General features: G+C 61.0%; 37 protein-coding genes and 2 riboswitches (2 of these 39 cut by a window edge). Of the genes, 26 read left to right on the forward strand and 11 right to left on the reverse strand.

Annotation, left to right across the window (positions count from 1 at the left end; translation table 11 throughout):
• Positions 1 to 130: the beginning of a hydrogenase maturation protein gene (locus NTD85_RS24180; RefSeq protein ID WP_262143394.1), read on the reverse strand. It extends 1,589 nt beyond the left edge of the window; 130 of the gene's 1,719 nt are visible here — the first part of the coding sequence; the start codon lies at positions 128 to 130; the stop codon falls past the left edge of the window.
• A 296-nt stretch (positions 131 to 426) separates the two neighbouring features.
• On the opposite strand from NTD85_RS24180, the gene NTD85_RS24185 reads away from it, so the two are divergent.
• The 13 genes from NTD85_RS24185 (at position 427) to NTD85_RS24245 (ending at position 16,893) form a co-directional block, all read left to right on the forward strand.
• On the forward strand, positions 427 to 936 hold the full coding sequence (locus NTD85_RS24185; protein ID WP_003225554.1) for a sigma-70 family RNA polymerase sigma factor: 510 nt from the start codon (positions 427 to 429) through the stop codon (positions 934 to 936).
• A complete protein-coding gene (locus NTD85_RS24190) occupies positions 933 to 1,880 on the forward strand; it encodes a FecR domain-containing protein (protein WP_262143395.1) in 948 nt (315 codons plus the stop codon). Before NTD85_RS24185 ends, NTD85_RS24190 begins: the two co-directional genes overlap by 4 nt.
• Before the next feature lie 90 nt (positions 1,881 to 1,970).
• A complete protein-coding gene (locus NTD85_RS24195) occupies positions 1,971 to 4,892 on the forward strand; it encodes a TonB-dependent receptor (RefSeq protein WP_226499181.1) in 2,922 nt (973 codons plus the stop codon).
• A gap of 269 nt (positions 4,893 to 5,161) precedes the next feature.
• Positions 5,162 to 5,638, forward strand: a complete 477-nt coding sequence (locus NTD85_RS24200; RefSeq protein WP_262143396.1) for an MbcA/ParS/Xre antitoxin family protein — start codon at positions 5,162 to 5,164, stop codon at positions 5,636 to 5,638.
• Positions 5,635 to 6,138 (forward strand): RES family NAD+ phosphorylase, encoded by a 504-nt coding sequence (locus NTD85_RS24205; protein ID WP_003225547.1) that lies wholly within the window; start codon positions 5,635 to 5,637, stop codon positions 6,136 to 6,138. Before NTD85_RS24200 ends, NTD85_RS24205 begins: the two co-directional genes overlap by 4 nt.
• A gap of 116 nt (positions 6,139 to 6,254) precedes the next feature.
• Entirely contained in the window at positions 6,255 to 8,897 is a 2,643-nt protein-coding gene (locus NTD85_RS24210; protein WP_262143397.1) for a TonB-dependent receptor, read from the forward strand.
• A 228-nt stretch (positions 8,898 to 9,125) separates the two neighbouring features.
• Entirely contained in the window at positions 9,126 to 10,976 is a 1,851-nt protein-coding gene (locus tag NTD85_RS24215; protein ID WP_262143398.1) for an extracellular solute-binding protein, read from the forward strand.
• Entirely contained in the window at positions 10,963 to 12,027 is a 1,065-nt protein-coding gene (locus NTD85_RS24220) for a microcin C ABC transporter permease YejB (protein WP_103484770.1), read from the forward strand. Before NTD85_RS24215 ends, NTD85_RS24220 begins: the two co-directional genes overlap by 14 nt.
• The gene (locus NTD85_RS24225) at positions 12,027 to 13,049 is read left to right on the forward strand and encodes an ABC transporter permease (RefSeq protein ID WP_103484769.1); all 1,023 of its coding nucleotides are present in this window, start codon (positions 12,027 to 12,029) and stop codon (positions 13,047 to 13,049) included. Before NTD85_RS24220 ends, NTD85_RS24225 begins: the two co-directional genes overlap by 1 nt.
• A gap of 1 nt (position 13,050) precedes the next feature.
• Entirely contained in the window at positions 13,051 to 14,670 is a 1,620-nt protein-coding gene (locus tag NTD85_RS24230; protein WP_262143399.1) for an ABC transporter ATP-binding protein, read from the forward strand.
• Positions 14,671 to 14,713: 43 nt separating this feature from the next.
• A complete protein-coding gene (locus NTD85_RS24235; RefSeq protein WP_003225535.1) occupies positions 14,714 to 15,241 on the forward strand; it encodes a PAAR domain-containing protein in 528 nt (175 codons plus the stop codon).
• 12 nt (positions 15,242 to 15,253) lie between these two features.
• Positions 15,254 to 16,306, forward strand: a complete 1,053-nt coding sequence (locus tag NTD85_RS24240) for a hypothetical protein (protein WP_003225534.1) — start codon at positions 15,254 to 15,256, stop codon at positions 16,304 to 16,306.
• Complete coding sequence (locus NTD85_RS24245; protein ID WP_262143400.1) at positions 16,303 to 16,893, forward strand: hypothetical protein; 591 nt, start codon at positions 16,303 to 16,305, stop codon at positions 16,891 to 16,893. Before NTD85_RS24240 ends, NTD85_RS24245 begins: the two co-directional genes overlap by 4 nt.
• 57 nt (positions 16,894 to 16,950) lie before the next feature.
• Here NTD85_RS24245 and NTD85_RS24250 read toward each other — a convergent pair whose 3' ends face one another.
• Positions 16,951 to 17,265, reverse strand: coding sequence for an SCP2 sterol-binding domain-containing protein (locus tag NTD85_RS24250; protein WP_008015934.1), 315 nt, complete (start codon positions 17,263 to 17,265; stop codon positions 16,951 to 16,953).
• A gap of 64 nt (positions 17,266 to 17,329) precedes the next feature.
• Positions 17,330 to 18,040, reverse strand: a complete 711-nt coding sequence (locus NTD85_RS24255; protein WP_262143401.1) for a histidine phosphatase family protein — start codon at positions 18,038 to 18,040, stop codon at positions 17,330 to 17,332.
• A 205-nt stretch (positions 18,041 to 18,245) separates the two neighbouring features.
• Here NTD85_RS24255 and sohB point away from each other — a divergent pair, with 205 nt between their 5' ends.
• Together sohB and NTD85_RS24265 are read left to right on the forward strand one after the other, a co-directional pair.
• Entirely contained in the window at positions 18,246 to 19,277 is a 1,032-nt protein-coding gene (gene sohB / locus NTD85_RS24260; RefSeq protein WP_003225526.1) for a protease SohB, read from the forward strand.
• A 187-nt stretch (positions 19,278 to 19,464) separates the two neighbouring features.
• On the forward strand, positions 19,465 to 24,294 hold the full coding sequence (locus NTD85_RS24265) for a dermonecrotic toxin domain-containing protein (protein WP_315975173.1): 4,830 nt from the start codon (positions 19,465 to 19,467) through the stop codon (positions 24,292 to 24,294).
• Between the two features lie 57 nt (positions 24,295 to 24,351).
• On the opposite strand, the gene NTD85_RS24270 is transcribed toward NTD85_RS24265, so the two are convergent.
• Positions 24,352 to 24,846, reverse strand: a complete 495-nt coding sequence (locus NTD85_RS24270) for a DUF934 domain-containing protein (RefSeq protein ID WP_047598609.1) — start codon at positions 24,844 to 24,846, stop codon at positions 24,352 to 24,354.
• Positions 24,830 to 26,488 (reverse strand): nitrite/sulfite reductase, encoded by a 1,659-nt coding sequence (locus tag NTD85_RS24275; RefSeq protein WP_201137453.1) that lies wholly within the window; start codon positions 26,486 to 26,488, stop codon positions 24,830 to 24,832. Before NTD85_RS24275 ends, NTD85_RS24270 begins: the two co-directional genes overlap by 17 nt.
• Positions 26,489 to 27,012: 524 nt before the next feature.
• Here NTD85_RS24275 and NTD85_RS24280 point away from each other — a divergent pair.
• On the forward strand, positions 27,013 to 28,086 hold the full coding sequence (locus NTD85_RS24280; RefSeq protein ID WP_262143403.1) for an ABC transporter substrate-binding protein: 1,074 nt from the start codon (positions 27,013 to 27,015) through the stop codon (positions 28,084 to 28,086).
• A gap of 6 nt (positions 28,087 to 28,092) precedes the next feature.
• Here the strand turns inward: NTD85_RS24280 and NTD85_RS24285 are convergent, their stop codons facing one another.
• Complete coding sequence (locus NTD85_RS24285) at positions 28,093 to 28,311, reverse strand: DUF2970 domain-containing protein (protein WP_003225504.1); 219 nt, start codon at positions 28,309 to 28,311, stop codon at positions 28,093 to 28,095.
• A 165-nt stretch (positions 28,312 to 28,476) separates the two neighbouring features.
• On the opposite strand from NTD85_RS24285, the gene NTD85_RS24290 reads away from it, so the two are divergent.
• Positions 28,477 to 35,532, forward strand: coding sequence for an NEL-type E3 ubiquitin ligase domain-containing protein (locus tag NTD85_RS24290; RefSeq protein ID WP_262143404.1), 7,056 nt, complete (start codon positions 28,477 to 28,479; stop codon positions 35,530 to 35,532).
• 48 nt (positions 35,533 to 35,580) lie between these two features.
• On the opposite strand, the gene metH is transcribed toward NTD85_RS24290, so the two are convergent.
• The gene (gene metH / locus NTD85_RS24295; protein WP_262143405.1) at positions 35,581 to 39,291 is read right to left on the reverse strand and encodes a methionine synthase; all 3,711 of its coding nucleotides are present in this window, start codon (positions 39,289 to 39,291) and stop codon (positions 35,581 to 35,583) included.
• Positions 39,292 to 39,446: 155 nt separating this feature from the next.
• Here metH and NTD85_RS24300 point away from each other — a divergent pair, with 155 nt between their 5' ends.
• The 3 genes from NTD85_RS24300 to nfuA all read left to right on the forward strand — a co-directional run bounded on the left by NTD85_RS24300 (position 39,447) and on the right by nfuA (position 43,579).
• A complete protein-coding gene (locus tag NTD85_RS24300) occupies positions 39,447 to 41,729 on the forward strand; it encodes a fatty acid cis/trans isomerase (protein WP_262143406.1) in 2,283 nt (760 codons plus the stop codon).
• A gap of 182 nt (positions 41,730 to 41,911) precedes the next feature.
• Positions 41,912 to 42,937, forward strand: coding sequence for an acyltransferase family protein (locus NTD85_RS24305; protein ID WP_262143407.1), 1,026 nt, complete (start codon positions 41,912 to 41,914; stop codon positions 42,935 to 42,937).
• Between the two features lie 57 nt (positions 42,938 to 42,994).
• Entirely contained in the window at positions 42,995 to 43,579 is a 585-nt protein-coding gene (gene nfuA / locus NTD85_RS24310) for a Fe-S biogenesis protein NfuA (RefSeq protein WP_003225494.1), read from the forward strand.
• A 201-nt stretch (positions 43,580 to 43,780) separates the two neighbouring features.
• Here the strand turns inward: nfuA and cobM are convergent, their stop codons facing one another.
• The 4 genes from cobM to NTD85_RS24330 form a co-directional block, all read right to left on the reverse strand.
• On the reverse strand, positions 43,781 to 44,527 hold the full coding sequence (cobM, locus tag NTD85_RS24315) for a precorrin-4 C(11)-methyltransferase (RefSeq protein WP_262143408.1): 747 nt from the start codon (positions 44,525 to 44,527) through the stop codon (positions 43,781 to 43,783).
• A gap of 81 nt (positions 44,528 to 44,608) precedes the next feature.
• Complete coding sequence (locus NTD85_RS24320) at positions 44,609 to 45,022, reverse strand: cobalamin biosynthesis protein (protein WP_003225490.1); 414 nt, start codon at positions 45,020 to 45,022, stop codon at positions 44,609 to 44,611.
• Positions 45,019 to 45,717 carry a CbtA family protein gene (locus tag NTD85_RS24325; protein WP_003225489.1) on the reverse strand — a complete coding sequence of 233 codons (699 nt, stop codon included), beginning with the start codon at positions 45,715 to 45,717 and terminating at the stop codon, positions 45,019 to 45,021. The genes NTD85_RS24320 and NTD85_RS24325 overlap by 4 nt, the downstream gene beginning before the upstream one ends.
• Before the next feature lie 11 nt (positions 45,718 to 45,728).
• Positions 45,729 to 45,926 carry a CbtB domain-containing protein gene (locus NTD85_RS24330; protein WP_003225486.1) on the reverse strand — a complete coding sequence of 66 codons (198 nt, stop codon included), beginning with the start codon at positions 45,924 to 45,926 and terminating at the stop codon, positions 45,729 to 45,731.
• Positions 45,927 to 46,047: 121 nt separating this feature from the next.
• Positions 46,048 to 46,269: riboswitch (cobalamin riboswitch) on the reverse strand.
• A gap of 907 nt (positions 46,270 to 47,176) precedes the next feature.
• Positions 47,177 to 47,390: riboswitch (cobalamin riboswitch) on the forward strand.
• Positions 47,391 to 47,487: 97 nt separating this feature from the next.
• Here NTD85_RS24330 and cobW point away from each other — a divergent pair.
• The 6 genes from cobW to NTD85_RS24360 form a co-directional block, all read left to right on the forward strand.
• A complete protein-coding gene (gene cobW / locus NTD85_RS24335) occupies positions 47,488 to 48,558 on the forward strand; it encodes a cobalamin biosynthesis protein CobW (RefSeq protein WP_315975176.1) in 1,071 nt (356 codons plus the stop codon).
• 3 nt (positions 48,559 to 48,561) lie between these two features.
• Positions 48,562 to 52,410 carry a cobaltochelatase subunit CobN gene (gene cobN, locus NTD85_RS24340; protein ID WP_262143409.1) on the forward strand — a complete coding sequence of 1,283 codons (3,849 nt, stop codon included), beginning with the start codon at positions 48,562 to 48,564 and terminating at the stop codon, positions 52,408 to 52,410.
• A 163-nt stretch (positions 52,411 to 52,573) separates the two neighbouring features.
• Positions 52,574 to 53,572, forward strand: a complete 999-nt coding sequence (locus tag NTD85_RS24345) for an ATP-binding protein (RefSeq protein WP_003225480.1) — start codon at positions 52,574 to 52,576, stop codon at positions 53,570 to 53,572.
• A gap of 104 nt (positions 53,573 to 53,676) precedes the next feature.
• A complete protein-coding gene (locus NTD85_RS24350; protein ID WP_410017549.1) occupies positions 53,677 to 54,231 on the forward strand; it encodes a vWA domain-containing protein in 555 nt (184 codons plus the stop codon).
• A gap of 172 nt (positions 54,232 to 54,403) precedes the next feature.
• Positions 54,404 to 56,050 carry a phospholipase D-like domain-containing protein gene (locus NTD85_RS24355; RefSeq protein WP_262143410.1) on the forward strand — a complete coding sequence of 549 codons (1,647 nt, stop codon included), beginning with the start codon at positions 54,404 to 54,406 and terminating at the stop codon, positions 56,048 to 56,050.
• Between the two features lie 415 nt (positions 56,051 to 56,465).
• Positions 56,466 to 57,671 carry the 5' portion of a TerC family protein gene (locus NTD85_RS24360; protein WP_262143411.1) on the forward strand. The gene runs 354 nt beyond the window's last position, so 1,206 of the gene's 1,560 nt are visible here — the first part of the coding sequence; it begins with the start codon at positions 56,466 to 56,468; its stop codon lies beyond the right edge, outside the window.

Genomic DNA, 57,671 nt, shown 5'->3' on the forward strand with positions numbered 1-57,671 from the left:
CGCACACCGAGGCTTCATCGGTGAACACCACAACGCTGGGCGAGTGCCCGGCCTGGCGCAGCTCCAGCCAGGCGCGTTGGGTCAGGCCGTTGAATGCCGAGGACAGCAGAATAATCTTCAGTGATCGCATGGTTTTCTTCCTTGAAGGGATAGCCGCGGGCTCCCGGTGAGCCGTCCTTGGCGTTCGATGGAGCGCGCAGATTAGAGAGTGCTTCAGGGCGGGCAACTGACCGGGATCAACGTTGTGTCAGTCAATATTTCTGCGGCGACGGCGCGTCTTATTCTCAATAGTTTGCTTATCCTGATTTTTAATTACTTCAAATGTAAGCGGCGCTATTGCACAGTCGCCCCCTGATCTGGAGCCGGACGATCCCGGCAGAACGATGGTTTTTCGCAGCGGGTGGGACCCGTTTCAGGGAGCAAGACATGGGTGATGTTCAAAACCCGCATTACCGGATGATTGGGCAAATGTTCCAAAAGGACTATCGCTGGCTGTGCGCTGCCGTTGGCCGCACGCTGGGTTGCCCGCACAGTGCACAAGACATCGCATCGGAAACCTTTCTACGGGTGTTGGCCCTGCCGGACCCGACCGCCATTCGCGAGCCGCGGGCGCTGCTGACCACCATCGCCCGGCGGCTGGTCTATGAAGGCTGGCGCCGCCAGGACCTGGAACGCGCCTATCTGGAAAGCCTGGCGCTGGCGCCGGAACCGGTGCATCCATCGCCGGAGGAGCGGGCGCTGGTGATCGAGGCGCTGCTGGCGGTCGATCGCCTGCTCAACGGTTTGTCGGCCAAGGCCAAAGCCGCGTTTCTCTACCATCAGCTCGACGGTTTGACCTACAGCGAAATCGGCGAACGGCTGGGGGTTTCCACCAGCCGGGTGCAGCAGTACATGGTCGAGGCCTTCAAGCGTTGCTATCAGGCGATGCAGGCATGAGGCCGGACGAAGCGGTGATCGATGAGGCGGCGCAATGGATGGCACTGTTGCAGTCCGGCGAAGCCAGCGCCGGCGAGCGTGCCGCGTTCGAAGCGTGGCGCGCGGCCGACCCGAGGCACCAGCGGATCATCGAGCAAATGGGCGGCGGCCTTAACCTGCTGCGTAATCCGACCTTGCGCGGGCTGCCGCGTAACAGCCTGCTGCACAGCCTGAACGCACCGTCGAGTCGACGGCGCTTTCTCAGCGGCAGCTTGAGTGTGCTCGGCATCGCGGTGCTGGCCGGGTTGCTCGGGCGTCGCTACGGCTGGCTGCCGGAAGCCGGAGAACTGGCGACCGGCACCGGCGAACGACGCGACTTCACCCTAGAGGATGGCAGTGCGCTGAGCCTGAATGCGCGGACGCGGGTGGTGGCGCAGTTCGATGCGGTTCAGCGCTTGTTGGCATTGCGTACGGGCGAGTTGTTGGTGGATGTCGCCAAGGATCCTGCGCGGCCATTCGTGGTCGAGACCGAGCACGGTCGGATGCGTGCGTTGGGGACGAAATTCCTCGTGCAACAAAACGATGATTTCACCCGCCTGGTGATGCTGCACTCGCAGGTCGAAGTGGTTACCGCCGGCGGTGCGCGGCAGGTGGTGGAGGCGGGGGAGAGTCTGCGGTTCAACGCACAGGACATTCTGGCTCTGGAGCGCAGCAACGGCCAGGAAAGCGCCTGGGTACAAGGTCGCCTGGAAGTGCGCGACCGACCGTTGAGCGAAGTGATCGACGGCCTGCGCCCATACCGACGCGGCATCCTGCACCTGAGCCCCGAAGTGGCCGGTCTGCGCCTGAGCGGTCTCTATCCGCTGGACGATAGCGACCGCACCCTGCAACTGCTGGAGCGCTCGCTGCCGATCCGCGTCACCTGGCACAACCCGTACTGGGTCAGCATCGGTGCACGGTTATAGCGTCATAACTTCTTGGCCTAATCGCCGCCCTATAAAAAGCGCCGGCCCGCTGCTCATTCCCTGCAGACGCCTTCAACAGGGAAGCCCTTGATGATTTCATTCAAACAACAATTACCGCGCCTGACCCTCGCCGCCGCACTGGCGATGGGGCTCGGACCGACAGTGGTTCATGCGCAGGATTCTGCCGCCCAGGTGTACACCTTCGACATCGCCAGCGGCCCGCTCGATGAGGTCCTGCTGGACATCTCGCGTCAGACCGGCGTCCCGATCTCGTTCAGCCAGAATCTGGTGCAAGGCAAACGCAGCAGTGCGGTGCGCGGTGCGTTGGGCGGACGTCAGGCAGTCGAGAAGGCGTTGCTTGGCAGCGGCCTGCAAGTCGAGCAGAGCGCCCAGGGCCTGAGTGTGCGCGAAGGCGAGGCGAACACGCCGGTGGCGGCCAAAGTCAGCGCCGTGGCCCCAGCGACCAGCGCCGATTACCGCATGGAAAAAGTCACTGTCACCGGCTCGCGGATCGCTCGCGCGCAAAGCGATGGTGCGACCCCGGTCAACGTCATCACTCACGAAGAGATGGAAGCGCGCGGCTACAAGAACGTCTACGACGCCCTGGCGACCCAGACGCAAAACACCGGCATGACCCAGGGCGAAGACTATGGCAACACCTGGCAGCCGGCGGCCAGTGCGATCAACCTGCGCGGACTCGGCCCCAATCACACACTGGTGCTGATCAACGGCCGACGCGTCGCCGATTACCCGACCCCGTACGACGGCAAGGTCAACTTCACCAACCTGGCGAACATTCCCTCGGCGGTCATCGAACGCATCGAAATTCTCAGCAGCGGCGCCTCGGCGATCTACGGTTCGGACGCGATTGCCGGGGTGGTCAACATCATTCTCAAGAAGCAGATCAATGGCATCGACGTCAACCTCAAGGGCGGCACCAGCGAGCGTGGCGGTGGCGACAATCAGCGCCTGCAAATCAGCGGCGGCGGCAGTTGGGGCGACTTCGACGGCTTGTTCGGCCTGGAGCTGACCAACCGCGATCCGATCTGGGCCGACGACCGTGGCTTCATGCAGAGTGGCCCGCTGGCGGACGTCGGCTACCGTCGCGACCTGAGCAACAACCGCTACCTTGGCCCCGGTTGCGGTGCCTATCAAGGCACTTTCGATAACAAGCTGTTGAACAACGGTGGGCGCTGCCGCACCGATCAGATGTACAACGATTACTGGACCATTCAGACGCAAAAGGAAAACTACGACGGCTACACCCGCGGCACTTGGCACTTCAGCGATAGCGGCCAGGTGTTTGCCGACTTGATGTATGGCCTCGATCACATCCAGAACAACACCCGGGGCCCGACCTTCACCTCACCGGATTTCATCAACCAGAACAGCGGCAATCTTGAGCGCTGGTATCGCCGTTACGGAGAAGAGGAAATCGGTGGCCGTACCAGCAACAACAGCAAGTGGACCGACACGTCGTGGACCGGCACCCTCGGCCTCTCGGACAAGATCGCCGACACCGGCTGGAACTACGATCTGGCCGCCAACCGCTCGGAATACCGCAGCGTCAGAACCACGCGCTACACCCCGCTGTCATCGATTCAGGATTTCTACCTCGGTCCGCAATTGGGCACACGTAACGGTTACCCGGTGTTCTCTCCCGATGCCTCGCGTCTCGATCGCCCACTGACGCCACAGGAATGGGATCAGTTTCGCAGCAATCTGACCCAGAACAGCAAGTCGGTTTCCACCAGCTACAACGCCTCGGTCAACGGCGATCTGTTTGACTTGCCGGCCGGCCCGGTCGGATTTGCCGGTGTGCTGGAGGCGGGCAAGCAGGAATATCGCGTCGACCCGGACGACGGTCTGAATGACGGCACTTTCTATGGCGTGAGCCCGGCACAAAGCTCCGGCGGTTCGCGCAAGCGCTATGCGGCCGGTGGCGAGTTCAGCATTCCGCTGACCGACACCGTGCTGGCCACCGCCGCCGGGCGTTGGGACCAGTACAAATTCAGTGGCCGCAGCGAGCAGCAGAAGACCTATAACCTTGGGCTTGAATGGCGTCCGGTCACCAGCCTGTTGCTGCGCGGCAGCTATGGCACCAGTTTCCGCGCACCGGACCTGAACTACATCTATCAGTCCGACAGCAACGGTTACTACCCGGCGCAGATCGACTACTACGGTTGCAGCCAGGGTGTGCAGGGGGCGTGTGATCGCGGGCGGGTCGACTACACCCAGAGCGGTACCCCGGACCTTGAGTCCGAACGCGGTAAATCCTGGACCTATGGTTTTGTCTGGTCACCGTCGCGCAATTTCGATTTCTCCACCGATTTCTGGCGTGTAGAGATCGACGACCTGCTGACCACCGTCGACGAAAACCGCCTGCTGCAACAAGAGAACGAATGCCGCAACGGCACCCAGGACATCAACTCGGCCAACTGCCAGTCGACCCTGGCGCGCATCGACCGCAACCCGGGCAATGCCGCTATCGATCCCAACCAGTTGCAACGGGTGCGAGTCAATGCGATCAATGCCGCCAGCGAGCGGGTCAGCGGTCTGGACTTCAAGAGCAACATTCGTTGGGGGGCCGGCCAGTACGGCGCATTCAGCTCGGCGCTGGGCTACACCCTGGTGCTGTCGCATTTCTACAAGGAGTCCGACGAGGCGCCGACGCAGGACTGGCGCACTTCGCGGACCAATTACGACTGGCGCAGCAAGGTCAACGCCAGTCTGACCTGGGATTACCAGAAAGCCACGGCGACGCTGATGGGCATTCGCTATGGCTCGGTGACCAACGGCGCGGGCGACGGGCGTCTGTCGCCATGGACGGTGTTCAATGCCAGTGCGCGCTACAAGCTCAATGACCGCGCCAGTGTCGGCCTGACCGTGAACAACGTGCTCAACCAGATCAAGCACGATGACTCGGCCGGCTGGCCGTATTACCCGACCGGTAACTATGACCCGTACGGGCGGCAGTGGTGGCTGGATGTGAGTTATCACTTCGGCAGTTGAGTGCGCGTTATTCGTGAGTCACGTCCTACGGAAACAGGTGGGGTTTTCGCATAAGTGGGGATATTTCCGACGACATTCTCAGGTTGGTCGTCGGAAGCGCGATCTATAGCATCGGACATGACATTGAAGTCGTACATGGCCTGGACGTTCAGGCCTCTGATAACGGATGGATCATGCGAACTCACCACCTCGAATACGAAACGCCTGCTTATTCCCATCGCCTTCAATGGCGTGACGATCGTGCCAGATGCCCTGTGGAGGAAGTCGCGATGCCCAGCGTCAAGATACCCCGGCTGACGGGTGTGAAGAGGGCCGAGGGCAAACCTGTCGACTTGCTCGTACGTGGTCAGAACATAGGTGACGACGCCTTTCTGATCGTTCAACTTACCGACGAAGGTTTTGAACTGAACGATGTGGTCAACATGCTTTCAACCTCTGAACTGTATCTGCAAGGCGATATGGTCAAACGTATCACCGGCAAGTCGGTCAGAACCGTACGGCGATTACTGAAGGAAGGTAAACCGGTACGGCTTGATCCCCAGCAGAGCGTCGTCGCCTACCAATATGCCTTGGTGCTGGAAAAGGCCATTCACGCCTTCGGGAGGCAGTCACGGGCCGAAGAGTGGCTGCGCAAACCCAGCACCTACCTGAGCGGTCGCGTACCCATCGAGTTTATCCGTCACTCACTGGGGTTTCAGATGGTGGAGCAGTATCTGGGGCAGCTGATATACGGGGTTTACCCATGAATCCCTTGCCCTGGGACGAGCATTGGTATGCCTGGCGGCTGGACCCCGAGATTTACGGAGGGACGTGGGACAGCGGGATGGGTTCGAATCTCAATGGTGGCCGATGGAACATACCCGGGCGGCGAGTCGTTTATGCATCAGTCGATCCGTCCTCGGCGATTCTGGAGGTGGCAGCCAATCGCAGTTTTGATGCGCTCGACAGCGAACGTTATGTACTCACGTGCTTTGAGGTCATCAGCGAAGCAAAGGTGAAAATCGTCCAGCCGGAGGAGGTGCCGAATCCTTACTGGTTGAGCCCCGCAAAGCCTTCACCCAATCAACAACTGTTTGCCGATGCGTTACTCGCTGAGCATCCGTTTGTGCTGATCCCCTCAGCGGCGACCCGGCACTCCTGGAATCTGCTGGTGAGCTGCGAATTGGCAGAGGGGCAGTTCAAGATGGTTTCCCAAGAGCGGTTTGGGCTGGATACCCGGTTGCTGAAGGAGAGGGAACTGGCTTGATCCACGCCTGCCATTTTTTGCATAACCTCATCACCCAACGGTCTAAATCGGGCTCTATAAAACGCTGCTGTCCATTGCACATCCCTGCATAAACCAAAACGCAGGGATGGCTGTTCATGATCCATTTTTTACCCGTTCGATCTCGTTTGAGCCTGGCCTTGCTGCTGGCAATCAACACCTTGCCGGCGGTCGCCGCTGACGAGCCGACAACCCAGCTGCAACGAGTCGAGGTCACCGGCACGGCGATTCGCCGGGTCGATGCTGAAACGGCGGTGCCGGTCACCATTCTGCGAGTTGAAGAACTGCGCGAGCAGGGCGTGACCACCACCGAAGAACTGGTGAGCCGGATTTCCGCAAACCAGTCCTCAGTCGGCTCGGGGCGTTCGGTGGGTTCGAGCAGCGGCGGTGCGTCGTATGCGGATTTGCGCGGCATCGGCCCGAACAAGACCCTGGTGCTGCTCAATGGGCGGCGGCTGAGCAACAACGCGACCAATGCGATCAATGGTTCCGGGGTTGACCTGAATACCATCCCGTTCGCCGCCATCGATCGTGTCGAGGTGCTGCGTGATGGCGCCTCGGCGCTGTACGGCACCGATGCGATCGGTGGGGTGATCAACTTCATCACCAAGACCAGCCTGACCGAAGGGCAGCTCAGCACCAACTACGACACGCCGACCCATGCCGGCGGTGGTGAAAGTCGTAATTTCAGCGGCAGTTGGGGTTTTGGCGATTTGCAGGATGACCGTTTCAACGTGTTCGGCGTGGTCAGTTATGACAAGCAGCAACGCCTGGCTGCCGAGGATCGTGGCTACACCTACAACTATCAGCCTGGACGCGGCCTCGACTACACCTCCGGCACTGCATCACCGGCGAACTGGAGCCAGGGCAGCAACGCCACCAACCCGCTGGCCAGTTCCGACTGCAACGCCCCGGGCCTGCTGGCGCGCAATGGCATCTGCCGCCAGAGTCTGTGGAACTACCTCGACCTGGTGCCGGAAACCGAGAAGACCTCGGCCTTCGCCAAAGCAACCGGCAAGCTTTCGGACGACCACAACGTCAGCCTCGAATACTTCTGGGCGCGCAACGAAAACCGCACGCAGATCGGTCCCGGCACGTTGATGGGTAACCAGGTCAATCCCGGTACGGCGTTTTATCCCGGCAACGGCATTACCCCAGGCCCGAACAGCTTCGCTCTCGACCCGACGCAACCGGTCGATGTGAATTGGCGCGAAAGTGCTGTCGGCGCCCGTCAGCATGAAGACGACAACACCGGGCAGCGTTTGCTGCTGAGCTTTGACGGCAGCGTGGTCGGTTGGGACTACAACGTCGGTGCGTCGTACAACCAGAACAAAGTGGTCAATAGCATCGAGGCCGGCTATGTCAACGACCGCGCCGTCAGCGCCGGCATTGCCAATGGCATCATCAACCCGTTCGGTGCGCAGACGGCTGCCGGGCAGGCGCTGCTGGCAGCCAATTCCGTAGACGGCGATTACGGCACGGCGGTCGGCCGCGTGAAGGCGATTGACGGGCGTGTCAGCCGCGAGATCGGTGACTGGTTCGGTGCCGGCCCTTCAGCGCTGGCGCTGGGTGGCGAATACCGCAAGGAAGATTTCCATCAGGACTTCGCCCAGTTCGCCGCCGACGTGCAGAGTCTGGGTGTCGACCCCAATGCCAGTGTCGCCGGGGATCGCAGCGTCTCGGCGCAGTACGCCGAGGTCAACGTGCCGGTGCTCGACAGCCTCGAATTGTCCGCCGCCGTGCGCCACGACAAGTACAGCGATTTTGGCAGCACCACCAACCCGAAATACTCGTTCCGCTTCCAGCCGTTCAAGGAACTGGTGGTGCGTGGCGCCTACAGTGAAGGTTTCCGCGCGCCGTCACTGTACGAGTTGTACAACCCCAACTTCACCACATTCACGGTCGCCAACTACAACGACCCTCGGCTGTGCGCAGGCGGCAACCCGAGCAACGGCGGGATCGCCAACCGTGACTGCGCCCAGCAGTTCTACAGCAGAACCGGTGGCAACACTGACCTGAGTCCGGAAACCGCACGCAACGTTACCCTCGGCTTCGTCTATCAGCCGTTCGAACGCCTGACCACCGGGCTGGATTTCTGGTGGATCAACATCGCCAACCAGATCGCGGAGTTCCCGGAATCGGCGGTGTTCGAGAACCCGGAGCTGTACCCGGACCGCCTGATTCGCAAGCCTGACGGTTCCATCGATCACATCGTCACGGGCCTGGCCAACCTCGGCAAGATCAAGACCAATGGCGTCGACGTCAGCTTCGACTACCGTTTGCCGAGCACTCCGTACGGCAACTTCGGGATCGGCCTGCAGGGCACTTATGTCAGTCGGTACGAGTACCAGCAGCAGCTCAAGGGCGACTACATCGACAAGCTCGGCGATTTCCGCGGCGGCGACTTCTCCTCGGCGGGTGCCGTGGCCCGCTGGCGCCACAGCCTGACCGGCAGCTGGAACTACGGCCCCTACGGCGTGGCCCTGACCAACCGCTACACCAGTGGCTACCACGACTCCGACCGCGAGACCCACGATTACGTTGGCTCGTACAACGTCTGGGATCTGGCTGGCACCTACACCTGGCGCAAAACCCTGAGCGTAACGCTCGGCGCGAAGAACCTGTTCGATCGTGAGCCACCGTTCAGCAACCAGACCTACACCTTCCAGAGCGGCTACGACCCGAAATACGGCGACCCGTTCGGCCGGACGCTGTACACGCGGGTCAATTACAAGTTCTGAAAATGCCCAGAGGGGGCGGGTTTTAGTCACTTATTGATCTAAAGCCTGCCCTATAAAAATCGCCGGCCTGTTGCACACCACAGGTAGGCAGGATGTTTGGTGACTGTACTGGCGCCTTCGCGAGCAAGCCCGCTCCCACAGGGGAACAGCGGTGAGCACAACTTCCTTGTGGGAGCGGGCTTGCTCGCGAAGAGGCCAGTAGCAACACCGTGCAAAAAGGATCTGCCAATGCTATCCAGGCTCATTCTGTTCAGCGCTTTTGCGCTGCTAAGCCCATTCAGTTGGGCCGCCCCGCAACCCGCCCTCACGGTCTACGGCGAAGCCCCCAAATACGCCCCGGACTTTCAACACCTGGCCTACGCCAACCCCAACGCACCCAAGGGCGGAACGTTGCGTCGCTCTTCACTGGAAAGCGGCCCGTTCGATCACCTGATTCCCTACATCGACAAAGGCACCGGCGTCGCCGACATCGACGGCTGGCTCTACGCGCCGCTGGCCTATCGCAGCAAGGACGAACCCTACAGCGTCTACGGCCTGGTGGCGCAGCAGATGGAACTGGCTGCAGATCGCCGCTGGCTGCGCTTCTACCTCAACCCCAACGCGCGCTTCGACGACGGCACGCCGATCACCGCGCAAGACGTGCGTTACACCTTCGAGCTGTTCACCACTCAGGGCAGCCTCAAATATCGCCAGCAGTTTCGTGATGTCGCCGACGTCGTGGTGGAATCGCCGACACAAGTGCGCTTCAACTTCAAGAACAACGACAGCCGCACCTTGCCGCTGGATCTGGCGACGCTGCCGGTGTTGCCCGAGCACTGGTGGCGTACGCGCAATTTCGCCGAGGGCGCCGGTTTCGAGATCCCTCCGGGCAGTGGCCCGTACCGGATCAGCGCCGTGGATGCCGGGCGCAGTGTGAAATTCCAGCGTGTTGCCGACTGGTGGGCCAAGGATCTGCCGATCACTCGCGGCCTCTATAACTTCGATCACTTGAGCGTGGAGTTCTTCGCCGATACCGATGTTGCAAGGCAGGTGCTCAAGGCTGGCGGCTTCGACTATAACCGCGAATTTTCCGCGACCAGTTACACCATCGGCTATGCCGGGGCGGCGCTGGAGCAGGGCAGATTGCTTCGCGAACATCTGGCGCCGGGTGCCGCGCAGGGCTCGCAAGGGTTCGCGTTCAATCTGCAGAAACCGCTGTTTCAGGATCGCCGGGTACGTCAGGCGATTGCCATGCTCTGGGATTTCGAATGGAGCAATCGGCAAATGATGCGCAGCATGTACCTGCGCCAGCGCAGTTACTTCTCGCACAGTGCGTTGTCGGCCACCGAGTTACCGGATGCCGAGGAGCTGAAAATCCTCGAACCGTGGCGCGGCAAGATCCCCGACGAGGTGTTTACCCAAGTCTTCGAAGCGCCGAAAACCGACGGCAGGGGCAACATCCGCGCCGAGCAGTTGCAGGCCTTGAAGCTGCTGGAAGCCGCCGGCTGGAAACCCCGTGGTGATCAGTTGGTGAATGCCAATGGCGAGCCGCTGCAGTTCACTTTTCTCAACGGTCAGAAGGGCTTTGAACGGCTGCTGCTGCCGTTCAAGCGCAACCTGGCGCAGATCGGCATCGGCTTCGATATCCGCCAGGTCGACACCGCGCAGTACACCAACCGCGTGCGCAATCGCGACTACGACATGATCGTCGTCGGCTACCCGGTGAGTCAGGCGCCGGGGCGCGAGATGTTCAATTACTTTGGCTCCGACGGCGCCGATGATCCTGGCTCGAACAATTACATGGTGCTGCGCGATCCGGCCGTCGATGCCCTGCTCGAAGGTCTGGTGCAGGCCGACAATCGCGAAAGCCTGCTGCGCCATGCCCATGCCTTGGATCGGGTGTTGCAGTGGGGCTATTACTGGATCCCCAATTACTACCCACCGGGGATTTCCACGGTGTGGTGGAACCGTTTCGGCCGCCCGGCGACGGCGCCGTTGTACGACGCCGGACTCGACACCTGGTGGGAAATCAGCCCGACCGCGCTGACGGCCGCGCAGATGCAGCAACAGCAAAAGGAGTACGCCCATGTGGGGTTATAGCTTGCGGCGTCTGCTGCTGATCGTGCCGACTTTGCTCGCCATTCTGCTGGTCAATTTTGTCATCGTGCAGGCCGCGCCGGGTGGCCCGGTGGAACAGGCGATTGCCCGGTTGCAGGGCATTGGTGTCGGCGCGGCGGTGGGCGGTGGCCATGTCGAAACCATTGGTGGCGAATCCCGCGCCACCCGGGGTCTCGACCCGAAACTGGTGGCCGACATCGAGCGTCAGTACGGCTTCGACAAACCGGCTGGTGAGCGCCTGTGGCTGATGCTCAAAAGCTACGCGCAGCTGGATTTCGGTCAGAGCTTTTTCCGTGGTGCCAGCGTCACCGAACTGATCTGGCAGAAGCTGCCAGTGACCTTGTCGCTGGGCTTGTGGGCCACGTTGATCACTTATCTGGTGTCGATTCCGCTGGGTATCCGCAAGGCCGTGCACAACGGTTCGGCGTTCGATGTCTGGAGCAGCGTGGCGATCATCATCGGCTACGCGATGCCGGGTTTTCTGTTCGCACTGCTGCTGATCATCGTGTTCGCCGGCGGCACCGCGCTGGACTGGTTTCCGGTGCGCGGGCTGGTCTCGGACAACTTCGCGGAGCTGTCACCGTGGGGCAAAGTGGCCGATTACTTCTGGCATCTGGTGCTGCCGGTCACGGCGCTGGTCATCGGCGGATTCGCCACGCTGACGATCCTCACCAAGAACAGTTTTCTCAACGAGATCTCGCGCTTGTACGTGGTGACGGCGCGGGCCAAGGGCCTCAGTCAGCGTCAGGTTTTATACGGTCATGTGTTTCGCAACGCGATGCTGCTGGTGGTCGCGGGGCTGCCGCAAGCACTGGTGACGGTGTTTTTCGGCGGTTCGTTGCTGATCGAAGTGATCTTCTCGCTCGATGGCCTCGGCCGTCTCAGCTACGAGGCGGCCGTGTCGCGCGACTACCCGGTGGTGTTCGGTTCGCTGTTCATCTTCACCCTGTTCGGCCTGCTGATAAAACTGCTCGGTGACCTGTGCTATACGCTGGTCGACCCGCGCATCGACTTCACCGCGAGGACTGCCTGATGTTGACTCTATCTCCCATCGGACAGCGCCGTTGGACGCGGTTCAAGGCGCATCGACGTGGCTGGTGGTCACTGTGGCTGTTTTTGCTGCTGTTCGGCCTGAGCCTGGGCGGCGAGCTGATCGCCAATGACAAACCGTTAATGGTCGAGTATCAGGGCCAGTGGTACTTCCCGGCGTTCAAGCGCTACACCGAGCAGGATTTCGGCGGCGAATTGCCGTTCCAGCCGGACTACCGCAGTGCGCAGGTGCGGCAACTGATCGAGGGGCAGGGTGGGCGGATGTGGTTTGCGCCGATCCCGTTCGGTTTCGATACGGTGAATTACGACCTGACTGAACCGGCACCGAGTCCACCGAGCGGCGAGAACTGGCTGGGCACCGACGATCAGGCGCGGGATGTGCTGGCGCGGGTGATCTTCGGTACGCGGGTGTCGCTGCTGTTTGCCCTGGCGCTGACCGCCGCCAGTGCGCTGATCGGCATTGCTGCCGGGGCCTTGCAAGGCTATTACGGCGGTTGGGTCGATCTGCTCGGGCAGCGGTTGCTGGAGGTGTGGTCGGGGCTGCCGGTGTTGTATCTGCTGATCATCCTGTCCGGGTTCGTCGAGCCGAATTTCTGGTGGCTGTTGGGGATCATGGCGCTGTTTTCCTGGCTGAGTCTGGTCGATGTGGTGCGCGCCGAGTTCCTGCGCAGCCGCGGTCTGGAATACGTGAAAGCCGCGCGGGCGCTGGGGGTTGGCGATGCGCAGGTGATCAGCCGTCACATCTTGCCCAACGCCATGAGTGCGACCCTGACCTATTTGCCGTTCATTCTTACCGGAGCGATCGCGACCTTGTCGGCGCTGGATTTTCTCGGTTTCGGCATGCCCGCCGGCAGCGCTTCATTGGGCGAACTGATCGGTCAGGGCAAGAGCAATCTGCAAGCGCCGTGGTTGGGGCTGACGGCTTTTTTTGCGTTGGCGCTGATTCTTTCTCTGTTGGTGTTCATCGGCGAGGCGTGCCGAGATGCGTTTGATCCAAGGACTTGAGATGAGCGATAACTTGATTGAAATCCGCGACCTGCGTGTGGCATTCAACGGCCAGCCAGTGGTGCATGGCATCGACCTCGATATTCGTCCGGGCGAATGCCTGGCGCTGGTCGGGGAGTCTGGCTCCGGCAAATCGGTGACCGCCCACAGCATCCTGCAATTGCTTGACCCGAACATCACGCGGATCGATGGCAGCATTCGTTATGCCGGTGAAGAGCTGCTCGGTGTGCATGAGCGCTATCTGCGCCAGTTAAGGGGCAACCGGATCGCGATGATTTTTCAGGAGCCGATGAGTTCGCTGAATCCGCTGCACACGATCGAGCGGCAACTCGGTGAGAGCCTGGCGCTGCACAAAGGGCTGGCGGGCGCGCAAGCCCGTGAGCGCATTCTTGAGTTGCTGGAGCTGGTGGGGATTCAGAAGCCCCGCGAACGGCTCAAGGCCTATCCGCATCAACTCTCCGGCGGTCAACGCCAGCGGGTGATGATTGCCATGGCGCTGGCCTGCGAGCCGCAACTGCTGATCGCCGACGAGCCGACCACGGCGCTGGATGTGACGGTGCAGCGCAGGATTCTGTTGCTGCTCAAAGACTTGCAGCAGCGGCTCGGCATGGCGCTGCTGATCATCAGCCATGACCTGAATCTGGTGCGCACCATCGCACAGCGAGTGGCGGTGATGCGCAGTGGGCGGATCGTCGAGCAGGCGCCGTGCGAGCAACTGTTCCGTGCGCCGCAGCATCCCTACAGCATCGAATTGCTTAATGCCGAGCCGGGGGGTGAAGCGCTGTGCCGGGATGTGGCGCAGGATTTGTTGCAGGTGCGCGATCTGCATGTGCGCTTTCGCCTGGGTGGTGGTTGGCTGCGGCCGAAGACCTGGCTGGAGGCGGTCAAGGGCATCGATTTGAATCTGCAGCGCGGCAAAACCTTGGGGATTGTTGGTGAGTCGGGGTCGGGCAAGTCGACCTTGGGCCAGGCGATTTTGCGGCTGATCGACGCCGAGGGCAGCATTCGCTTTGCAGGGGAGGCGCTGGAGCAGCTGAGTGGCAAGCAACTGCGACCGCTACGCAAACGCCTGCAAGTGGTGTTTCAGGATCCGTTCGGCAGCCTAAGTCCGCGCCTGTGCGTGGCGCAGATCATCGCCGAAGGCTTGCAGGTGCACAGTGATTTGAATGCTGCCGAGCGTGAGCAGGCGGTGATCGATGTGCTGCGTGAAGTCGGGCTTGATCCGGCCACCCGTCATCGCTATCCCCACGAGTTTTCCGGTGGCCAGCGCCAACGGATTGCCATCGCCCGGGCGCTGGTGCTCAAGCCGGATTTGATCTTGCTCGATGAGCCGACCTCGGCGCTGGATCGCACGGTGCAAAAACAGATCGTTGCTTTATTGCGGCGACTGCAGGAAGAGCATGGGCTGACTTATCTGTTCATCAGCCATGACCTGGCGGTGGTGCGGGCGTTGGCTCATGACCTGATTGTGATGAAGGAGGGTGAGGTGGTGGAACAGGGTCAGACCGATGAGCTGTTTAGGGCGGCGCGGCATCCTTATACGCAGGAGCTATTGGCGGCATCGTTTGTCACGACGATTTTGCCTGCGACGCATACGGACAAACTTTTATCCGCGGTGTAGATCCGGTACATTCCGCGCCCTGGCCAATACAAGGAAGTAGATGATGGCAAAACCTGCCGCTCGACTCAGCGATCTCAATGCCTGCCCGGTGACCGGTCACGGTACCAACCCAAGCACCAGCGGTTCGCCCAACGTGAACATCAACGGCATGCCGGTGCTGCGTGTCGGCGATTCCACGGCTTGCGGAGACTCCGTCACCGAAGGGATAGGCAACATACTGATCAATGGCAAACCTATTGCCTTTCTCGGCAGCTCCACCGCTCATGGCGGCATGATCATCACTGGCTCCGGTGACGTTTTCGTCGGCACCGCAGTCGGCGCCGTGCCGTTCACTCCGATCGTTACCGTGCCCAAGCATAGCGAACGCTTCCAACTGGTCGACGAAACCACCGGCGAAGCCATTCCCGATATGCTCTATTGCATCGAAACCGGCGACGGCCAGCGCCTCGTCGGCCACACCGACAACCACGGCAACGCCGCTCGGGTGTTCACCGCCGATCCTACCTCCGTTGTCGTGCAATGGGGCAAGGAAGCCGCCGCTCATCTGGATGCGTTGGGCATTGCTTACTAAGGAAGGTCAGACGTGGCGCCACCGAAGAAAAAACAGGCCCAGACAAGCGATCAGCACGGCACGACGCAGGTCAAGGGGACACTCAAATACGATTATGTAACTGTGGTGGGCTCTTACCACATTAGTCGCTGGACGGAATTTCGCGAGAATTACGGCAACAAGATGAGTTTCATCAACCAAGGTGTTGGCCAGTTGAGAGACTACTCGAACCTTAAAAAGGGTGCCGCGGACAAAACCTTTTTTCTGCTGTTTGTCGCGGAGTACGATCCCAAAATGCGCGCCAGGCTCAAAGAGCTTGTCGTCAACACATACAGAGCCGAATACCTTGAGATTGATTCCGCCGCCGAACTGGTTGCTTTCATAAACAAGCGGGTAGAGGAAAAGCGCGAGATCAAACAGCTCGACATCTTTGCCCACGGCGTGGTGTTCAATATCGAGTTCGGTTACGAAATCGAAGGTAAGGATGCCAGCTATCGCTTTGGACCTGCCCAAGCGAGCCAATTGCAGCCTGATGCCTTTGCCTTCGGCGCTAATATCTTTTCGTACGCATGCCGAACCGGGTTGGGGGTTGATGAGACGGCACTTGTCAGTGAGGGGCAGGAACATTACGAGCTCAGCCTTGCACAGAAACTTGCCGATGCAACCGGGGCGACCATTCATGCTTACCCGCGGCGCAGCCTTTACGACCAAACATATGGCAGTGATGCAGAGCGCGATGGTCTGGAGGGGGCGAAGGCGCGTGTAGCGTCGGATAATCGAGCCAAATCCGCTTTCATGATCAAGAAAGCTGGCTACGAACGGCGTCTTGCTGAATACAGATTGTCAAAAAAGGACGACACCGTGGAGCTGCCGGGCGAAACAGCCCCGGTTCAGCCGCCGGAGCTGGCTACCGAAAATGACAAAAAGCTTTTGATGCATGCTCAGAGCCGCGCGAAAAACGAAAAGAACATGAGTTATCCGCTGGACGATTATGGGGCTGTCGGAAAGGTGCGCTCAGGCAATACGCCGTTGGGGCCACCGAAGCAGCAAATGAAGTTTAAAAAAGGGCTTCCGGCACAACCATGACTGTTAATTTTCACAAGCGCTTGGGTCTCGTAGCGGCCTTTTTGCTGGTTTTTAGTGCGATGGGGCTCTATCTGCACACAAGGGAAGATGCGATGAGCGAGAAAGTGATGATGTACTACGGCGACTGGAGTCCGGAAGAAAACCGTTTTGATGCAACAAAATGGTTTCGTACCGATATGTACCGCACTGATGTTGTCGATGGAAAAAAAAGCGCTGTAACCATGCTGCGTAACAGACCATTACCTTTCAAGCCAAGCGACAACGATGAGTTGGTAGCTGGCGCCATTGTGGCCCTCGAGGCGGCGTTTCCGCCGGTCAATTGTGACTTGCTTGGCAAGGAGTGGCCGATGCTGATTCCACGCATCCGCTACCGCTACAGCGCTTTCGAAGCGCCGGATCAGCCACAGGATTATTACAACATTTACCTGAAGTACCAGGGTGAGCGGTATGTCATCACCTTCGCCCGGGATGCGCAAACCGGTGAAATCATCCCAGGGGGTAGCGTCCAGTTGATGTACCCCGAGAGTGAGAGCCAGATCGCCGATCGGCAGGTCTTCAAGGAGCTGGACGCCGCCGGCATCCAATGACCCGGAAATGACAAATCCCGCCATCAAGGCGGGATTTGTTTGTACTGCGACGTAGTCTTACGACGGGAACAGCTCGGACAGTTTCATCGCCAGCATCATGTCGCCTTCAGCGCGCAGTTTGCCGCCCATGAACGCTTGCATGCCGTCGGTCGAACCATCGACGATGCCTTCCAGGGTTTCGCCGTCCATCACCAGAGTGACCTGAGCGTCCGGGTTCTCGCCTTCTTGCAGCTCGCAGGTGCTGTCCTTGACGATCAGCGAGAAGTTTTTGGTGTCGTCGATGCGAAAACCGAAGACCAGATCCAGACCGGCAGCGGCGGCTGGGTTGAACTTGGCTTTCATTGCTTGTACGGCATCAGCTACGGAGGTCATGGTTCGATCCTTTCTTGGGTAATAGGCGCTGGTTGATTACAGCAAGGGTCACAATTATCCGGACTCAGCGGAAAGTGATGAGTTCCGGAGCCTTCAGCAGTTGCAGATGTGCGTGACTGTTGAAGGAAGCCAAAGCCACCTCGCGACCGCGGAACTTCAGCTGGTTGAGCGAGGTGTTGACGATTTGCCAATTCAGTTCTAAGGCCTGCCGGGCAGGCATTTGGGTAATCAGGTGGAGCAGGGCGGTAATGGTGCCGCCGGAGGTGAACACGGCGATTTTCTGGTTGCCGTCGGCCTGTTCGAGGATCCGGTGCAGTCCGCCCTGTACCCGCTCGACGAAACCCAGCCAGCTTTCCAGCCCGGGGGTGTCGTAGGTGCCCGCCAGCCAGCGCTCGATGACCAGGGCGAAGATGCGCTGGAATTCGGCGCGGTTTTGCGCCGCGTTGCGCAGGATGTCGATGGCTTCCGGCTCGTCCGCCAGCATGGCGGGGATCAGGGCGCGGATGATCGCGTCGGCATCGAACTCGTTGAACGCGGAGTCGGTCTCCAGCGTCGGTACCGACAGGCCCTTGGCGGTGAGCTGCTCCAGCGCGCTGGTGGCCGTGTGTTGCTGACGACGCAGGTCGCCCGCCAGGCAGCGATCGAAACGGATTCCCAGCTCGGCGAGGTGCTGGCCAAGGACTTCTGCCTGGCGCACACCGATCGGCGACAGGACGTCATAGTCGTCTGCACCAAAGGAGGCCTGGCCATGTCGAATCAAATAGATGCTGCCCACGTCCGCGTCATCCCGGTACGTTGAAGGTTGTGGCGAGGTTATGAGGATGACGAAGTGCTGTCAATGAAAAAACATACGCTTGTTTGAAATGCCCGTTACAGGCCTGTTGCCAGAGGTTTCACGGCTGGTCGACGGGCCGGCGCATGGGTATGCTGGAGCCATCCCGCGCGTGTTTCGTGTCCGCGCATTGTTTTAAGGAGTCTCTGTGGAGTTTTTGTCCGAATACGCCAGCTTCCTGGCCAAAACCGTGACCCTGGTCGTTGCCATTCTGGTGGTGCTGGCCAGTTTCGCTGCATTGCGCAGCAAGGGCCGGCGCAAGTCGGCGGGTCAGCTGCAGGTCAGCAAGCTCAACGATTTCTATAAAGGTCTGCGTGAGCGCCTGGAGCAGACCCTGCTCGACAAGGATCAGCTCAAGGCCTTGCGCAAGGGCCAGGCCAAGGCTGAGAAAGGCGAGAAGAAGCAGAAGAGCAAAACCGAGAGCAAATCCCGGGTGTTCGTGCTCGATTTCGACGGTGACATCAAGGCGTCGGCCACCGAGAGCCTGCGTCACGAAATCACCGCACTGCTGACTCTCGCCACGCCAAAGGACGAAGTGGTACTGCGTCTGGAAAGCGGCGGCGGCATGGTTCACAGCTACGGCCTGGCATCGTCGCAACTGGCGCGTATCCGCGAGGCCGGCGTGCCGCTGACCGTGTGCATCGACAAGGTCGCGGCCAGCGGCGGTTACATGATGGCCTGCATTGGCGAGAAGATCATCAGCGCACCGTTCGCGATCCTCGGTTCGATCGGCGTCGTCGCGCAGTTGCCCAACGTCAATCGCCTGCTGAAAAAGCACGACATCGACTTTGAAGTGCTGACTGCCGGTGAATACAAGCGCACCCTGACCGTGTTTGGCGAAAATACCGAAAAGGGCCGCGAGAAATTCCAGGAAGACCTGGACATTACTCATCAACTGTTCAAGAACTTCGTCGCCCGCTACCGCCCGCAACTGGCCATCGACGAGGTCGCCACCGGTGAGGTCTGGCTCGGTGTCGCGGCGCTGGACAAACAGCTGGTGGACGAACTCAAGACCAGCGACGAGTACCTCGCCGACCGGGCAAAAAAGGCTGAGGTCTACCACCTGCACTACGCCGAACGCAAAAGCCTGCAGGAACGCATCGGCATGGCGGCCAGCGGTTCGGTGGATCGCGTGTTGCTGAACTGGTGGAGTCGCCTGACCCAGCAACGTTTCTGGTAATGCACTAAAACAATAGCCCCGTTCTCTGTCCTGCCGAGAACGGGGCTATTTTATTTTTGGCGGTATATATGTACTTCTCGAGTTCGAATTGTTGATTCGAACCTCGCTGTTTTTATCAACTATTCACGCTTTTATATAAGGCAGCGCTCGGTAAGCTGGTGATACTTTCAGCTGTCGAGTGTTCAATATGTCCTCTTTGTCGGTTCGTGATGCCATTCCTGTTTTGACGCCTGAACAGAAAGGCCTGTTTTTCGAGTTAATTAAAAACAATACACCGGACTGGTTGTTGGCGGCTCCCGGTGAGTTGCGTCATAAGCTCTATCAAAGCTTGATTGCCAGTCATCGCTCTCAGAGTGAAACCGGCAAGTCGCTGAGTAGCCTGAAGTCACCGCAAAGCTTCTGTGCGCCGCTGCTTGCCAAGGCGATGGCTGACAAGTTGGGTGAACCGCTGGATATCAATGGGGTGATCTTTCAGCACGTACGCTCGACCTCCAGCCTGCTGGGGCTGCGCAGGAAACTGGTATTGCCGATCGACCGTGATCTGTTGAGCGCCGCCTGTGAAAACTTTGAAGCAAGTGAAACTCAGGCGACAAATTACAACGCAACTTCGCTGATTTACATTCCCGAAAAGATAACCGGGCGCGGACCTCGGATATTGCCGCTACAACCACACGAGTTTGCAACACTGTGTCGGACTCTGGATCTGGGCAAGCAGTATCAGACGCATCTTCGGGCAGTATTCGATGTTGATGCTGAAGTTAATCCATTGCGCAACAAGTGCATTGCCAATTGGCGGAATCGATTTGAAGTGGAAAGACATTTGGCACTGATGAAAAAATACATCAGTGCGGATGTACATCAGATGTTGCAGGCAGTAACAACTAACCAGAGTCCAATCAAACTTGGCCATAACACCCTGGGTTATCAGGGGCTGCAGATGTTCGGGGTGACGCTGGGCGGCGCGCTGTTCATCGGGCCGGTCAGTGAGCACGCCGACGACGACTACCGTTGCGTGGTCTACCTGCCGGGCGATCCATTACACCCGCTGAAGGAGTACGCCTCCTTCAGCGATTTCGAGAGGGAGTTGAGCGAGCGCCTGAAAAAGACGGCGTTCCGCAAGTTCTTCACCCGCTATATCAAGGTCCGTGAGCGCTTGCTCTGGGAGACGGAACTCGATGCCCGCCTGTATCCGCGCAGCAATTCGATGCTGCCACATGCCTCCGGCTATATCACGTTGTCCGGCATCGATTTCGTCGGTGATCCGTTCAGCATGACGTACCGCCAACATGCCGAGCAGACCCTGGCGGATGCCCGGTTGATGGTGGTTCCCACCGACGATGAAGACGAAAAAACCCGGCTGGCCCGACTGGATACCTACAAGACGATCGGCGTCGATCTGCTGCTGATGGCCGCATCGTTTATTCCCGTGCTGGGCGAAGTGTTGCTGGCGGCTACCGCGGTGCAGTTGCTCTGGACCGTCTATGAGGGCATTTCCAGCTGGACCCGGGGCGAGAAGGAGCAGGCAACGGATCACTTTTTCGATGTGGTCGAGAACCTGATCCTGCTGGCGGCGTTCGCGGCGGGAACACGGGCCGCGGGCGCCACGTTCAGAGTCGTTCGGTCATCGGCGTTCATCAAACGGCTGCGCATGATCAGCCTGCCCGCAGGCCAGGCCCGCTTGTGGAAGCCTGACCTCAGCGCCTATCGCCAGCAGCGCCTGCTGCCACAAGGCTTGCCACCCGATGAGCGCGGTTTGCGCTGGGTCGAAGGCCAGGCGTTCCTCACCCTGGACGCGCACCATTATGCCGTGCGCCCCAGGCCGCAGACCGAGTTGTGGGAAGTCCTGGCGCCGTCCGAGGTCGCCAACCGTTATTCGCCGGTGCTCGAAACCAATGGCAGCGGCGCCTGGCGCCATGACACCGAACTGGTGCAGGAGTGGGATCGCCTGACGCTGTTTCGCCGCTTCGGTTTTACCCGGGAACGAATCCCGGACGACGCCGCGTTGCGAGCCCTTGCCGTAAGCGGTGTCGAGGACAGCGTCCTGCGCCAGATTCACATTGATAACGGCCATCCTCCGGCGCTGCTCATCGATACGGTCCGGCGGTTTCGCGCCGACGCGACGGTGACTGAGTTTTTCGATCATTTGCAGACTCCGGCATCCGCGCCATTGGCAGACCCTGATCTGCAACTGCATGTGCTCACGACATTGGCGGGCTGGCCGGCCGACAGCGCTATACAAGTCGTCGACTCGGCAGGAATCCGGGGCAATGTCTACGGCGCACCAACGGCCACGACTTCCTTGCGAATCACCCAACAGGCACTGGACAAGGGCCAACTGTATTCATGGCTGTTGTCGACCCTCGAAACCCGGCAGCGTGAGACTCTGCTTGGTCTGACGACCACGGATGCGGGAGAGCAAAGCCGCAAGCTCCTGCAAATTGTCAGTGAGCAAGCTGAAAGCCTGCGGGTGCAACTGTTCCAGCGGGTCTACCGACGCAGCGAAGCAGCGAGCAATGGCCGAGCGCAATTGCTGCTCGACAGGTTTGCCGATCTGCCGGCCAGCGTGGCCGAAGAACTGGTGGGCGATGCATTGATTGGCGAGGCGCAGGAGCTGGATGCCGGCCGCATACCATTGCGTCTGGCACAGGAGGTGCGGCGTTATCTGCAGGCCATCGCGGTGTGTCGCGCCTATGAAGGCCTGTATCTGGACAGTGGCGGTGGTTACGACACCAACCGCCTGGTGCTCGACACCCTTGAGCACCTGCCAGGCTGGTCGGGCACCCCGTTGATTGAAATTCTCGAATGGTCGGGCAGCTACGGTAACGTCGCCTCGATCGGCCCGGTCGACGCCCGCGAACGAATGCTGGTCAATGTGCTGGCAGACCGGGTCAGCGTCTTCGATGGCACCGAGCATCCCCTGACTGAATTTGCCGGACGCACCCGCGCGCATTATTTTCAGGCGCTCTGGCACGGACTGTCGGCGCCGCGCAAAACCGCACTGGGCTTGCTGGCGGATGCCGGGGCCGAGGTGCTGCGCGAGAATATTACCCGGCTTGCTCTCCAGCGACGCATGACCTTTGCCGTGGCCATGGGCGATCGGCCCGGCGATTTTTCGCCGATGGGCCTGGCAGACCGTTCGCCGGCAGGGCCGGGTGCTCGCTCAAGTGCCAACATTTCAATCGCGGCGCGGCGTGCGCAGGAACTCTATCCGGCGTACGCTCCCGAGCAGATCCAGGCACTGCTCGCCACCCTGGGCAGCGACGAGATCGCGATTCTGATGAAGCTGGAAAAGCTGCGCCTGGAGTTTATAGGGATCCGCGAAACCCTGAGTCGCTGGGTGAGCGGGCAAACCTGGAGTGCCGGTACCGATCGCGTATGGCAACTCGTGCCACAGTCAGCCAAGCTGCGCGCCATGCGCACCATCATCCGCAGTTGGCGCAAGGAGCCCGGACGGCCCGGTGACGGATTGCCCGACAGCTTGTGCCTGGCGCCAGAGCCTCTGGGCGAGTTGCCGCTGATCGTCGGCGATTTCAGCCACGTCACCCATCTGGTGATGGACGGCGTGGCGCCTACGCTGGGGTTCAACGCTTTTTTGCAGAATTTCAGTCATCTGCGCAGCCTCTCGCTGCGGGAAAATCACCTGACGCAGCTGCCTCCGGCCCTGAACAACATGGCTTGGCTGACGGAGCTGGACCTGAGCAACAACCAGCTGCATTTGTCGTCCGTTTCGGCGTCTGCGCTGGAGCAACTGACCCGGTTGCGCGTACTTGACCTGGACCTGAATCCGCATCTTTCGCACGCCCCCGACGTCAGCTTGCTGGCTGATCTGGAAAGCCTGAAGTTGCGTGGCTGCGCCCTTGAGCAATGGCCTCGGGGCATTGCCGGATTGGCGCGGTTGCGTCTGCTTGATCTGCGCGACAACCAGATCACCGCGCTGCCAGCGGCGGCGTTCGATGGGCCGGCGGCGCTCAGCCGTGCCACCCGGCTGCATGGCAATCCGCTGTCGGCGGAAACGCTGCAACAGATTGCGACGTATCAGCAGGCGAACGGCGTCAGTTTCGGCGTGACGATTCCGACCTATCAGCGCTTGTCGCAACTGAGCATGGCGTTTGATGGCCAGAGCGCGCGGTGGCTGGTTGGCAGCCCCGAGGCCGAAGCGGCACCGCGCCGCACCACTTGGGACGCGGTGCGGGCGGCGTCCGGCTCGCGGGATTTTTTCAATGTACTGGCGCACTTGGTTCATACGGCCGACTACACGCAGATTTACCCCTACTTCAGCCAGCGGGTATGGAATGTGGTAGAGGCGGCAGCCGAAGATGCGCGCTTGCGTACGGAGTTGTTTCGTACCGCGCGGGCCGGGGCCATCAGTGTCGATGGCTATTCGGCGGTGTTCAGCGAGATGGAGGTTCAGGTCTTGTGTTTTCGGGCCAGGCTGGCGGCAGGACTGGGCGGCGCGCCGCTGGAGTGGCAACTGACGCATCTGCTCAGGGGGTTGTTTCGCCTGCAGGAGCTGGAGGAGCGAGTCCTGGCCGATATCAACAGTCGCCACCAACCGGGGGTTCACGAACAGGCGCTGGAGTACAGCCTGGCCTACCGCGTGGGGTTGGCCGAGCGCCTGAATCTGCCGGGCCAGCCACACGCGCTGAGCCGTCCCTTGCAAGTCGAAGTGTCGCCGGCGGATCTGGATGAGGTGTATCAGGCCGTCATGCGCGTCGAGCGCACTCGTGCATTCTCCGACTGGTGCAGCGGCCAGCGGTTCTGGATCGAGTTTCTCGAATCCACCCAGGCGCCGTCCTTCGCTGCCGTCAGGGAGCGCAGTGCGCAGGCATTGGCACAACTGGAGGGGCAGGCAGGGCTTTCCCGTGAAGCGGCGGCGGTGCAGATGAATGCAATCCACGACAACTTCCGCAACGAACGTCAGGCGTTGCTTCGCCGGCTCACCGAGGAGGCCCTGGCGCGCAACCCGGTCAATGAAGTTGCAGGGAGCCGCGATGTTGATGAAGAGGCGTCAGTCTGACTGAGCTTCGAAGGGCAGGGGAAGAACGCCTTGAGCAACGGCTCAAGGCGTTTTCGATCAGCGGCGACGGAACAGCGGCAGCGGTTCGTCAGTGGCGGCCTGGTAGGTCACCGAGAAGTCTTTCAGGCTTTCCAGTGCATCGTACGGGTCCTTGTCGGCGCGCAGGGCGAACGCATCGAAACCGCAACGGCGCATGTAGAACAGCTGGTCGCGCAGCACATCGCCAATCGCCCGCAGTTCACCTTTGAAACCGTAGCGGTCACGCAGCAGGCGGGCGTTGGAGTAGTTGCGGCCGTCGGTGAAGGCCGGGAAGTTCAGGGCAATCACCTGGAACTGCGCGACATCGTCCCCGATTTCCTCGGCTTCTTCATCGGCATCCAGCCAAACGCCCAGCCCGCCGTCGCGGGCCTTGAGCGCGTGAGCATGATCACGCCACAGGGCCAGCGGCACGATCAGGTCGTCGCAGTTGGAGATACCGTCGAGGGTCGCGTCCTTGGGCAGCAAGTGCCAGGTTTCGTCGACCACCTCGTTGTTCTTAATGATTCGCTGCATAGACGCGTTCCTTGAAGAGGTCGATGCCAATACGCTGGTAGGTGTCGATGAAGCGCTCGTCTTCGGTGCGTTGTTCAACGTACACGTCGATCAGCTTCGAGATCACGTCCGGCATGTCGTCCTGGGCGAAGGACGGGCCGAGGATCTTGCCCAGGCTCGCGTCACGGCTGGCGCTGCCGCCGAGGGACACCTGGTAGAACTCTTCACCTTTCTTGTCCACCCCGAGGATGCCGATGTGGCCGACGTGGTGATGACCGCAGGCGTTCATGCAACCGGAGATGTTCAGGTCCAGCTCACCGATGTCGAACAGGTAGTCCAGGTCGTCGAAACGGCGCTGGATCGATTCGGCGATCGGGATCGATTTGGCGTTGGCCAGGGAGCAGAAATCGCCACCCGGGCAGCAGATGATGTCGGTCAGCAGACCGATGTTCGGCGTGGCGAAACCGCTTTCACGCAACTCGCCCCAGAGGGTGAACAATTGGCTCTGCTCGACGTCGGCCAGAATGATGTTCTGCTCGTGGGACGTGCGCAGTTGACCGAAGCTGTAGCGCTCGGCCAGATCGGCGACGGCGTCCAGCTGCTTGTCGGTGATATCGCCCGGAGCAACGCCGGTCGGTTTCAGCGACAGGGTCACGGCCACATAGCCCGGCTTCTTGTGCGCCAGGGTGTTGCGCGAGCGCCAGCGGGCAAAGCCAGGGTGTTCCTTGTCGAGTTCGGCCAATTGGGCAGTCTGATTGTCCAGAGCCTTGTAGTCCGGGTCGACGAAGTGCTTGGCAACGCGATGCAGTTCGGCTTCGGTCAGTGTGGTCTGACCACCGCGCAGGTGTTCCATCTCGGCATCGACTTTCTGCGCGAACACTTCAGGGGTCAGCGCCTTGACGAGGATCTTGATCCGCGCCTTGTATTTGTTGTCGCGACGGCCATAGCGGTTGTACACACGCAGGATGGCGTCGAGGTAGCTCAACAGGTCCTGCCACGGCAGGAACTCGTTGATGAACGCACCGACCACCGGGGTACGGCCCAGACCACCGCCGACCAGTACGCGGAAACCCAGCTCGCCAGCGGCGTTGTGTACCGGCTCAAGGCCGATGTCGTGGACTTCGATGGCCGCACGGTCAGCGGTCGAGCCGTTGACGGCGATCTTGAATTTGCGCGGCAGGTAGGCGAATTCCGGGTGGAACGTGGTCCACTGACGGACGATCTCGCACCACGGACGCGGGTCGATCAGTTCGTCTGCAGCGACACCGGCGAACTGGTCGGTGGTGACGTTGCGCAGGCAGTTGCCGCTGGTCTGGATCGCGTGCATCTGCACGGTGGCAAGTTCGGCGAGGATGTCCGGGATGTCTTCCACCGCCGGCCAGTTGAACTGCACGTTCTGCCGGGTACTGATGTGGGCGTAGCCCTTGTCGTAGTCACGGGCAATCTTGGCCATCATGCGCACCTGACGCGAGGTCAGTTGGCCGTAAGGCACTGCCACGCGCAACATCGGCGCGAAACGCTGGATGTACAGGCCATTTTGCAGGCGCAGGGGGCGGAATTCTTCTTCGCTCAGCTCACCTGCCAGATAGCGTCGGGTCTGATCACGGAACTGCTTGACGCGGTCCTCGATGATCCGCTGATCGTACTCGTCGTATACGTACATATAAGTCCTGTTCTCAGGCTTTGGGCTACTCGGAAAACGCTGCGTTTTCGCTTGCTGGAGTCCGATGGTGCCTCTGCAATTACGCGCGCACGGCCGCGCACTCCCTAACGGAGCCGGGGCAATATACCCGTTTGCAGTTATGCGCAAAAGTGATGTTTGAGTATATGTAAAGAACCAAATCGCCTAACGAGAATGGTTGTTGATTAACCCACATTTGTCGCGGGGACAATCATCGTCTTAACTGTGATCGAGTCTTTCTGCAATCACCGATAAAACCGACAAGAGGCGATGCAATGAGCAATCCGACCAAGGCAAAAAAAAGCGATAGCAGTGTCGATGCGTGGGCCATTCTGTTCCTGATCATTCTCGTAGTAGGGACGGCGGTATTCTGGGTCAGTCATCAGTAAACGACCGATTCGGGCCTGCTTCCGACGATTGTCGGACAAAAAACGGGATCAGGCGTCAGTAGCCGCTGATTCGGGGGCTATAATGCGCGGCCATTTTTCCCCGGGCCCGAATCATTCATGTTGAAGTTTTTCCACCTCAGTCTCCTGCTGCTCGGAGCGGTTTTCGGACCCGCGGCCCGGGCTGAGTCGGTGCTGTTCCTCAATCCGGGTACCACCCAGGAAGCGTTCTGGGTCAGCTATTCGCAATTCATGCAGGCGGCGGCCCGGGACCTGGGCGTCGACTTGCAGATCCTCTATTCCCAGCGCCAGCCGGAATTCACTTTGGCCCAGGCCAGAGTTGCCCTGCAGGGACCGAATCGTCCCGACTATCTGGTGTTCGTCAACGAGCAGTACGTGGCGCCCCAGATCCTGCGTATGGCGGAGGGCAGCGGGGTCAAACTGTTCATGGTCAACGCGGTGCTGACCGCCGATCAGCAGGCGCTGATCGGGGAGCGGCCTGATCGCATCGGCAGCCTGGTGCCCAATGACGAGGAGGGCGGCTACCTGATGATGAAGGAGCTGATACGCCTGCATCCGCCCGTGGCACGGGGTGAGTCGATCGAGGTGCTGGCATTCTCGGGCCTGAAGATCACCCCGTCGGCGCAATTGCGCGAACGGGGCATGCAGCGCGCCCTCGCCGAACATCCCCAAGTGCGGCTGCGGCAACTGGTCTACGGCGAGTGGACACAGCAGCGCGCCTACGAACAGGCACGACAACTGGTCGGCCGTTATCCGAACGTATCGCTGGTGTGGTCGGCCAATGACGAAATGGCGTTCGGCGCAATGCGCGCGTTCGCCGAAGTGGGCAAGGTGGCGGGCAAGGATGTGCTGTTCAGTGCGGTCAATACCTCGTCCGAGGCGTTGCGCGCAGTGGTCGATGGACGCTTGAGCGCGCTGGTGGGCGGACACTTCACCCTCGGTGGCTGGGCGCTGGTGGAGTTGCACGACTATGAGCAGGGCGTCGATCTGGATCTTCATGGCGGGCGTGACCGTCAATTGCCGCTGCTGCAACTGATCGACAAGCGTCAGGCTCGGCAAATACTGGCCATGGGCGCTTCGCCGGATTACGGTGTGAGTTTTCGCAAACTGTCCGCCAAGGGGCGCCCCGCGTCCTATCGCTACCCGTTCAACCTGCAGACCCTGATGCACTGAACCCTGTCACACCCCGGCAAAGTGCAGCACCAGCTTGACGATGGCAAACAGCGTCAAGGCAAACATCGCGGTAAACAGGATACCCAGCAGCACGAAATGGCTGGGTTTGCCATGAGTGAAGTCACGTGCCCGGTTTTTCCCGCTCTGCACGCCGAACGCCGCGGCCATGACGCTGTGCAGCATCTGCCAGAAGCTCGGTGGCTTGTTGTCGACTGGATCGTCCATAAATCCCCCGTCTCAAAGGCTGTTCCGACAGCATAGTCAATGCGCCGGTTTGTGCTGCGTCGGCGAAGTGTCCGGTAACAAACGGGTGTCAATGCGATAACTATGTACCGCACACCGGCTGCGGGGAAATGGTGTCCTGACGTCTCACTTTTCAGGAGAGACAGGATGTCCACTCAACTCCCGACGTTGCCCGTCGAAACACGCGCCCCGCGCAATCTGCCCGGTGCAAGCGCGCCGACTCGAACCGGCCCAAGTCTGCATGGTCCGTTGCTGGAACAGACGATTCCCGACTGGCTGGTCGACGCCACACCGGCCCGGCGTGCGGCCTTGAAACAAGCCCCCACGCGGATGCCGGCCTGGCATCAGGCGTTGTCCGCTGCACAGCAGCAGGGCTTGACCGAGCAGGTCACGGCCGGGTTTCGCGCCCAGACCCGACTGGACCAGACCATGGCGGGCCTGGAGGGCATCGAGGCTTTTGCCCAGGCGCTGCTGGTCAAGGCGCTCAAGGCGCAATTCAACGTCGAGGTCGACGTCAACAAGACATTGCTGTGCCTGCGGCGTCCGCTGGAACTCGGCGTGCTCGAAGTGGAAGTCTCCACTTTCGAGGTTCTCAAACTGTCGCTGCTGCAGGCAGCGTTGCACAACTTCGAGGCCTGGGAGTGCGAGGAGGGGGCCTATCATCGCGCCTCGGGGTTCGTCGTCGAGACCGCGACTGCCGGCACGTTCCAGGTGGTCACTCCCGGCATCACGGTGCGTGAGTTTCTGGCGCTGTGCCGCTCGCTGGACATCGGAGCGTTGTACCAGACCCGGGTGAACAGCTTTTTCAACGATACGCAGGCACTGCGCGAACAGTTCATCGACAGCCAGAAAGGCGCCTTGCGCGCCGCAGCCGAACTGGCCCTGCTGAAAAAGGACATCGAGGCCGACGACTACCGCATGATCCTGTCGGTGGTCGCCGGCGAAATGCGTCCGCAATTGCGCAACAAACCGGTGTGGTTCCGCGACCTGGGCCTGATGAAACGGCGGATGACCGGCTGCGTGGTGTTCAGCATCTGTGAGCGCTATCGCTACACCGATGATTTCATTGTCTACATCCCCCACGATCCGGAGCAGCCGCTCAAACGCTGCAACTTCACGCAGTTGAACGCAATGCTCAAACGCCGGTTCACGGCGAGGGATCCGGCGGCGCCGCCAGGCGATACAACCGCCTACCAGCGGTTCTTCAGCCAGTTCGTGGCGTATGCCGATCGCCCGTACTATTTCAGTCAGTTCACCCGACCGGCCGCGACCACACCAGTGGATCCGCTGCATTCGGTGTGGGTGAAAGTCGCGCAGTTGATCCCGCCGTTTTCTGTGGTCGCGCGGATCAAGGAACTGCCGCCCGAGCGTCAGGGCCAACGCGAGCCGCAGGAGGATCCTTACCTCAATCCGGTGGATGTCACGCACCAGGGCTCGGCCGGGCTCTGGGCGGAAAACAGCGATTTGTGGGCTTACCTGTACGAACAGCATCGCGCCCGATTCATCGCCGATGCTCGGGCGCATGCGGTGCCGACCGCCGATGCGGATGCCAAGGCCCGTGCGCGAAAGCTCAACCATCTGCTGGAGCTGGGCATGTTCGCCCTGAACATGGTGTCGATGTTCGTGCCGGTGCTGGGCGAGGTGATGATGACGGTGATGGCCGGGCAACTGCTCTACGAATCGCTTGAAGGCGTGGTCGAGTGGTCCGAAGGTGATCGCCAGGCTGCCAAGGCGCACCTGGTCGATGTGGCGCAGAACCTCGCGCTGATCGGGGTCATGGGCGGCGTGGGCAAAGCCTTCGGCAAATTGAATGCAGTCAAGCCCGAGCCGCTGATCGAGGCGCTGGAACCGGTCGAATGTCCCGACGGCAAGACCCGTCTGTGGCAGCCCGACCTGACGGCCTATGAGAGCCCGGTCAGTCTGGACGCGGCAACCGGCCCCGATGCGCAGGGCCTGTATCGCCTGAACGGCGAAACCTGGATTCGCCGGGAGGGCAAGGTGTACCGCACGCAGTACGACGAAAGCCTGCAGAAGTGGCGCATTCGGCACCCGAGCGATCCCACCGCCTATCAACCGATCCTGCAGCACAACCGCCTCGGCGCGTGGCGACATACGCTGGAGCGCCCGCTGACCTGGGATCGACTGACGATGCTCAGGCGTCTCGGACACTCGACCGAGGCCTTTTCCGACCAGCAGTTGCTGGAGATTGCCGATGTCAGCGGCGTCAGCGACGACGCGCTGCGCCAGACGCACCTGGAGCACCAGCCTGCGCCGCTGGCACTGGCCGACACGTTGCGCCTGTACGCAGCCGATCAGGCCACAGGGCGGATCATCGATCAGGTTGAGCAAGGCTTGCCACTCGACGAACAGTATCTGCTGACGCTGCCATTGCTGGGCGAGATGCCGCGCTGGCCGAGCGGACGGGTGCTCGAGGTTTTCGACGGACCCGGGCTGAGCGGGGCACGCGTGCGGTATGGTGCGTCGCTGTTGCCGGGTGAACGTCTCAAGGCACCGATCCGCGTGTCGCGCGCCGATGTGCTTGAAGGGCAGTTGCCCGCGCGGATCCTGGCGGCGCTGGACGAGCCGGAGATCCAGTGGATGCTCGGAAGGGAGCCCGCCCGGGTCGTCGAATCGCGCCCGGCCGAGTTGCGAAAACAGTTGGCCGAGCACATGAAAAGCCGCCAGCCGGCAATGTTCGAACAGCTGTATGCCGAGCCGCAACTGCAGGATCCGCGCATCGCCAGGCTACAAGCCGCGACCCCCGGGCTGGGCAGTTCTGCCGCGGCCCGGGTGTTACTCAACGCCAACGCCGAAGAACTGGCCCGCCTGCAAACCGGTAAACGCGTGCCGTTGCGGCTGCTGGAGGAATCACGCGAGTACGCGCGCCAGCGCCGCTTCGATCACGCGGTGGCGGGTTTGCACATGGAAAACATGGCCGCCGGCGAACGCCAGTGGCTGGCCCTGCGCGCGCTGCAAAGGCTGCGCGGCTGGCGCGATGATGTGCGACTGGAGGTGCGCGAGGGCAGTTTCCAGGGGGCGTTGCTCGACAGCATTGGCAGCGAAAGCGCCGGGCATACCAAATACCTGATCAAGCGCGGGTCGGTCTATCAGGCGTTCGACGAGCGCGGCGAACCCCTCAACAGCGTGCCGCGTCACGGCGACAATTTCTTCGCTTCGATCATGCATGCATTGCCTGATCAATCCCGCCAGTCACTGGGGTTTGCCGATGTCTCCGCCAGCCTCGACCTGCGTCGAGCGGTGATCGAGCATGTCATGCAGCACCGCAGCGAACTGGTACGGCTGGCGGCCAAACGCCAAGGCGCCAGCAAAGTGTTCAAACCGCCGGTGCGCGTGCCTCGGCATGGGCCGGGCTATTACGCCAGCGGTCGCGGACTGGGCGTCAATCCGCTGCTGGTGAGCCGGGTGCAGGACCTCTATCCGGCGCTGACCGATCAACAGGCCGGCGCTTTTATCCTCAAGCAACTGTCGCTGGGCAAGAGCGATGCGCAGATTTATGAGCTGTTGCAACGGCGCACGCGTGAATGGACTGAGCTTGAATCAACGCTTGACCAATGGGAGGGCACGGAAGCGCTGATGGACGCGCCGGCAATCATGGGCGGAAAGTCCAGTGTCGTGCGCAACCTCAAGCAGAGCTGGCGCAACGCGCCTCTGGCGGACATCCAGCCGGGGGCCGGGCGACTCGACCTGGCCTGCGACGAGCAATTGCCCGCATTAACCGCAGATTTCTCCCACGTCCGTGACTTGAGTATTCGCGGGCGGTGCATCACCGATGGCAATGCCGATGCGCTGCTCACCAGCTTCACGCAGGTCAGAAGTCTGCGCATCAATGCCACCAGCGAAACGTTCAGCAACGTACCGGCTGCCTTGAGCGCAATGCCTGAACTGCGAGAATTGACCCTCTACAGCGCGATGCCGTTCGCCGCGGACATGCCGGTGCGGTTGAGCCAACTGACCCAGTTGCAGGCACTGACGGTGTGTGCGTCCAGCTATCAGGCGATTGCTTTTGACTTCAGCGCGCTGCGTAATTTGCGCCGATTGGAAATCAATACACACGGCTTGCTCGAGTGGCCCGCCGGCACCCTGCAGTTGCCCAATCTGGAGCGCCTGAATCTCAGCGACACGGGCATCAGCACGTTGCCAGCGGAGTTGCTTGAAGGGCACGAGAAACTCTGGTCGGGACTGTCCCTCGACTGGTCGAGGTTTTCCCGGGAAAACTTCAAGGTTGCGTACGAATACGTGAAAAGCCATCCCGAACACCTCATTGATCGAGAGGCGATGGTCAGGGATTACTGCAAAGGTGAACTGCGTCGTTTGGGCGAGGGTACGAGCACGTCGCCGGAGCAGGTGTTCAACCGTTTCTTTGAACGCTGGCCGGACGAACCGCAGCGTGTCAGCGCCATCGACGCCTTGAGCGAGCAATACGCAACGCTGGATCGCGGCCTCAATGACTGGCAACAGCAAGTGTTGGTATCGCAGGAATCACTCAAGGAAATCATCGGCCGTTCCAATGCGGCCCATGTCATCCGGACCAGTTGGCGCAAAGGCCTGTTCAAACGCTATGGCTCGACGGTTTCCGCCTCGACCCTGGATTTGTCGGGGCTGATGCTCAGCGATCTACCGCCGTTGCCTGCCGAGGCATTCAGCCATGTGCGCAGCTTGCTGTTGCAGGGCCAGCGTGTGGGCGCGGCGCAGATGCGCAGCTTCGTCAGCGCGTTCGACGAGCTCAAGACTCTCGACCTGAGTGACAACTCGCTGGAGGCGTTGCCATTGCAGCCAGAGCGGCTGGCCAGGCTGTCGCGGCTGGATTTCTCCGTAAACCGGTTGAGCGACACCTTGCAGGTGCAACAAACACTGGAGGCCTTGCCCGCCCTCGAATACCTGGACCTGCACGACAACCCACTGACCGACCTGAACATCGGCCGGCTGGGGCGCCTGAAGGCCCTGAGTCTGCGCGACACGCGGATACAAAACTGGCCGACGGGCGCCGAGGATTTGCCGCAGTTATCCTGGGTCGATCTGCGCAACAGTCAGATCACCGCGCTGCCGCCGACCCTGCTCGAAAGCCATGCGTTGATCCATACCAATCTGACCGGTGCACCGTTGACGGCGCAAGCGTCCGAGGCGCTGCGAGCAGCGCAGCACCGCATCGAACTGGAAGTCGGTTTGCCGGAGGGCGCATTGGCGGCGTTTGCCAACGAGCCGGTGCCTGACGTCTTTCCCCCGGCCGAGGATGGTTTGTCGATCAGCCGCCATCTGCTGCCGCTGGCTCAGGCGTCTGTCAGTGAAGGGCAGGCCTGGATGATCGAAAGCCTGCAACGGATACAACCGGCCCTGACCGATGAGCAGGCCTTGCAGGCCATCGAAGAGTTGCGCGGCAGCGGGCTTGCGGATACGCAGATCAGCGCACGCATCGTCGGCTGGAGCGAGACTTACGATACCCTGGTGCGCACCCTCAATGGCTGGCTCTACACCCGTAATTTCCGCGGAACCGACTGGTCCATCTCGTCGCAGACCCGCAACCTGGCGGCCTGGCGCATCCTCACCTGCTGGCGGGCACGATTGCCCGGCGCGCAGGCTCAGGCGGAGGTTGTGCTGCATCTCAACGGGCTGCAACTGGGCGATCTGCCGCGGCTGCCGCAGGACTTTGCCCACGTCGAGCGCCTGAACCTGACAGGTGTGATGCTCACGGCCGAGGGTTCCAACGATTTTCTTGCGGCGTTTAACCAAGTACGCAATCTGGTGCTCAATGGCAATGAGCTGACAACGTTGCCGGAAGCGGTCCGGCACATGAGTGCGCTGGAATGGCTGGAGCTTTCCAGCAATGGGTTCGACGACGCGGGGCCGCTGTACGAGGCGTTGTCCGGTCTTGAGCATCTGCGCTGGCTGGATGTGAGCTACAACAATTTCGAGGCGTTTGACGTCAGTTTCCTGCCTCGCCTGGAGAGCCTTGATCTTGCCAGCAACAACCTGACCGAATGGCCGGCCGGTACGCTCGACGCGCAATACCTGCGAAGGCTGGTACTGAGTCGTAACGACATCACCACGATTCCTGAGTCAGCGCTCGAGGGAGACCATGATGACCTGATCGGCGGCACCGACCTGACCGACAACTACAACCTCTCGCCACAGACGCTGGAGCAGATCCGGGCGTATCAGACGCGCACCGGCTACCAGCAGGTCCTGGGTTTTTCGGTTACGGAGCTGGAGGAAATGGTCGATGATGCCACCGGCGGGCTGAGCGAAACCACCGACAGTTTCGAGTCCGACGAGACCCTGCCGCCGGAACCGGCGGATGTCCAGCAGAAGGCCCCGTGGCTGGCCAATCTGGCACCCGAACAGATGGTCACTCGCGGCCAGTTGTGGGACCAGTTGGCGGCGGAGCCGGACAGCGCGGCGTTCTTTCATTTGCTCGAACGTCTGCAGGACACCCGCGAATTCAGGATCGCCAATGCCGATCTGACCCGGCGGGTGTGGACGGTCATGGAGGCCGCCGCCAGCAATACGCAACTGCGCGAGGTCATCTTCGCCGGCTCCACCACCCATGGCACCTGCGTTGACGGACGGATCCTCACCTTCAGCGGCCTGGAGAGCAAAGTGTTCACCTATAACGCCTTGCTCGATTTGCCGGCCGGTCGTCCGGGTATCAGGGGGCAGGCCTTGTTGGCATTGTCACGCCAGCTGTTCCGCCTGGACAAAGTCGATGAGCTGGCGCGCAGCGCCGCGGCGAGCAGCGGTTTTGACGAAGCCGAGGTGCGCCTGGGCTATCGCATCGGGCTGACCGGGGGCTGGGACGACGGGCTGGAATTGCCGGGACAACCGAAAAACATGACGTTCGCGTCCGGCGTTACCCCGCAGCAATTGGTCAGTGCCCGGGCCGAGATACTCAACGCCGAACGCTCCGAGCGGTTTCTGGAGGACCTGATTCAGCGCGACTACTGGCTCGACTACCTGCGCGAGCAGCAGCCTGAAGCATTCAGCAAGCTCGATGAAGCGCAATGGCAGGAGGAGGGCGAAGATGAAGGGCTAAGTGTCGACGATCCACTGTATCTGAGCAGGCTGTTCGACCAGGCGGCCGAGCGCAATGCCCGGCTCATCGAGTTATCGCGACAGGAGATCGAACACATCGAATCGTCTGCCTCCGCACCGAGGCCCGGCTCGTCCAGGTCGTTGTCAGGCGCGTAAAGCGTGGTGAAGGTCAATCCCCGGCACCCCCGGGGATTGACCGGCCGATCACTCGTCGTAACCGAGGTTGGGCGCCAGCCAGCGCTCGGTCACGCTCAGTTCCTGACCTTTGCGCGAGGTGTAGCTCTGCACCTGGTCCTTGTCGACCTTGCCCACGGCGAAATATTGCGCCTGCGGATGGGCGAAGTACCAGCCGCTGACCGCGGCTGCCGGGAACATCGCGTAGTGTTCGGTGAGGAACACGCCGCTGCGCCCGGCACGCATTTCGCTGGCCTCGGGGTCGAGCAGGGTGAACAGCGTGGCCTTCTCGGTGTGATCCGGGCAGGCCGGATAACCCGGTGCCGGACGGATACCGGAGTACTGCTCTTTGATCAGCGCGTCGTTGTCCAGCACTTCGTCCTTGGCGTAACCCCAGTGCTCTTTGCGCACTTGCTGGTGCAGCCACTCGGCGCAGGCTTCGGCCAGGCGGTCGGCCAGTGCCTTGACCATGATCGAGTTGTAGTCGTCGCCAGCGTCCTGATAGGCCTTGGCGACTTCTTCGGCGCCGATGCCGGCGGTGGTGATGAAACCACCGACGTAGTCGGTCACTTCGCTGTCTTTCGGGGCGACGAAGTCGGCCAGCGAGAAGTTCGGCTTGCCGTCGGTCTTGATGATCTGCTGACGCAGGTGATGCAGGCGTGCCATTGGCTTGCCGTCATCGCCGTACAGTTCGATGTCGTCGTCATGCACCTGATTGGCCGGCCAGAAACCGAATACCGCACGGGCGCTGATCAGCTTCTCGTCGATCAGCTTGGTGAGCATTTCCCGCGCGTCCTTGTACAGCGCGGTGGCCGCTTCACCGACCACTTCGTCTTCGAGAATGCGCGGGAATTTGCCAGCGAGGTCCCAGGAGATGAAGAACGGCGTCCAGTCGATGTACTCGGCCAGAACATTGAGGTCGATGTTGTCCAGCACCCGGGTGCCGGTGAAAGTCGGTTTGACCGGCGCGTAGTTGGCCCAGTCGAACTGCGGCTTCTTGGCAATCGCCGCCGCGTAGCTCAGACGCTCGGTCCGGGCGCTGCGGTTGGCGGTGCGCTCACGCACATCGACGTATTCCAGACGGGTCTTCTCGACGAAACCGGCCTTGAGTTCCTTGGACAGCAACTGCGTCGCCACACCAACCGCACGCGAGGCGTCGGTGACGTAGACCACCGCATCGTTGCTGTACTTCGGCTCGATCTTCACCGCGGTGTGCGCCTTGGACGTGGTCGCGCCACCGATCATCAGCGGCAGATGGAAATCCTGACGCTGCATCTCGCGGGCCACGTGGACCATCTCGTCGAGCGACGGAGTGATCAGCCCGGACAGGCCAATGATGTCGCACTTTTCTTCCTTGGCGACCTGGAGGATCTTTTCCGCCGGGACCATCACGCCGAGGTCGACGATGTCATAGCCGTTACAGCCCAGTACCACGCCGACGATGTTCTTGCCGATGTCGTGCACGTCGCCTTTGACCGTGGCCATCAGGATCTTGCCCTTGGCTTCCGGCTTGTCGCCTTTTTCCAGTTCGATGAACGGGATCAGATGCGCTACGGCCTGTTTCATCACTCGTGCGGATTTCACCACCTGCGGCAGGAACATTTTGCCGGCGCCGAACAGGTCGCCGACGATGTTCATGCCGGACATCAGCGGGCCTTCGATCACTTCGATCGGGCGGGCGAACGACTGGCGCGACTCTTCGGTGTCTTCGACGATATGGGTGGTGATGCCCTTGACCAGCGCGTGCTCCAGACGCTTGTTGACCTCCCAGCTGCGCCACTCTTCGGTCTCGGCTTCCTTGACGCTGCCGTCGCCCTTGTACTTGTCGGCGATGGCGAGGAGGGCGTCGGTGCCTTCCGGCGTGCGGTTGAGGATCACGTCTTCGACGGCATCACGCAGCTCCTGCGGGATCTGGTCGTAGATTTCCAGCTGACCGGCGTTGACGATACCCATGGTCAGGCCGGCGCGGATCGCGTACAGCAGGAACACCGAGTGAATCGCTTCACGCACCGGGTTGTTGCCACGGAACGAGAACGACACGTTGGACACGCCGCCGGAACTCAGCGCATACGGCAGTTCGTCGCGGATGTAGGCACAGGCGTTGATGAAGTCCACAGCGTAGTTGTTGTGTTCTTCGATGCCGGTGGCCACGGCGAAGATGTTCGGGTCGAAGATGATGTCTTCCGGCGGGAAGCCGACTTCGTTGACCAGAATGTCGTAGGAGCGTTTGCAGATTTCTTTCTTGCGCGCTTCGGTGTCGGCCTGGCCGGCTTCGTCGAACGCCATCACCACCACTGCAGCGCCGTAGCGTTTGCACAGTTTGGCGTGGTGGATGAACTGCTCGACGCCTTCTTTCATGCTGATCGAGTTGACGATGCCCTTGCCCTGAATGCACTTGAGGCCGGCTTCGATCACTTCCCATTTCGAGGAGTCGATCATGATCGGCACGCGAGAGATGTCCGGTTCACCGGCGATCAGATTGAGGAAGGTCACCATGGCCTTCTTCGAATCGAGCATGCCTTCGTCCATGTTGATGTCGATCACCTGCGCGCCGGCCTCGACCTGCTGCAGGGCGACTTCCAGGGCTTCGGTGTAGTTGTCTTCACGGATCAGACGGGCGAACTTGGCGGAACCGGTGATGTTGGTGCGCTCGCCGACGTTGACGAACAGCGAGCTGCGATCGATGGTGAACGGCTCCAGGCCCGAGAGGCGGCAGGCCTTGGGGATGTCCGGAATCTGCCGCGGTGCGTAACCCGCCACGGCCTTGGCGATGGCTTCGATGTGGCCCGGGGTGGTGCCGCAGCAACCGCCGACGATGTTGAGGAAACCGCTCTGGGCGAATTCTTCGATGACCTTGGCGGTGTCCACCGGCAACTCGTCGTACTCGCCGAATTCGTTCGGCAGACCGGCGTTCGGGTGCGCCGAAACGTGGGTGCTGGCCTTGTTCGACAGCTCTTCCAGGTACGGACGCAGTTCACTGGCGCCGAGGGCGCAGTTGAGGCCGACCGAAATTGGCTTGGCGTGGGCCACGGAGTTCCAGAACGCTTCGGTGGTCTGGCCGGACAGGGTGCGGCCGGACGCATCGGTGATGGTCCCGGAAATCATGATCGGCAGTTCGATGTGCAGCTCTTCGAACACCCCTTGCACAGCGAAGATCGCGGCTTTGGCGTTGAGGGTGTCGAAGATGGTTTCGATCAGGATCAGATCGACGCCGCCCTCGATCAGGCCTTTGGTGGCCTCGGTGTAGTTCTCCACCAGTTCATCGAAGGTGACGTTGCGGTAGCCGGGGTTGTTGACGTCTGGCGACAGCGAGCAGGTGCGGCTGGTAGGGCCGAGTACGCCGGCGACGAAGCGCGGCTTGTCCGGGTTCTCGGCGGTCTTGGCGTCGGCCACCTTGCGCGCCAGTCGTGCGCCTTCTACGTTTAATTCGTACGCCAGCTCTTCCATGCCGTAGTCGGCCATGGAAATGCGCGTGGCGTTGAAGGTGTTGGTTTCCAGAATGTCGGCGCCGGCATCCAGATAAGCCTTTTCGATGCCGCCGATCACGTCCGGACGGGTGATCACCAACAGATCGTTGTTGCCCTTGACGTCACTCGGCCAGTCAGCGAAGCGTTTGCCGCGATAATCCTGTTCTTCGAGCTTGTAGCTCTGGATCATCGTGCCCATGCCGCCGTCGAGAATCAGGATGCGCTCTTTGAGGGCTTGCTTGAGAGCTTGAAGACGGACGCTGCGATCGGACATTGGGACTACTCGAAAAGACCATGACGAAGGGCCGGGATCATAACAAACCTGTGTGGTTTTGGAGCGTGTGGTGGTTTTGCATGAATATCGCTCATGTTGGTACGGGCGTCATACTGTAGAATCGCGGCGTTTTTTTCACGATCGGGATCATGGGCATGTCGTACCGCGTCATCAGCATTTTCATGCTGTTCTTAAGCTGCGGCGCCGTTGCGCAAGAGCCCGCGATCTCTTATACCCGAGATATTCAGCCAATCTTCACCGAGAAGTGTGTGGCCTGCCATGCCTGCTACGACTCTGCCTGCCAGCTCAATCTGGGCAGCGGCGAAGGTGCAGGGCGGGGCGCGAGCAAGATGCCGGTCTACGATGGCGAGCGTACTCAAGCCGCGCCGACCACTCGATTGTTCTACGACGCCTTCGGCAAACGTGCCTGGCAGCAGAAAGGCTTTTATTCGGTACTTGATGCCCAAGGCAGTCAGGCCGCATTGATGGCGCGGATGCTGGAACTGGGTCACAAAACCCCGCTGACGCCCAACGCCAAACTGCCGGAAGACATCGTCCTCGGCCTGCAACGGGAAAACATGTGTGCGATGCCCGCCGAGTTTGAAGGCTATGCCGGCGCCCACCCGAAAGAAGGCATGCCGCTGGCGGTGACCGGCCTGACCGATCAGCAATACCAGACCCTGCAACGCTGGCTGGCATCCGGTGCGCCGATCGACGAGCAAGGTCTGGCGCCGAGCGCCAAAGAAGCGCTGCAAATCGTCCAGTGGGAAAACCTGCTCAACCAGCCGGGGGCGCGGGAAAGTCTGGTTGGGCGTTGGTTGTTCGAACACTGGTTCCTCGCGCACCTCTATTTCAAGGACGGTGAGCCTGGGCATTACTTCCAGTGGGTGCGTTCGCGCACGCCGAGCGGCCAGCCGATCGACCTGATCGCCACCCGTCGCCCGAATGACGACCCGGGCACTCAGGTTTACTACCGTTTGTGGCCGGTGCAAGGGGTGATCGTGCACAAGACCCACATCACCTATCCGCTGAGCGCGGCGAAGATGGCGCGGGTCAAGAGCCTGTTCTACAGCGGCAACTGGCAGGTCAGTGCGTTGCCGGGTTACGGCCCGCAGAGTCGGGCCAACCCGTTTGCGACCTTTGAGGCGATTCCGGCGCAGGCGCGCTATCAGTTCATGCTCGATAACGCCGAATACTTCGTACGCACCTTCATTCGTGGGCCGGTGTGCCGTGGGCAGATTGCGACGGACGTGATCCGCGACAACTTCTGGGCGCTGTTCCAGGCGCCGGAGCACGACCTGTACATCACCGACCCGGTCTATCGCGGCCAGGCCACGCCGCTGCTGGCGATGCCAGGTCAGAACGATGACGTCGGCAGCGTCCTGAGTCTGTGGCACAACTACCGCGACAAACGAAACCAGTACGAAGCGCTGCGTCGCGACAGCTACGCCGATTTACCGGCGCCGAGCTGGTCGACGCTGTGGGCCGGCAACGACAACGCGCTGCTGAGCATTTTCCGTCACTTCGACAGCGCCTCGGTGACCAAAGGCCTGATCGGCGAAGTGCCACAGACGATGTGGCTGTTCGACTATCCGCTGCTGGAGCGCACCTATTACCAGTTGGCGGTCAACTTCGATGTGTTCGGCAACGTTTCCCATCAGGCGCAGACCCGCCTGTATTTCGACCTGATCCGCAACGGCGCCGAACAGAATTTCCTGCGCCTGATGCCGGCCGATTCCCGCGAGGACTACCTCGACGATTGGTATCAGAGCAGCGGCCAGTTCAAGATGTGGCTCGACTACGAAGCCATCGATGACGACAAGCCGACCGCGCTGAAACTCGATCCGAAGGACCCGAAATACGACTTCGCCATGCAGTTGCTGGCGCGTTACGGCGATCTGAATGCGCGGCCCGATCCGATCAACCGCTGTGACGGCGCCTACTGCTCGCGGCCGAATATCGACCCGGCCCTGCAAAATGCCGAGCAGGCGCTGAGTCGCCTGACGTCACGTCCGGCCGCCGGTTTGAAGGTCATCGACCAGTTGCCGGAAGCAACCATGTTGCGCATCGAAAACCGCAGCGGCAAACGCGAGATGTACAGCCTGCTGCGCAACCGTGCGCACAGTAACGTGGCGTTCCTGTTGGGCGAGTCGCTGCGCTATCAGCCAGGGCTGGACACCTTGACCATCTACCCGGGCGTACTGAGCAGCTATCCGAATTTCATCTTCAACATTCCGGCCGAGCAAGTGCCGGTCTTTGTCGATGCAATGGAGAATGCCAAGGATGCGCAGCAGTTCGAAAAAATCGTCGAACGCTGGGGGATTCGCCGCAGTCATCCGCAATTCTGGTTCTATTTCCACGATCTGAGCCAATACCTCCACGAAACCGATCCGGTGGAAGAGGGCGTGCTGGACATGAACCGCTACCAGAATCTTTGATCGTTTAATACAGGCCGACTGTCATAGCTTCAGGTAACACACAAATCCCCTGTGGGAGCGAGCCTGCTCGCGAAGGCGGAGTGTCAGGCGCCGAATAAGTTGAATGTGCCGTCGCTTTCGCGAGCAGGCTCGCTCCCACAGGGTGAAGTGGTGTTTTTTGCAATTGTGATCGGGAGCGGCTGATGTTGATTTCAGTGCAGGCCCTGCGAGCGCTTGCCGCGTGGACGGTGGTCTGTCACCACTTCATGCAGATTTTCTTCGACTTCAAGGCGCGCGGCCCGGTCGGGCAATTCTTCATCGACAAGGGCGCAGTCGGCGTCGATGTTTTCTTCGTTATCAGTGGTCTGGTGATTTTCCTCTCCACTGAAAGCAAAGCGCTGCCGCCCGTGCGCTTCCTGCTGTACCGACTTTTTCGCATCGTCCCGGCGTACTGGCTGTACACGCTGTTGATGGCGTTGCTGGTGCTGTTCGCCCGGCCAATGTTGCCGGATCAGACGGTGGACTGGGCGCATTTCCTCGCGTCGTTGTTATTCATCCCTGCGCAAAACCCCGGCGGCTATGGGATTTATCCGACGCTGAATGTCGGCTGGACTCTCAACTACGAAATGTTCTTTTATGTGTTGTTTGCATGCGCGCTGGTGTTCCGCTGGCAGCTGCGCTTGCTGGTGGTCGCCGCGTTGCTGTTTTCGGCGTGCCAGGCGTTCGGCTGGCTCAATGAGTTCTACCGTTCGGACATCGTTTACGAGTTTTTGCTGGGGATCGGCATTGGCGTGCTGTATCGCCGGGGCTGGATCGGCGCGGGGCTGTGGCTGCCGCTGGTGGCGATTGGTGCTGCGATGATGGCGATCTATCACCTGGCACCGGCGCCAAGGTTGTTGAACTGGGGCGTGCCGAGCGCGGTGCTGGTGATGTCCTGTATCGCACTGGAACGCTACGTCGAGCGCAGCCGGGTGATGAAATGGCTCGGTGACTGTTCCTATTCGGTGTACCTGATGCACGTACTGGTGCTGTCGGCGGGTGGTTTTATTGCGCGGCGCTACGGGATCAACCCGTATCTGATGTTCGTTATCTGTGCTCTGGCCATCGGTGTGGGCTCGTGGCTGAGTTACGAATGGGTGGAAAAACGCAGCTATCAGTGGCTTAAAGCGCGGATTGATCGCGAACCCGTCGGTCAATCGGCTGCCGAGCTTTCCCGACAAAAATACTAGGACTTTGTCCGGCGCAATGATTGGCGTAAACTGCGCCCAAGCCTGCGAGGAGTTTCCATGACCGCTATTACCATTACCGACGCCGCCCACGATTACCTGGCCGATCTGCTCTCCAAGCAGAACACCCCGGGCATCGGCATCCGCGTCTTCATCACCCAGCCTGGCACCCAGTACGCCGAAACCTGCATTGCCTACTGCAAGCCGGGCGAAGAAAAACCTGAAGATACCGCGCTGGGGCTGAAAAGCTTCACCGCTTACATCGACTCGTTCAGCGAAGCGTTCCTCGACGATGCCGTCGTCGATTACGCCACCGACCGCATGGGCGGCCAGCTGACCATCAAGGCGCCAAACGCCAAAGTACCGATGGTCAACGCCGACAGCCCGGTCAATGAGCGCATCAACTACTACCTGCAAACTGAAATCAACCCGGGGCTGGCCAGCCACGGCGGTCAGGTCAGCCTGATCGATGTGGTTGAGGACGGCATCGCCGTGCTGCAGTTCGGCGGCGGCTGCCAAGGCTGCGGCCAGGCCGACGTGACCCTGAAGGAAGGCATCGAACGCACCTTGCTCGAGCGTATTCCAGAGCTCAAAGGTGTTCGCGACGTGACCGACCACACGCAGAAAGAAAACGCCTACTACTGAGTAAGGTGTTCACTGCGAACATGAAAAACGGCGCCCCGTGAGCGCCGTTTTTTTATGCACTTAATTAATGAGTGCCTGTTTATTGTGTGGCGAGGGGATTTATCCCCGATGGGTTGCGAAGCAGCCCCAAAAAAGGAACTGCTGCGCAGTTCATCGGGGATAAATCCCCTCGCCACAGGTTGGCACCCAATCCCATATGATTCAGGGCCTGTACAGGTGTGCATGCCCCGCACGATACAGCGATGACTCGCTAAATACCTCACTCCCCAACACCCGTCCAACCAGAATCAACGCCGTACGCCGAAACCCCTTGGCCTCCACCTTCGCGACAATATCCTCCAGTGTCCCCACCACCCAATCCTGATCCGGCCAAGTCGCCCGGTGAATCACCGCAATCGGGCAATCCGCGCCGTAATGTGGCAGCAGTTCGCCAATGATCTTCTGCAGATGATTGACTCCCAGGTGAATCGCCATGGTGGCGCCATGCTGCGCCAGACTGCTCAGTTCCTCACCCGCCGGCATCGCAGTCTTATCGGCGTAGCGAGTCAGAATCACGCTCTGCGAAACGTCCGGCAGCGTCAGTTCCGCGCCCAGCAACGCCGCGCAAGCAGCCGTAGCCGTCACGCCGGGAATGATCTCGAACGGAATCTGCAACTCGCGCAGATAACGAATCTGCTCGCCAATCGCGCCATACAGGCTTGGATCACCCGAATGCACCCGCGCCACATCCTGGTCCTTGGCATGGGCAGTTTTGATCAAATCAATGATCTGCTCCAGATGCAATTCGGCGCTGTTGACCACGGTTTCGGCCTGATGCCCCTCCAGCACGGCGGCCGGAACCAGCGAACCTGCGTAGATGATCACCGGGCAACTGCGGATCAGCCGCTGGCCTTTGACAGTGATCAATTCCGGGTCGCCGGGGCCGGCGCCGATGAAGTAGACGGTCATGAAGAAATCCTGTGAAAAACGGGGCAGGGCAACACTTCAGATGAAGATTGCTCATGATCAAACAGGGGGATTATCGGGATTTTACGCAGCGCCGGCCAATGCCAGTGTCGCCTGAGCGTATTTCTGCCGTGAAATCAGCAGTTTTGCCGGAGCTTGGATCAACTGCTCGGCGAGAGCTAGCGCAGCACTTTCCGCGACGCCATAGCAACCGGTGCGCTCGTAGGCGATCTGTGAATGATGGCTTAGCCGCTGCTGGTAACTGGCCAATTCGTCGCTACTGAAATACAACAGCGGCAAGGCCAGTTGCGCGGCCAGCTCCTGCAAACCGGGCTCATCGCGTTTCAAATCGATGCTGGCCAATGCCTTGACCGCTTCGAGTTCGATGCGATGTGCCTGTAATGCCTGATCGAGTAACGCGCGCAGCGTACTGGCCGGGCAGCCGCGCTGGCAGCCCAGGCCGACCACGAAAGTCGGCGCTGCGCGGTCATCGGTCATGCGTGGTATTGACCAGCGCTTTTGCGGCGGAACAACCAGGCGCTGATCAGGCCCAGGGCCAGCCAGAACGCCACGTTGGTCAACTGCGAAGCGATTTTGAACTGGGCTTCCAGCGCTTCCGGGGCGAGCATCGAGTGCACTTCCGGTTGCGGTGCGCCAATCACGTGCGGCACGGCCAGGATCGCCACGCCCAACAGCTTCATCAACCAGTGACGGCTGAACACGATCAAGGCCAGGCCGACTGCGGTGGAGGCGGCGGTGCCGATCCACCACGTTTGCCGCGAAGCCAGATCGGCCGCAGCGGTGCCCGGCAGTTCAGGCGGCAGGCCCAGAGTCGGCGCGAGGACGAAGGTCGCGTAACCGGCCAGGCCCCAGAGCAGGCCCTGCGAGGTTTTGGTCGGTGCGCGCAGGGTGTATAGACCCGCGAGCATCAGGGCGAAACCGACCGCCACCACCAGATTGCCGCCGGTGGTCGAGACCACGCGTTGCCAGCCGTTTTCCGGCTCCCAGGCTTCGGCGTCGTGAGTGTGTGCGGCTGTGCCGGCGGCGTGTTCGTGAACGGCCACCGGTTCGGATTTCTCGAAGGTTTCGGCCTGCAGAATCAGTGGCGAGACCCAGAAGCTTTGCAGCAGGGTCAGCAGCAGGGCGGCCAGCAGACCGGTGAAGCCTGCGGTTTGCGCAATACGCTTGATCATGTCGGCAGGTCTCAGTGGCACGGGAACGCAGCGCTGTGGCGGGTATCGTGAGCGGCGTTGTGCACCGCTTCGATGTGCGAGAAGCCGGCGAAGTACACGAGGCTGGCACCCAGGATCGACGCGAAAATGGCGGCGGTCAGGCGTTGGCTCAACGTGGCGGTGCTGGAGATTTTGTCGGTGTTGCTGCCGGTGCTGCTGATGATTGACATGGCGCTTCCCTCTGGAGTGTCAGCGGGTTGATAGAGCGCATGAAAACCCCTGCGAGTCGGGCACGCAGAGGTTCGAACAGCGCCCGCCCACCGCGGGTTTGTTATGTTCAGCGACGCAAAATGCGCACTGTGTGTTGCGGGCCGGTCTCCGGGCTCACGAGGGGTTGGCGTCAGGCCGACCTGCAAGCGTCACCTTCCCATGCCGTACGGCACAGTGGATTCGACGCTTCGCTCGCTTACCGTTGCGGGGGCAGCACCGGACTGACATGGCTTTGAGTAAAGCACATGATTCACCGGTTTCCCGTTTCACCCTGTGAAGGGCACCCGTAACAAGTTGTGTAGGAGAGCATGGGTTGGGGAATGTAGTCAATTTTGTGGGTGGATCCGTTGCTGCGGTAACGGCCTCCTAAGGTTCCGCCCTTACGGCGGGTCACTTTTGGCAAACGCCCCAAAAGTAACCAAAAGGTCTGTGCCCTGACGTTCGGCCCTCGCCTAGGCTCGGGTTCCTTCGCTCCGGGATTCATCCGGGGGGCAGCGCCTACGGTTTGCTTCGCTGCACCTCCTCTCGCTGTGTTTGGCTTCGCCAAACGGTCGCTACGCTCCCACCCCCGGATAAACCCCTCCACTCAGCCTGCCGACGGGCCCTCAGATCAAAAGCTTTACTCGAGCTAACGCTCATTGTGTTGAGTGGGGCGGCTTCGCCGCATGGGGTGCACGCTCTCTAAATTGTAGGAGCCAGCCTGCTGGCGATGGCGGCCGACCAGCCTACCAATCTCCAACTGCCTACCCCAATCCACTGTGGGAGCGGGCTTGCTCGCGAAGGCGGCCTGTCAGCCGACCAATCTCCAACTGAATACACCCAATCCCATGTAGGAACTGCCGAAGGCTGTGATCTTTTGATCTGCTTTGGCTTTGGCTTTGGCTTTTGATGTGGCTTTTGATCTTCAGCCCCTTCGGCAGGCCGAGCGAAGGTGTCCATCCGGGGGTTAGGCGCGCAGCGCCATGCGGCGAAGCCGCATCCATCGAGAGGAGGTGCAGCGAAGCAAACCGGAGGCGATGCCCCCGGATGGATACCGTAGCGAGGGAACACTGAGCCTCAGCGAAGTGCCGTACGCCGGGGCAAAGCCTTTTGGGTTACCTTTTCGGCGTTTGGAAAAGGTGACTCGCTGTAAGAGCGAAACCGCCAGCGGCGACACCCGCAGTAACGGATATGCCCCCAATCCAACCATTGACCGGTCACCACCCGATGCGTAGCCTTGCGCTTTCGAGGTTCTTCGGCCCACGCCGAAGCTAAGAAGGGAACGCGGTCAAAGCCGCGGCTGCCCCCGCAACTGTGAACGGTGAAATTCGTTGCCACGCCACTGCCAGCTCAATCCACAGAGCCAGCGGGAAGGCGCAGCGAATGCCGGGCCCAAGGCCTGAACACCGTCAGCCAGGAGACCTGCCTCGTGACAGATTTCTCACTACAACCGGGCGGGGTGATCCGGTGGCGAATTCTTCCGCGCGCACGTTCGCAGCGGATCTCGTCCCGTATGCCCGCCACCTTGCCAAAGGGCATCCGATGAAAACACTGGCCAAACTCCCCGTCACCATCGTCACCGGTTTTCTCGGCTCGGGCAAAACCACCTTGCTGCGACACATGCTCGACAACGCTCAGGGCCGTCGCATCGCCGTGATCGTCAACGAATTCGGCGAACTGGGCATCGACGGTGAAATCCTCAAGCAATGCACCATCGGCTGCACCGAAGAAGAAGCCACCGGCCGCGTCTATGAACTGGCCAACGGCTGCCTGTGCTGCACGGTGCAGGAAGAGTTCTTCCCGGTTATGCGCGAACTGGTTGCGCGTCGCGGTGATCTCGACCACATCCTGATCGAGACGTCCGGTCTGGCCCTGCCAAAACCGCTGGTGCAAGCTTTCCAGTGGCCGGAAATTCGCAGCGCCTGCACAGTTGACGCGGTGATCACCGTGGTCGACAGCCCGGCCGTGGCCGCTGGCACCTTCGCCGCGTTCCCGGATCAGGTCGATGCCCAGCGCAAACTCGATCCGAACCTCGATCACGAATCGCCACTTCATGAGCTGTTCGCCGACCAACTGGCCAGCGCCGATCTGGTGATCCTCAACAAGGCCGACCAGACCAGCGCGGAAGATCTGGCTCGCGTTCGCGCTGAAGTCGCCGAAGAACTGCCGCCCGCAGTAAAAATCATCGAAGCCAGCAACGGTCGCCTGCCGCTGGACGTGCTGATCGGCCTCGGCGCCGGCTCTGAAGAACACATCGACAGCCGCCACAGCCATCACGACCACCACCACGACGGTGATGACGATCACGATGACCACGATCACGACGCCTTCGATTCGATCTCGATCGAACTGCCGCAAGCCGACGAAAGCCTGCTGCTCGACGCGCTGATGCAACTGGTGGTCAAGCACGGCATCCTGCGCGTGAAGGGCTTCGCGGCGATTCCGAACAAGCCGATGCGCCTGTTGATTCAAGGCGTAGGCACGCGTTTCGACAAGCACTTCGACCGCCAGTGGGGTGCTGACGAAGCGCGCGTCACCCGTCTGGTGCTGATCGGTCAGGAACTCGACGCTGCGCAACTCGAAGCGCAACTGCGCGCCGCGCTCAGCGTTTAAGCCATGCACCTGCTCAGGACCCAGCCCGGCGGTTTCGTGTCGGATGACAACATTGCCGACCTTGGACAAACCCCCGCCGAGCTGGTGATCCTGTGCAGCGGCGATTCCAGCCTGGCGCTGCTCGCCGAAGCGGCGCAGCAACTGCCCGAGGATTACCCGAGCCTGCGCCTGGCCAATCCGATGCAGGTGCAGAATCACGCCTCGGTCGATCTGTATGTCGATGAGGTGTTGCGTCACGCCAAGGTCATTCTGATTTCGCTGCACGGCGGCATCGCCTATTGGCGTTACGGCGTCGAGCGTCTGGTGGAATTGTCCGAGCGCGGCGTGCAGGTGATTCTGGTGCCCGGTGATGACCGTCCCGACCCGGAACTCAGCGACCTGAGCACCGTGCCCGCCGAAGATCGCGACCGCCTCTGGCAGTTCCTGCGTCAGGGCGGCATGGGCAATGCGCTGGATTTCTTTCGTTGTCTGGCCAACCGCTGGCTGGCGCGGGATTACGCCTGGGGCGAGCCGCAAGCGCTGCCGCGTACGGCGATTTACCACCCACAGAAAAACACCGCCGCACTGAGCGACTGGCAAGCCGATTGGCAGCCGGGTCGCCCGGTGACGGCGGTGTTGTTTTATCGCTCGCATTTGCAAGCGGCCAACACCGCGTTCATCGATGTGTTCTGCCAGCGCTTGCAGGCGGCGGGGCTTAATCCGTTGCCGATTGCCGTCGCCAGCCTGAAAGAACCCGGCTGCCTGAGTGTGGTCGAGGACTGGCTGGATGAGGTCGAGGCGGCGGTGATTCTCAACACCACCGGCTTCGCGCAATCCAGTCCGGAAGCCCCGCATCTGCGGCCGTTCCGGCGCGATATTCCGGTGATTCAGGCGATCTGCGCTCAGGACAACGAACCGGGCTGGCGCGACAGCGAGCAGGGCCTCGGGCCACGGGATCTGGCGATGCACATCGCCTTGCCGGAACTTGATGGGCGCATCATCAGCCGTCCGATCAGCTTCAAGGATCTGGCCTGGCGCAGTGAGCGCAGTCAGTCCGACGTGGTCTGCTACCGGGCGCAACCCGAGCGCATGGATTTCGTCGCCGAACTGGCCCGGCGCTGGAGCGATCTGGCGCGGCTGCCGAACGCGGAAAAACGCATCGCGCTGATCCTCGCTAACTACCCGACCCGCGATGGTCGGATCGGCAATGGCGTCGGTCTCGACACACCAGCGGCAGCGTTGAATATCCTGCGGGCGTTGCAGGCGGAAGGTTTTCCGCTGGCGGCCGAGTTGCCGGACAGCGGCACCGCGTTGATCCAGCAATTGCTCGGCGGCGTCAGCAATGACCTCGACAGCATCGACCTGCGTCCGTGCCAGCAAAGCCTGGCGATGGACGCCTATCTGGCGATGTTCAACGCGCTGCCGGAAGCCAATCGCGCGGCAGTGCTGGAACGCTGGGGCGCGCCGCAAAACGATCCGATGTGCCGTGACGGACGGATGATGATCGCCGGTCTGCGTTTTGGCCTGACCTTCGTCGGCATTCAACCGGCGCGCGGTTATCAGGTCGATCCGAGCGCGGTGTACCACGACCCGGATCTGGTGCCACCGCACGGTTATCTGGCGTTCTATTTCTGGCTGCGCAACACCTACGGTGCCCACGCGGTGATTCACGTCGGCAAGCACGGCAACCTCGAATGGCTGCCGGGCAAGGGCGTGGGCCTTTCGGAGAATTGCTGGCCGGACGCGCTGCTCGGGCCGCTGCCGAATATCTATCCGTTTATCGTCAACGACCCGGGCGAGGGTGCCCAGGCCAAACGGCGCACGCAAGCGGTGATCATCGACCACCTGATGCCGCCGCTGACCCGCGCCGAAACCTACGGCCCGTTGCGCAATCTGGAGCTGCTGGCTGACGAATATTACGAGGCGCAATTGCTCGATCCGCGTCGCGCCCGCGAGCTGCAGCGCGACATTCTGCAACTGGTGCGCGAAACGCAGATCGACCGCGAACTGCAACTAGACGCCGGTCTGGACAGCGACGCCGATGCAGCGATCTGGCTGCCGCGTCTGGACACCTATTTATGTGACCTGAAGGAATCGCAGATTCGCGATGGCCTGCACATTTTCGGCGAGTCGCCGACCGGACGTTTGCGCATCGATACGTTGCTGGCCTTGCTGCGCATTCCGCGTGGCGACGGCAAGGGCGCGCAGTCGAGTTTGCTGCGGGCGTTGGCCAAGGCGTTTGAATTGGGCTTTGATCCGCTGGATTGTGCGCTCGCTGATCCCTGGAACGGCCCACGTCCGATAGAGCTGCAAAACGTCAGCGACGAAGTCTGGCGCAGCGCCGGTGATACCCGCGAACGGCTCGAACTGTTCGCCACCCAACTGATTTCCCAAACACTACAAATCCCCTGTGGGAGCGAGCTTGCTCCCGAAAGCGGTGGGTCAGGTATATCAATGACGACTGACACGACGCTTTCGCGAGCAAGCTCGCTCCCACAAGGGGCGTGTTGGGCTGAAGTGAGCGCGATCATTGATAACCTGCGCGAAGTCGTCGCCCCACGCCTCGACGCCTGCGGTCCCGCAGAAATGCGCGGCCTGCTCGACGCCCTCGGCGGTCGCTTCGTCCCCGCCGGCCCAAGCGGCGCACCCAGCCGTGGTCGTCTCGACGTGTTGCCCACCGGGCGCAACTTCTACTCGGTGGACGTGCGCAACCTGCCGACCACCACCGCGTGGCGCATCGGTTTCCAGTCCGCCACGTTGATTCTTGAGCGCCACTTGCAGGATCACGGTGATCACCTGCGACAGCTCGGTCTGTCGGTGTGGGGCACCGCGACCATGCGCACCGGCGGTGACGACATCGCTCAGGCCATGGCACTGATGGGCGTGCGTCCGGTGTGGGCCACCGGCAGTCAGCGCGTCGATGACTTCGAGATTCTGCCGCTGAGCCTGCTCGACCGGCCAAGGGTCGATGTCACACTGCGGGTCTCGGGCTTCTTCCGCGATGCCTTTGCCAACCTGATTCGCCTGTTCGATGCGGCCGTGCAAGCGGTGGCGGCGCTGGACGAACCGGATGACCTCAATCCGCTGGCGGCGAAAGTGCGCGCCGAGCGTGAAGCGCTGCTGCAATCCGGGCTGGATGCCGATGCGGCGCGGCGCCAGGCCGGCTGGCGGATCTTCGGCGCCAAGCCCGGGGCTTACGGCGCCGGTGTGCAAGGCGCGATCGACGGGCGCCTGTGGCAGACCCGCGAGGATCTGGCCGAGGTCTACCTGAACTGGGGCGCCTACGCTTACGGCGGTTCTGACGAAGGCACCGCCGCCCGCGAGCAGTTCGTCCAGCGTCTGAGCCAGGTGCAGGCGGTGCTACAGAACCAGGACAATCGCGAGCATGACCTGCTCGACTCCAACGACTATTACCAGTTTCAGGGCGGCATGCTCGCGGCGGTGGAAACCCTGCGCGGCGAAGCGGCGGCGAGTTATCACGGCGATCACAGCCAGCCGGATCTGCCGAAAATCCGCACCCTGAAAGAAGAACTGAACCGGGTGATCCGCTCGCGGGCGGCCAATCCAAAATGGATCGACGGGGTCAAACGCCACGGCTATAAAGGCGCGTTCGAGCTGGCGGCGACGGTCGATAACCTGTTCGCCTTCGATGCCACCACGCAGCTGATTGACGATCATCAGTACGCGTTGCTGGCCGACGCTTATTTGCTCGATCCGGCGACCCGGGATTTTGTTCGCGAACACAATCCGCATGCGCTGCGCGACATGACCGAGCGCATGCTCGAAGCGCAACAACGTGGAATGTGGCAGGAACCCGGCGTGTATAAAGAAGCCTTGGAAAACCTGCTGCTGGATATAGAAGAAGACACCTGACACACCGCAATCCCCTGTGGGAGCGAGCTTGCTCGCGAAGGGTGTGTCAGACAGCATTTCTGTAGCTGAAACACCGCTTTCGCGAGCAAGCTCGCTCCCACAGAAAATAGGCTTGGCTCCAACGATCTTCCGACAAACTACCGACCATGACCGAGTATTGAAGATGACCGACACCCCGCATTTCCCGCTCTCCGCCGTGGTCGGCGCCGATGACCTGAAACTCGCGCTGTGCCTCACCGCCATCGACCCGAAAATCGGTGGCGTGCTGATCGAAGGCCCGCGCGGCATGGCCAAATCGACCCTGGCCCGTGGCCTCGCCGATCTGTTGGCGAGCGGGCAGTTCGTCACGCTGCCGCTGGGCGCTACCGAAGAGCGTCTGGTCGGCACCCTCGATCTCGACGCGGCGCTGAGCGCAGGCCGTGCGCAGTTTTCTCCCGGTGTATTGGCCAAGGCTGACGGTGGTGTGCTCTACGTCGATGAAGTGAATTTGCTGCCCGATCATCTGGTGGATCTGCTGCTTGATGTGGCGGCCAGCGGCACTAACCTGATCGAACGCGACGGCATCTCCCATCGGCATTCGGCGCGGTTCGTCTTGATCGGCACGATGAACCCGGAAGAGGGCGAATTGCGGCCTCAGCTGCTTGACCGTTTCGGCCTGAACGTCGCTCTCAGCGGCCACACCGCGCCGACCGAACGCGGGCAGATTATCCGCCGCCGACTGGATTTCGACAGCGATCCACAGGCGTTCTGCGCGCAGTGGGAAGCACAGCAGCAAGCGCTGCGCGAACGCTGCGAACAGGCGCGCATCGCCTTGGCGAGCATTCCGCTGGACGACGATGCGTTGGCGAGCATCACTGAGCGTTGCTTTGCGGCCGGCGTCGATGGCTTGCGTGCCGATCTGGTCTGGCTGCGCGCCGCCCGTGCTCACGCGGCGTGGCGCGGCGCTGAAGCGATTGCCGAGCAGGATATCGACGCAGTAGCGGAATTCGCCCTGCGTCATCGCCGTAAAGAGTCCTCTTCTTCCAGTCCGCAGCCACCCGCGCAAACCTCGGCCAATACCCAAATCGACCCGAGCGAGGGGCAGGGGCAGTGGGGCGATATGCCCGCCCCGGCACTGGCCACGGGTGCCCGCCGCGAAGTGCCGAGCTGGCCAAAAAAGTAACCGGCATTCGTCCCCGATCCGACGCGGGGGCGAATGCCAGACCCCGCGCCGGACGCCTCGATCACGGACGCCAGGGCAAGCGCCATGCCGCGCGCAGCGGCTTGGTGAGCTGGCCGGGGACGCTGCTCAACGGCCGCCCGCAAACCCGTGAGGATTTGCAGTTCCAGTTGCGCACTCGTTCTCCCCATGAGTTGTGGCTGGTGATCGTCGATGCGTCGGCTTCGACGCGTCGGCATCAGGCATTAAGTGATGCCAAAGGCCTGCTCGCACAATTGTTCGATGACGCTTATCGGCAACGGGCACGACTGGCACTGTTGACCGCCAGCGGTACCACGCCGAAATGGCAGGTTCAGGGCCTGAAGGCGTCGAGTGGCTTGCGTACCTGGCTGGAGGCGTTGGGCGCTGGCGGCGGCACGCCATTGGTGGCGGCGTTGGCGCAGGCGCAGCAGTGGCTGGTGCAGCGGCAAAAGCGCTTTCCGGCCGAGCAGCAGCGCTTGCTGGTGGTCACGGATGGGCGTTTGAAAGCCTTGCCGTCGATGCCGGCGCTGGAGTGTCCGGGATTGTTGATCGACATTGAGCGCGGGCCCATCCGATTGGCACGGGCGCGGGAATTAGCGGCGGCGCTGAATGTGGATTATCGGCACATTGATGATCTGTGATGCCTGAGCGGGCCTCTTCGCGAGCAGGCTCGCTCCCACAAGGAATGTGAATGCTGCTTGACCTGTGGGAGCGGGCTTGCTCGCGAAGAGGTCACCTCGGTTCAAACGGATATCATCCAAACTTGCAGCGCTGCTCTATGCTCCACCCCAGCCCAATCACAAGGAGTGAATCATGCGGGTACTGGTCGCCAATCCTCAGGACGATTTTCGCGTCAAAGCCTACGCCGGCACCAACGGCGTGTTGCTCGCCATGGATCTGGCCGAGCCCCGACGCAAAGGCCTGCTCGGCTTCGCCATCGAGAAGCAGCAGGGTGACAGGCCGTGGTTGTTCCTGTTCAACAGCCTGACGTTTCCCGGCAAGGCTCACACTTTCCCCCAGTATCACGCCACGCCCAGCGATAAGGCCCCTTTGCAGAAATTCCGCTGGGCCTATTACGCGGTGGAACCGGGGACAACGATGCACTATCGCGTGCATCTGGCCTACGGCACAGCGGATGCACCGCAACTGGGCGAATCGCTGGAGCTGAGCATCACCAGTGACGATGGTCATCCGGCCAATCAAAGCGTGATCTTCAACCGCGCCGTGGCCGCCAGTCAGGCCTTCCAGCGCAAGTTTCCCGAGCTCGACGCGCAGATCAGCGCCAACAAGAACCTGCCCATCGAAGCCTGGCCCGATGCGGCACGACTGTGGCTGGAGAACGGCCTGCTGGAGCGTTTGCTCGGGTACATCGAGCGCGCTGTCGACGCCAATTGGGCGCTGGATATCGCGATCTACGAGTATCAGTTGCAGGCGATCATCGATGCGGTGAACGCGGCGTTCGCCCGCGGGGTTCAAGTGCGTGTGCTGTACCACGCTCGACCTGATGATTCCGATACCGCCCTGAACGAAGCGAACCTGGCGAAGTTGCCGGCGGCAAACAAGCGCGCTCGCGTCACTCACGAGATCTTCCACGATAAATTTATTGTCCTCAGCCGTGTCGATGGCAGCGGGCAGCGCCAACCGCAGGCGGTGCTGTGCGGCAGTACCAATTTCACTGCCAATGGCGTGTATCGCCAGGCCAACGTGGTGCATACGCTCGACGACGTGACGATTGCCACGCGTTATTTGCAAACCTTCGATGAAGTCTGGGCCAACCCCACCGATGTCGGCGCGACGCGTACCTGGATTACTCAACATAACCCGATGGACCCAACGCAGCCGCTGTTTGCCGGGTTCTCGCCACGCAGCGGTGGTGGCGATTTGCGTGAGTTCGTCGAGATCATTGAGGCGGCCAAAAAGGACGTGTTGTTCGTTACGGCTTTTACCCTGCCGGACATGATTCTCAACGCGCTGCTCGGCAAACCGCATGACGACATCCTGCGTTACGGTCTGCAAAACACCGCGAGCAGCATCACCGGGTTTCATGCCGACCGCACCGCCGAATTCGCCGCCACGGCATTACTCAATACCGGGCTGGAAGGCTGGCTCAAGGAAAGCATGAAAGGCCAGAAGGGCAACCTGCTGGTGCACACCAAAGCCGTGGTCACCGACTTCACCACCGATGCGCCGACCATCATCAGCGGCAGTCACAACCTCAGTACCTCGGCCAGTGACGGCAATGACGAGAACTTCCTGATCATTCGTGGCGACACCGATCTGGCGGACCGCTATGGCCTGGAGTTGCTGCGTTTCTATGAGCATTACCGCTTTCGCTATTTCGCGAAAAAACTCGAGCTCAAGCAGGTGAGTCCGTTGGCGGTGGATGACAGCTGGACCAACGATTATTACGTGGAAGGGGATTTGCGGCAGTTGTCGCGGTTGCGTTTTGCCGGGCGATGATCTGGCGTGTTTGATGACCCCTTCGCGAGCAAGCCCGCTCCCACATTGGCCCCTCTTTGAACTCAGAACTTGCGTCCGACGAATAACCCCTGCGGGAGCGGGCTTGCTCGCGAAAGGGCCAACAGGAAAAACACATTACTTGTGCTCTTACAGATTTTGAAATGATTTGCCATTGTAGAAAATGTGCCCTGAGCCTGTACGCTCCAAGGCCATTTTTCATTCAGGATTTGCATGAACACCCTCTCGGAGCCTCCCAGTCGTACTTTTTCCTCGCGCCATGGCGCGGTCTTGACGCACTCGCAGCATCCGGTTTTCCGACTCCCGACTATCGTTGACAACGCGGCATCAGAGCCTTCGCGTTGCACTTTGCCGTGCCCGGCAGCCTGAATTCACTGAAGAGAGATCAAGACATTTTATGGAATGGTTAGCGGATCCCACGGCCTGGTTAGGCTTGTTGACTCTGATCGTGCTGGAACTGGTGCTGGGTATCGACAACCTGGTGTTTATCGCAATCCTGGCGGACAAACTGCCGCCGCATCAGCGCGATCGCGCGCGGATCATCGGCCTGTCGCTGGCGCTGATCATGCGTCTGGGCCTGTTGGCGAGTATTTCCTGGCTGGTCACCCTCACGCAGCCGTTGTTCGAGGTATTCGACAAGAGCTTCTCCGGCCGTGACCTGATCATGCTGTTCGGTGGTGTGTTCCTGCTGTTCAAGGCGACGATGGAGCTGCACGAACGACTCGAAGGCCACGTCGGCCAGCGCTCGAGCAACGCCGCTTACGCGCTGTTCTGGCCAATCGTCGCGCAGATCGTGGTGCTCGACGCGGTGTTCTCGCTGGACGCGGTAATCACCGCCGTCGGCATGGTGGATGAACTGGCGGTGATGATGATCGCGGTGATCATCTCCATCGGTCTGATGATCGTCGCCAGCAAGCCGTTGACCCGCTTCGTCAACGCGCACCCGACGGTGATCATGCTGTGTCTGGGCTTCCTGATGATGATCGGTTTTGCTCTGACGGCCGAGGGCCTGGGCTTCCACATCCCGAAAGGCTATCTGTACGCGGCGATTGGTTTCTCGATCCTGATCGAGGTGTTCAACCAGATTGCCCGGGCTCGGCGCAAACGTTCGATGCAAGGCCTGCGCCCCATACGTGAGCGTACGGCCCATGCGGTGATGCGTCTGCTGGGCGGGCGCAAGCTGGAAGTGGAGGAGGTCGGCGAGGAAATCTCCGACCTGCTGGATGACGGCGAAGCACCGAGTGCGGAGCTGTTCGACCGCCGCGAGCGGGTGATGATCAGTGGCGTGCTGCAACTGGCCGAGCGTCCGATTCGGAACTTGATGACCGTGCGCGCTGACGTCGACACCATCGACCTGGCCGACGACGCCGAGACGATTCGCATAAAATTGATGCACTCGTCGTATTCACGTCTGCCGCTGATTCGCAACGGCGCGGTGGATGAGCCCTTGGGCTTCGTGCACAAGAAGGAACTGCTCAAGGAATACCTGGCCGGTGCCGAGCCGAACCTGGAGCACTTGGCGCGCAAGACCATCAACCTGCTCGACAGCTATTCGATCCTCAATGCGCTGGAGCAGATGCGTGCGGCGTCGACCCACATTGCC

This window comes from Pseudomonas sp. 13B_3.2_Bac1, from assembly GCF_025466205.1.
Taxonomy (GTDB): Bacteria; Pseudomonadota; Gammaproteobacteria; order Pseudomonadales; family Pseudomonadaceae; genus Aquipseudomonas; species Aquipseudomonas fluorescens_H.

What these genes read in the sequence shown, in the direction of transcription:
- NTD85_RS24210 (WP_262143397.1), top strand. Translation starts at nt 6,255, where the DNA reads ATGATCCATTTTTTACCCGTTCGATCTCGTTTGAGCCTGGCCTTGCTG.
- NTD85_RS24265 (WP_315975173.1), top strand. Translation starts at nt 19,465, where the DNA reads ATGTCCTCTTTGTCGGTTCGTGATGCCATTCCTGTTTTGACGCCTGAA.
- NTD85_RS24280 (WP_262143403.1), top strand. Translation starts at nt 27,013, where the DNA reads ATGTTGAAGTTTTTCCACCTCAGTCTCCTGCTGCTCGGAGCGGTTTTC.
- NTD85_RS24250 (WP_008015934.1), bottom strand. Translation starts at nt 17,265, where the DNA reads ATGACCTCCGTAGCTGATGCCGTACAAGCAATGAAAGCCAAGTTCAAC.
- NTD85_RS24190 (WP_262143395.1), top strand. Translation starts at nt 933, where the DNA reads ATGAGGCCGGACGAAGCGGTGATCGATGAGGCGGCGCAATGGATGGCA.
- cobN (WP_262143409.1), top strand. Translation starts at nt 48,562, where the DNA reads ATGCACCTGCTCAGGACCCAGCCCGGCGGTTTCGTGTCGGATGACAAC.
- NTD85_RS24220 (WP_103484770.1), top strand. Translation starts at nt 10,963, where the DNA reads ATGTGGGGTTATAGCTTGCGGCGTCTGCTGCTGATCGTGCCGACTTTG.
- NTD85_RS24320 (WP_003225490.1), bottom strand. Translation starts at nt 45,022, where the DNA reads ATGACCGATGACCGCGCAGCGCCGACTTTCGTGGTCGGCCTGGGCTGC.
- NTD85_RS24330 (WP_003225486.1), bottom strand. Translation starts at nt 45,926, where the DNA reads ATGTCAATCATCAGCAGCACCGGCAGCAACACCGACAAAATCTCCAGC.
- cobM (WP_262143408.1), bottom strand. Translation starts at nt 44,527, where the DNA reads ATGACCGTCTACTTCATCGGCGCCGGCCCCGGCGACCCGGAATTGATC.
- NTD85_RS24200 (WP_262143396.1), top strand. Translation starts at nt 5,162, where the DNA reads ATGCCCAGCGTCAAGATACCCCGGCTGACGGGTGTGAAGAGGGCCGAG.
- NTD85_RS24185 (WP_003225554.1), top strand. Translation starts at nt 427, where the DNA reads ATGGGTGATGTTCAAAACCCGCATTACCGGATGATTGGGCAAATGTTC.
- NTD85_RS24285 (WP_003225504.1), bottom strand. Translation starts at nt 28,311, where the DNA reads ATGGACGATCCAGTCGACAACAAGCCACCGAGCTTCTGGCAGATGCTG.
- NTD85_RS24270 (WP_047598609.1), bottom strand. Translation starts at nt 24,846, where the DNA reads ATGCAGCGAATCATTAAGAACAACGAGGTGGTCGACGAAACCTGGCAC.
- NTD85_RS24325 (WP_003225489.1), bottom strand. Translation starts at nt 45,717, where the DNA reads ATGATCAAGCGTATTGCGCAAACCGCAGGCTTCACCGGTCTGCTGGCC.
- NTD85_RS24305 (WP_262143407.1), top strand. Translation starts at nt 41,912, where the DNA reads ATGTTGATTTCAGTGCAGGCCCTGCGAGCGCTTGCCGCGTGGACGGTG.
- NTD85_RS24230 (WP_262143399.1), top strand. Translation starts at nt 13,051, where the DNA reads ATGAGCGATAACTTGATTGAAATCCGCGACCTGCGTGTGGCATTCAAC.
- nfuA (WP_003225494.1), top strand. Translation starts at nt 42,995, where the DNA reads ATGACCGCTATTACCATTACCGACGCCGCCCACGATTACCTGGCCGAT.
- NTD85_RS24225 (WP_103484769.1), top strand. Translation starts at nt 12,027, where the DNA reads ATGTTGACTCTATCTCCCATCGGACAGCGCCGTTGGACGCGGTTCAAG.
- metH (WP_262143405.1), bottom strand. Translation starts at nt 39,291, where the DNA reads ATGTCCGATCGCAGCGTCCGTCTTCAAGCTCTCAAGCAAGCCCTCAAA.
- NTD85_RS24195 (WP_226499181.1), top strand. Translation starts at nt 1,971, where the DNA reads ATGATTTCATTCAAACAACAATTACCGCGCCTGACCCTCGCCGCCGCA.
- NTD85_RS24345 (WP_003225480.1), top strand. Translation starts at nt 52,574, where the DNA reads ATGACCGACACCCCGCATTTCCCGCTCTCCGCCGTGGTCGGCGCCGAT.
- NTD85_RS24355 (WP_262143410.1), top strand. Translation starts at nt 54,404, where the DNA reads ATGCGGGTACTGGTCGCCAATCCTCAGGACGATTTTCGCGTCAAAGCC.
- NTD85_RS24300 (WP_262143406.1), top strand. Translation starts at nt 39,447, where the DNA reads ATGTCGTACCGCGTCATCAGCATTTTCATGCTGTTCTTAAGCTGCGGC.
- NTD85_RS24275 (WP_201137453.1), bottom strand. Translation starts at nt 26,488, where the DNA reads ATGTACGTATACGACGAGTACGATCAGCGGATCATCGAGGACCGCGTC.
- NTD85_RS24215 (WP_262143398.1), top strand. Translation starts at nt 9,126, where the DNA reads ATGCTATCCAGGCTCATTCTGTTCAGCGCTTTTGCGCTGCTAAGCCCA.
- NTD85_RS24235 (WP_003225535.1), top strand. Translation starts at nt 14,714, where the DNA reads ATGGCAAAACCTGCCGCTCGACTCAGCGATCTCAATGCCTGCCCGGTG.
- NTD85_RS24290 (WP_262143404.1), top strand. Translation starts at nt 28,477, where the DNA reads ATGTCCACTCAACTCCCGACGTTGCCCGTCGAAACACGCGCCCCGCGC.
- NTD85_RS24205 (WP_003225547.1), top strand. Translation starts at nt 5,635, where the DNA reads ATGAATCCCTTGCCCTGGGACGAGCATTGGTATGCCTGGCGGCTGGAC.
- NTD85_RS24245 (WP_262143400.1), top strand. Translation starts at nt 16,303, where the DNA reads ATGACTGTTAATTTTCACAAGCGCTTGGGTCTCGTAGCGGCCTTTTTG.
- cobW (WP_315975176.1), top strand. Translation starts at nt 47,488, where the DNA reads ATGAAAACACTGGCCAAACTCCCCGTCACCATCGTCACCGGTTTTCTC.